Origin of the sequence: Bradyrhizobium sp. TM239 (assembly GCF_036247985.1) — a bacterium.
Classification (GTDB): Bacteria; Pseudomonadota; Alphaproteobacteria; order Rhizobiales; family Xanthobacteraceae; genus Bradyrhizobium; species Bradyrhizobium ottawaense.
Window position 1 is genome coordinate 230,687 of the sequence record NZ_BTIR01000011.1, and the last position, 57,442, is coordinate 288,128.

At 64.5% G+C, this 57,442-nt stretch carries 51 protein-coding genes and 1 tRNA gene (2 of these 52 cut by a window edge); 30 read left to right on the plus strand and 22 right to left on the minus strand.

Annotation, left to right across the window (positions count from 1 at the left end):
• Together AABA84_RS19495 and AABA84_RS19500 are read left to right on the plus strand one after the other, a co-directional pair.
• Positions 1-79: the final stretch of a transglycosylase domain-containing protein gene (locus tag AABA84_RS19495; RefSeq protein WP_212243707.1), read on the plus strand. 2,135 nt of this gene lie to the left of the window's left edge; only the last 79 of its 2,214 coding nucleotides appear in the window; its start codon lies beyond the left edge, outside the window; its stop codon occupies positions 77-79.
• A 278-nt stretch (positions 80-357) separates the two neighbouring features.
• Complete coding sequence (locus AABA84_RS19500; RefSeq protein WP_338312796.1) at positions 358-1,017, plus strand: hypothetical protein; 660 nt, start codon at positions 358-360, stop codon at positions 1,015-1,017.
• Between the two features lie 156 nt (positions 1,018-1,173).
• Here AABA84_RS19500 and AABA84_RS19505 read toward each other — a convergent pair whose 3' ends face one another.
• The 4 genes from AABA84_RS19505 to AABA84_RS19520 form a co-directional block, all read right to left on the minus strand.
• Positions 1,174-2,013, minus strand: a complete 840-nt coding sequence (locus AABA84_RS19505) for a M48 family metallopeptidase (RefSeq protein WP_212243703.1) — start codon at positions 2,011-2,013, stop codon at positions 1,174-1,176.
• Between the two features lie 217 nt (positions 2,014-2,230).
• Entirely contained in the window at positions 2,231-3,559 is a 1,329-nt protein-coding gene (locus AABA84_RS19510) for a polyhydroxyalkanoate depolymerase (RefSeq protein WP_212243699.1), read from the minus strand.
• Between the two features lie 121 nt (positions 3,560-3,680).
• Positions 3,681-4,499, minus strand: coding sequence for an ABC transporter permease (locus AABA84_RS19515; protein ID WP_212243698.1), 819 nt, complete (start codon positions 4,497-4,499; stop codon positions 3,681-3,683).
• Positions 4,496-5,299 carry an ABC transporter ATP-binding protein gene (locus AABA84_RS19520; protein WP_338306104.1) on the minus strand — a complete coding sequence of 268 codons (804 nt, stop codon included), beginning with the start codon at positions 5,297-5,299 and terminating at the stop codon, positions 4,496-4,498. The genes AABA84_RS19515 and AABA84_RS19520 overlap by 4 nt, the downstream gene beginning before the upstream one ends.
• A 106-nt stretch (positions 5,300-5,405) precedes the next feature.
• Between AABA84_RS19520 and AABA84_RS19525 the strand changes: the two genes are divergently transcribed.
• Entirely contained in the window at positions 5,406-6,728 is a 1,323-nt protein-coding gene (locus tag AABA84_RS19525) for an ActS/PrrB/RegB family redox-sensitive histidine kinase (protein WP_212243695.1), read from the plus strand.
• A gap of 103 nt (positions 6,729-6,831) precedes the next feature.
• Complete coding sequence (locus tag AABA84_RS19530; protein ID WP_095424935.1) at positions 6,832-7,386, plus strand: ActR/PrrA/RegA family redox response regulator transcription factor; 555 nt, start codon at positions 6,832-6,834, stop codon at positions 7,384-7,386.
• Between the two features lie 156 nt (positions 7,387-7,542).
• Here AABA84_RS19530 and AABA84_RS19535 read toward each other — a convergent pair whose 3' ends face one another.
• Positions 7,543-8,034, minus strand: coding sequence for an MmcB family DNA repair protein (locus AABA84_RS19535; protein ID WP_338312797.1), 492 nt, complete (start codon positions 8,032-8,034; stop codon positions 7,543-7,545).
• A 165-nt stretch (positions 8,035-8,199) separates the two neighbouring features.
• Between AABA84_RS19535 and AABA84_RS19540 the strand changes: the two genes are divergently transcribed.
• Complete coding sequence (locus AABA84_RS19540) at positions 8,200-9,900, plus strand: alpha-amylase family protein (protein ID WP_338312798.1); 1,701 nt, start codon at positions 8,200-8,202, stop codon at positions 9,898-9,900.
• Positions 9,901-10,071: 171 nt separating this feature from the next.
• Here the strand turns inward: AABA84_RS19540 and AABA84_RS19545 are convergent, their stop codons facing one another.
• Entirely contained in the window at positions 10,072-11,670 is a 1,599-nt protein-coding gene (locus tag AABA84_RS19545; RefSeq protein WP_338312799.1) for an alpha-amylase family glycosyl hydrolase, read from the minus strand.
• A gap of 243 nt (positions 11,671-11,913) precedes the next feature.
• Here AABA84_RS19545 and AABA84_RS19550 point away from each other — a divergent pair, with 243 nt between their 5' ends.
• Both AABA84_RS19550 and AABA84_RS19555 read left to right on the plus strand, forming a co-directional pair.
• Positions 11,914-13,029, plus strand: coding sequence for a vWA domain-containing protein (locus AABA84_RS19550; RefSeq protein ID WP_338306112.1), 1,116 nt, complete (start codon positions 11,914-11,916; stop codon positions 13,027-13,029).
• A gap of 92 nt (positions 13,030-13,121) precedes the next feature.
• Entirely contained in the window at positions 13,122-13,802 is a 681-nt protein-coding gene (locus tag AABA84_RS19555; protein ID WP_338312801.1) for an MBL fold metallo-hydrolase, read from the plus strand.
• Between the two features lie 5 nt (positions 13,803-13,807).
• On the opposite strand, the gene AABA84_RS19560 is transcribed toward AABA84_RS19555, so the two are convergent.
• Positions 13,808-14,173: a winged helix-turn-helix transcriptional regulator gene (locus tag AABA84_RS19560; protein ID WP_212243688.1), complete on the minus strand. Its 366-nt coding sequence runs from the start codon at positions 14,171-14,173 to the stop codon at positions 13,808-13,810.
• A gap of 196 nt (positions 14,174-14,369) precedes the next feature.
• On the opposite strand from AABA84_RS19560, the gene AABA84_RS19565 reads away from it, so the two are divergent.
• Positions 14,370-14,672 (plus strand): hypothetical protein, encoded by a 303-nt coding sequence (locus tag AABA84_RS19565; RefSeq protein ID WP_246549923.1) that lies wholly within the window; start codon positions 14,370-14,372, stop codon positions 14,670-14,672.
• A gap of 86 nt (positions 14,673-14,758) precedes the next feature.
• Here AABA84_RS19565 and AABA84_RS19570 read toward each other — a convergent pair whose 3' ends face one another.
• Together AABA84_RS19570 and AABA84_RS19575 are read right to left on the minus strand one after the other, a co-directional pair.
• On the minus strand, positions 14,759-15,928 hold the full coding sequence (locus tag AABA84_RS19570) for an extracellular catalytic domain type 1 short-chain-length polyhydroxyalkanoate depolymerase (RefSeq protein WP_212243686.1): 1,170 nt from the start codon (positions 15,926-15,928) through the stop codon (positions 14,759-14,761).
• Positions 15,929-16,074: 146 nt separating this feature from the next.
• Positions 16,075-17,481 carry an MFS transporter gene (locus AABA84_RS19575; RefSeq protein ID WP_212243685.1) on the minus strand — a complete coding sequence of 469 codons (1,407 nt, stop codon included), beginning with the start codon at positions 17,479-17,481 and terminating at the stop codon, positions 16,075-16,077.
• Positions 17,482-17,943: 462 nt separating this feature from the next.
• Between AABA84_RS19575 and AABA84_RS19580 the strand changes: the two genes are divergently transcribed.
• Together AABA84_RS19580 and AABA84_RS19585 are read left to right on the plus strand one after the other, a co-directional pair.
• Positions 17,944-19,179 carry an LLM class flavin-dependent oxidoreductase gene (locus AABA84_RS19580; protein WP_212243683.1) on the plus strand — a complete coding sequence of 412 codons (1,236 nt, stop codon included), beginning with the start codon at positions 17,944-17,946 and terminating at the stop codon, positions 19,177-19,179.
• 243 nt (positions 19,180-19,422) lie between these two features.
• Positions 19,423-20,799, plus strand: a complete 1,377-nt coding sequence (locus tag AABA84_RS19585) for a cytochrome P450 (RefSeq protein ID WP_212243680.1) — start codon at positions 19,423-19,425, stop codon at positions 20,797-20,799.
• Between the two features lie 271 nt (positions 20,800-21,070).
• Here the strand turns inward: AABA84_RS19585 and AABA84_RS19590 are convergent, their stop codons facing one another.
• A complete protein-coding gene (locus tag AABA84_RS19590; protein WP_212243678.1) occupies positions 21,071-21,910 on the minus strand; it encodes an SDR family NAD(P)-dependent oxidoreductase in 840 nt (279 codons plus the stop codon).
• Positions 21,911-22,089: 179 nt separating this feature from the next.
• Between AABA84_RS19590 and AABA84_RS19595 the strand changes: the two genes are divergently transcribed.
• The 13 genes from AABA84_RS19595 (at position 22,090) to AABA84_RS19655 (ending at position 39,915) form a co-directional block, all read left to right on the plus strand.
• Positions 22,090-23,055 (plus strand): sensor histidine kinase, encoded by a 966-nt coding sequence (locus AABA84_RS19595; protein WP_212243677.1) that lies wholly within the window; start codon positions 22,090-22,092, stop codon positions 23,053-23,055.
• Positions 23,056-23,276: 221 nt separating this feature from the next.
• Positions 23,277-25,013 carry a putative bifunctional diguanylate cyclase/phosphodiesterase gene (locus tag AABA84_RS19600; protein WP_338312802.1) on the plus strand — a complete coding sequence of 579 codons (1,737 nt, stop codon included), beginning with the start codon at positions 23,277-23,279 and terminating at the stop codon, positions 25,011-25,013.
• A gap of 253 nt (positions 25,014-25,266) precedes the next feature.
• Positions 25,267-26,709, plus strand: coding sequence for a sigma-54 interaction domain-containing protein (locus AABA84_RS19605; RefSeq protein WP_212243675.1), 1,443 nt, complete (start codon positions 25,267-25,269; stop codon positions 26,707-26,709).
• A gap of 196 nt (positions 26,710-26,905) precedes the next feature.
• On the plus strand, positions 26,906-28,216 hold the full coding sequence (locus tag AABA84_RS19610) for an MFS transporter (RefSeq protein ID WP_049806626.1): 1,311 nt from the start codon (positions 26,906-26,908) through the stop codon (positions 28,214-28,216).
• A 108-nt stretch (positions 28,217-28,324) separates the two neighbouring features.
• Positions 28,325-30,352, plus strand: a complete 2,028-nt coding sequence (locus AABA84_RS19615) for an acyl CoA:acetate/3-ketoacid CoA transferase (protein WP_338312804.1) — start codon at positions 28,325-28,327, stop codon at positions 30,350-30,352.
• A 106-nt stretch (positions 30,353-30,458) separates the two neighbouring features.
• Complete coding sequence (locus AABA84_RS19620; protein WP_212243671.1) at positions 30,459-31,643, plus strand: substrate-binding domain-containing protein; 1,185 nt, start codon at positions 30,459-30,461, stop codon at positions 31,641-31,643.
• 197 nt (positions 31,644-31,840) lie between these two features.
• The gene (locus AABA84_RS19625) at positions 31,841-32,614 is read left to right on the plus strand and encodes an ABC transporter ATP-binding protein (RefSeq protein WP_338312806.1); all 774 of its coding nucleotides are present in this window, start codon (positions 31,841-31,843) and stop codon (positions 32,612-32,614) included.
• Positions 32,611-33,333 (plus strand): ABC transporter ATP-binding protein, encoded by a 723-nt coding sequence (locus AABA84_RS19630; RefSeq protein ID WP_338307205.1) that lies wholly within the window; start codon positions 32,611-32,613, stop codon positions 33,331-33,333. Before AABA84_RS19625 ends, AABA84_RS19630 begins: the two co-directional genes overlap by 4 nt.
• Positions 33,330-34,340: a branched-chain amino acid ABC transporter permease gene (locus AABA84_RS19635; protein ID WP_018319497.1), complete on the plus strand. Its 1,011-nt coding sequence runs from the start codon at positions 33,330-33,332 to the stop codon at positions 34,338-34,340. The genes AABA84_RS19630 and AABA84_RS19635 overlap by 4 nt, the downstream gene beginning before the upstream one ends.
• Complete coding sequence (locus AABA84_RS19640) at positions 34,337-35,422, plus strand: branched-chain amino acid ABC transporter permease (protein WP_212243666.1); 1,086 nt, start codon at positions 34,337-34,339, stop codon at positions 35,420-35,422. The genes AABA84_RS19635 and AABA84_RS19640 overlap by 4 nt, the downstream gene beginning before the upstream one ends.
• Before the next feature lie 174 nt (positions 35,423-35,596).
• Positions 35,597-38,719, plus strand: a complete 3,123-nt coding sequence (locus AABA84_RS19645; RefSeq protein ID WP_338307206.1) for a bifunctional diguanylate cyclase/phosphodiesterase — start codon at positions 35,597-35,599, stop codon at positions 38,717-38,719.
• On the plus strand, positions 38,719-39,777 hold the full coding sequence (locus tag AABA84_RS19650; protein ID WP_338307207.1) for a sensor domain-containing diguanylate cyclase: 1,059 nt from the start codon (positions 38,719-38,721) through the stop codon (positions 39,775-39,777). The genes AABA84_RS19645 and AABA84_RS19650 overlap by 1 nt, the downstream gene beginning before the upstream one ends.
• Before the next feature lie 61 nt (positions 39,778-39,838).
• A tRNA-Arg gene (locus AABA84_RS19655) sits at positions 39,839-39,915 on the plus strand.
• Positions 39,916-39,941: 26 nt separating this feature from the next.
• On the opposite strand, the gene AABA84_RS19660 is transcribed toward AABA84_RS19655, so the two are convergent.
• Both AABA84_RS19660 and AABA84_RS19665 read right to left on the minus strand, forming a co-directional pair.
• Positions 39,942-40,151, minus strand: a complete 210-nt coding sequence (locus AABA84_RS19660; RefSeq protein WP_212243659.1) for a hypothetical protein — start codon at positions 40,149-40,151, stop codon at positions 39,942-39,944.
• A gap of 94 nt (positions 40,152-40,245) precedes the next feature.
• On the minus strand, positions 40,246-40,689 hold the full coding sequence (locus AABA84_RS19665) for a TspO/MBR family protein (RefSeq protein ID WP_338312807.1): 444 nt from the start codon (positions 40,687-40,689) through the stop codon (positions 40,246-40,248).
• A gap of 43 nt (positions 40,690-40,732) precedes the next feature.
• Between AABA84_RS19665 and dinB the strand changes: the two genes are divergently transcribed.
• Positions 40,733-41,833, plus strand: coding sequence for a DNA polymerase IV (gene dinB, locus AABA84_RS19670; RefSeq protein WP_212243652.1), 1,101 nt, complete (start codon positions 40,733-40,735; stop codon positions 41,831-41,833).
• Positions 41,834-41,938: 105 nt separating this feature from the next.
• Entirely contained in the window at positions 41,939-43,351 is a 1,413-nt protein-coding gene (locus AABA84_RS19675) for a sensor histidine kinase (RefSeq protein ID WP_338312809.1), read from the plus strand.
• 97 nt (positions 43,352-43,448) lie between these two features.
• Here AABA84_RS19675 and AABA84_RS19680 read toward each other — a convergent pair whose 3' ends face one another.
• Both AABA84_RS19680 and AABA84_RS19685 read right to left on the minus strand, forming a co-directional pair.
• On the minus strand, positions 43,449-43,742 hold the full coding sequence (locus tag AABA84_RS19680) for a hypothetical protein (RefSeq protein WP_018319488.1): 294 nt from the start codon (positions 43,740-43,742) through the stop codon (positions 43,449-43,451).
• Positions 43,743-43,950: 208 nt separating this feature from the next.
• Entirely contained in the window at positions 43,951-44,637 is a 687-nt protein-coding gene (locus tag AABA84_RS19685; RefSeq protein WP_338312811.1) for a DNA-3-methyladenine glycosylase I, read from the minus strand.
• 336 nt (positions 44,638-44,973) lie between these two features.
• Between AABA84_RS19685 and AABA84_RS19690 the strand changes: the two genes are divergently transcribed.
• Both AABA84_RS19690 and AABA84_RS19695 read left to right on the plus strand, forming a co-directional pair.
• Positions 44,974-46,368, plus strand: a complete 1,395-nt coding sequence (locus AABA84_RS19690) for an MBOAT family O-acyltransferase (RefSeq protein WP_338312813.1) — start codon at positions 44,974-44,976, stop codon at positions 46,366-46,368.
• A gap of 3 nt (positions 46,369-46,371) precedes the next feature.
• Positions 46,372-47,451 (plus strand): hypothetical protein, encoded by a 1,080-nt coding sequence (locus AABA84_RS19695; RefSeq protein WP_338312814.1) that lies wholly within the window; start codon positions 46,372-46,374, stop codon positions 47,449-47,451.
• 52 nt (positions 47,452-47,503) lie between these two features.
• On the opposite strand, the gene AABA84_RS19700 is transcribed toward AABA84_RS19695, so the two are convergent.
• The 4 genes from AABA84_RS19700 to AABA84_RS19715 form a co-directional block, all read right to left on the minus strand.
• Positions 47,504-48,040 (minus strand): GNAT family N-acetyltransferase, encoded by a 537-nt coding sequence (locus AABA84_RS19700; RefSeq protein WP_338307232.1) that lies wholly within the window; start codon positions 48,038-48,040, stop codon positions 47,504-47,506.
• 122 nt (positions 48,041-48,162) lie between these two features.
• Positions 48,163-48,903, minus strand: coding sequence for a di-trans,poly-cis-decaprenylcistransferase (locus AABA84_RS19705; protein ID WP_338307233.1), 741 nt, complete (start codon positions 48,901-48,903; stop codon positions 48,163-48,165).
• Between the two features lie 31 nt (positions 48,904-48,934).
• Positions 48,935-49,309 (minus strand): winged helix-turn-helix domain-containing protein, encoded by a 375-nt coding sequence (locus AABA84_RS19710; protein ID WP_338312816.1) that lies wholly within the window; start codon positions 49,307-49,309, stop codon positions 48,935-48,937.
• Positions 49,296-49,913 carry a hypothetical protein gene (locus AABA84_RS19715; RefSeq protein WP_212243626.1) on the minus strand — a complete coding sequence of 206 codons (618 nt, stop codon included), beginning with the start codon at positions 49,911-49,913 and terminating at the stop codon, positions 49,296-49,298. The genes AABA84_RS19710 and AABA84_RS19715 overlap by 14 nt, the downstream gene beginning before the upstream one ends.
• 195 nt (positions 49,914-50,108) lie before the next feature.
• Here AABA84_RS19715 and AABA84_RS19720 point away from each other — a divergent pair, with 195 nt between their 5' ends.
• Positions 50,109-51,356 carry a S1C family serine protease gene (locus AABA84_RS19720; protein WP_338312817.1) on the plus strand — a complete coding sequence of 416 codons (1,248 nt, stop codon included), beginning with the start codon at positions 50,109-50,111 and terminating at the stop codon, positions 51,354-51,356.
• 61 nt (positions 51,357-51,417) lie between these two features.
• Here the strand turns inward: AABA84_RS19720 and AABA84_RS19725 are convergent, their stop codons facing one another.
• Together AABA84_RS19725 and AABA84_RS19730 are read right to left on the minus strand one after the other, a co-directional pair.
• Positions 51,418-51,696, minus strand: coding sequence for a DUF3551 domain-containing protein (locus AABA84_RS19725; protein ID WP_212243621.1), 279 nt, complete (start codon positions 51,694-51,696; stop codon positions 51,418-51,420).
• 149 nt (positions 51,697-51,845) lie between these two features.
• On the minus strand, positions 51,846-52,820 hold the full coding sequence (locus AABA84_RS19730) for a Bug family tripartite tricarboxylate transporter substrate binding protein (RefSeq protein WP_038970653.1): 975 nt from the start codon (positions 52,818-52,820) through the stop codon (positions 51,846-51,848).
• 125 nt (positions 52,821-52,945) lie between these two features.
• Here AABA84_RS19730 and AABA84_RS19735 point away from each other — a divergent pair, with 125 nt between their 5' ends.
• On the plus strand, positions 52,946-53,356 hold the full coding sequence (locus tag AABA84_RS19735) for a VOC family protein (RefSeq protein WP_212243618.1): 411 nt from the start codon (positions 52,946-52,948) through the stop codon (positions 53,354-53,356).
• A gap of 178 nt (positions 53,357-53,534) precedes the next feature.
• Entirely contained in the window at positions 53,535-55,115 is a 1,581-nt protein-coding gene (locus tag AABA84_RS19740; protein WP_338312819.1) for an AMP-binding protein, read from the plus strand.
• Between the two features lie 101 nt (positions 55,116-55,216).
• Here AABA84_RS19740 and AABA84_RS19745 read toward each other — a convergent pair whose 3' ends face one another.
• Together AABA84_RS19745 and AABA84_RS19750 are read right to left on the minus strand one after the other, a co-directional pair.
• Positions 55,217-56,311, minus strand: coding sequence for an HD-GYP domain-containing protein (locus AABA84_RS19745; RefSeq protein WP_212243610.1), 1,095 nt, complete (start codon positions 56,309-56,311; stop codon positions 55,217-55,219).
• 406 nt (positions 56,312-56,717) lie between these two features.
• Positions 56,718-57,442 carry the end of a xanthine dehydrogenase family protein molybdopterin-binding subunit gene (locus AABA84_RS19750; protein WP_338312820.1) on the minus strand. The gene runs 1,570 nt beyond the window's last position, so only the last 725 of its 2,295 coding nucleotides appear in the window; its start codon lies off the right edge, out of view; it ends in the stop codon at positions 56,718-56,720.

A 57,442-nucleotide genomic window follows, 5' to 3' on the forward strand; every position in this document is an offset into this window, starting at 1 on the left:
GCGCGCCAATGCGCGGCCGGAAGCGGCGGCGGGGCTCGACGGCTGGCTGATGGACCGGCTGTTCGGTGGAAACCGATAGGCTCGGGCTGAGGTCTCCATGACCTCAGGACAAAAACTGCGAAAACAACCCCATGCACAGTAGCCGAAGATAACGAAATCAACGGCTTGCGGAGGCAGCCCAGACGCCTGAAGCACGTGCCTGGAAATCAGCGGCATCGCTTCGGCAAGTCCTGCCCAGCGCGGCAAAATTCGCCGCGGACCGCAACTCGCCTAAAGCAAAAACTCCAATCCCTTCAAGCTCCCGTCAGCGGCCCGGGATTTGCTCTCATAAGTTGAGCGAGGGTCTGGGAGCGTTCCATGATTTCAAATCTATCCAGCGCGGCGCTGCCGCATCTGCGGCCCGCTTCAGCATCCACTTCAAATGCGAGGTCTGGTCTTCAGGCGGTGGCACCGGATGCGACCGACGCGGCAACCAGCGGCTTCCGGATCGACCTCTCGCAGGTCAAGCCGCTGTCAGGCGCCAAGGTCATATCGGCCGCGGATGATCCCGTCCTGCATGACCTCATGGCAACGCATTGGCTGATCGCGCACGAGACGAATGCACCTCAGTCGATCGTCGCGGACAATGCGCCGGAGAATACCTACGCGCAGGTGAAAGTGGACGGCAAGGTGGTGGCCACGCTGTACAACGGCGGATCCTCGGCCATGACCAATCAGGCGAGCGCGAAGATCGGCAAGCTGGAGGATCCTCCCGGCCTGAGTGGACCGGATCTGGCGCAGTGGCGGGCCGACAATTACGCGAGGCTGCTCGGCGGCACCGTCGAAAAGGCGCCCACCGCGATCACGCAATCGCAATGGACACCGCGTGAAAGCAGTTCCGCGACCTACAGCCGCGAGCAACTCGACGCAGCGTTCCAGGCGATGCTGGCCGAGGGACAAAGAGTCATGGCGCAGCAGCAAGCACGCTATCCGGCGTCGCACGCGCAGGCGGGGACGAGTGCGGATTTCAGCGCGTGAGCGCAGCCTGAAGCCGCCTCATTCTCAACTGTCATTCCCCGCGAAGGCGGGGAATCCAGTACGCCGCGGCTTCTCGATTCAATCAGAGCCGTCTCGGCGTACTGGGTCGCCCGGTCAAGCCGGGCGACGACAGCGAGTGTTAGGCGAGAGCCCGCCCTAATCCTCGACCCCGTACCGGTGCAGATCATTGCCGTAGGTGTCGAGCCACTTCTTGGCGCGCTCCATCGACGGACAGACTTTTCCGCACACGCGCCAGAACCGCGCCGAGTGGTTCATCTCGACGAGATGGGCGACCTCGTGGGCGGCGAGATAGTCGAGCACGAAGGGCGGCGCGAGGATCAGGCGCCAGGAGAACGACAGCGAGCCGGCCGAGGTGCAGGAGCCCCAGCGGCTGGACTGATCGCGGATCGACAGGCGCTTGACCCTGACGCCGAGCTCGGCGGCGTAAGCCTCCGCCGATCGCTGCAGGTCGCCTCGCGCCTCGCGCTTGAGGAAGTCACTGACGCGGCGATCGACATGGTCGAGCCCACCGGCGACGCAGAGAATGCGTTCCCCGCTGTCGCGCGTCTCGGTCCACACCGTGCCGCGCGTGCCCGCGCGATGAACGATGCGATGCGGCGTGCCGCGGAGCGGTATCACCGTGCCCGGCTGGAACGGCGCGGCCTTCGGCAAGCGACCAAGGCGCGCCGCGATCCACGCACCGTGGCGCTGTGCGAAGTCTTTTGCCTCGGCCAGCGTGCCGCGCGGCGGCATGGTGAGGATGGCTTCGCGATCACTCGGATGAATTCTCAGCGTGTAACGGCGCGCACGGCGGTGCCGGCGCAGTCGGATGGCAAAATATTGCGATCCATGGGTGATCAGGACGGTCTTGGGTTCGTGGGGCCGCCGATAGAGGAGAGCGCGAGTGGCCATGTCTGTCAGTCCGGGGGGCAGGAGGGCGCCCGGATTCTGCCATAACCGCCGCCAGGGAAAGCGCTCGGCGCAAAAACAAATCATTTGCCCAATATACAGCGGTCTAGCGTCCGGGAGACCCTACAGACTGGGGTTGGAACCGGCTTTTTTCGCCCCCGCTGCACGCATGCGGCACCCCCAAGGGCTGAGGGCCGACTCACTCCTATAAGGCTACCTAAATACCGCGAATCTGGAGGGAGCCGGGCCCGGCCGGAACCTCCGGCGGGGCCTGAATTTTCGACGGGAAAGCCGAAAACGAAGGTTATTCGGCCGCGAGAGCCTGCAACGAGCTCGGATTTGCAGCGGAGACCATGAAGTCATGGATTCGCGGCACGATTTCCGACTTGAAACGCGAGCCGTTGAACACACCGTAATGTCCGACGCCCTTCTGGACGTAATGAACGCGGCGATGATCGGGGATCGAGCTGCACAATGTGTGCGTCGCTTCGGTCTGACCGAGACCCGAGATGTCGTCATTCTCGCCTTCGACCGTCATCAACGCCACGCGCGTGACCTTGGAGGGGTCCACGCGTGTTCCGCGATGGGTCATCTCGCCCTTCGGCAGCGAGTGCTTCACGAACACGGTGTCGACTGTCTGCAGGTAATATTCGGCAGAGAGGTCCATCACCGCGAGATATTCGTCATAGAACTCGCGATGCTTGTCGACGAGGTCGCCGTCGCCCTTCACCAGATGGGCGAAGAGCTGCTTGTGGGCGTCCATGTGGCGGTCGAGATTCATGCTGATGAAGCCGTTGAGCTGCAGGAATCCCGGATAGACGTCGCGCATCATGCCCGGATGGGGGAACGGCACCTTGGTGATGACGTGGTTGCGGAACCAGTCGATGCCGCGCTCCTGGGCGAGGTTGTTCACCGCAGTCGGATTGCGACGGGTGTCGATCGGGCCGCCCATCAGCGTCATCGAGGTCGGCACGAACGGATCGCGCCGCGCTTCCATGACCGAGACGGCGGCGACCACCGGCACGGAGGGCTGGCACACCGCCATGACATGGGTGTTGCCGCCGAGCACGTGCAGCATCTCGATGACGTAGTCGATGTAATCGTCGAGATCGAAGCGGCCATCGCTGAGCGGCACCATGCGGGCATCGGCCCAATCGGTGATGTAGACCTCATGCGCCGGCAGGAAAGCCTCGACCGTGCCGCGAAGCAGCGTCGCATAATGGCCGGACATCGGCGCCACGATCAGCACGCGCGGCTGCGGGCTGCGCAGCGGACGAGCGAACTTGCGATCGAAGTAGAGCAGCCGGCAGAACGGCTTTTCCCAGACCGAGCGAACCTCGACGGGGACGCGGATGCCGTTGACCTCGGTGTCGTCGAGGCCCCATTCCGGCTTGCCATAGCGGCGCGTGGTGCGCTCGAACAATTCGCAGGCCGCGGCAACCGACTTGCCGACCTCGGTGCGCGCCCAGGGATTGAGAGGATTCTGAAACAGCAGCTTGGTCGCGTCAGTGACCGCACGTGCCGGATTGAGAGAGGCGTGCGCCATCTCGTACATCCAGTACATCGGCGTCGTCAGGACCGGACTGCCTTCTGCAGCCAGGGGCGGTGCGCCGCCAAACTCACCAATAGGCATCGCTATATCCCTCTTCGCATCGCAGCATATTGCCGAATGCGTAATATTGCGTCAATGCATGGTTCCGTACATCTACGTAGCCGAAGTGACTAAACCAGCCGGAATCCACGGGAAAGTGACGCTATTCGCCGCCTGACAGCAGCGAGCCGTGCCGTTTGGCGCTGCGCAAAAGGGCAAGGAATGCTGCAAAAGATGCAACCAGAAGGACGGCGTTGATGGCCAGCGCCTCCAGCATCAGGTCGGCGCGGAAGGTGTTTTCGATCAGCAGCGCGCGCATCCCCTCGAAGGCATAGGTCGGCGGCAACGCCCAAGCGACGTATTGCAGCCAGGCCGGCAACACGCTGACGGGATAGTAGACGCAGGCGAGCGGCAGGATCGCGAACATCAGGGTCCAGACGATGCTCTCGGCGCCGAGGCCGTTTCGCAGCACGAGACCCGACACGAAGATGCCGACCGACCAGCTCGTGAAGATCAGATTGCAGAAGAACGCGATCAAGGGCAGGCCCAGGGCATAGACATTGAAGTGGAACATGAACAGGGCGAGCAAGGTCATCGGAATGATCCCGATCGCAAGCCGGATCAGGCTCATGACCATCAGCGACAGCAGAAACTCGATCGGCCTCAAGGGGCTCATCATGAGGTTGCCGATGTTGCGCGCCCACATCTCCTCCAGGAACGAGATGGAGAAGCCGAGCTGCCCGCGGAACAGGATGTCCCAGAGGATGACGGCGCCGATCAGGGTGCCGCCGGCGCGCGCGAAGAAATTGGAATTCTCGGCGATGTAATACTGGATGAAGCCCCAGGTGATGACCTGCAGCGCCGGCCAGTACAGCAATTCGAGCAGCCGCGGCCAGGACGACAGCAGGAGGTACCAGTAGCGCAGGATCATCGCACCGATGCGGTGGACGGAGATGCCGCGGTGGAGGGAAACCTCGCTCATCGCACCACCTCCTTGGCACCGTTCACCCGGCCGCGCGCGACGTCCAGAAACACCTCCTCCAGCGTGGTGCGGTTGTAGCGGGCCATGATCGCCTCCGGCGTGTCGTCGTCCTCGATGCGGCCGCGTTTCATGATGATGACGCGGTCGCAGAGCCGCTCGACCTCGAGCATGTTGTGCGAAGCCAGGAGGATGGTGGCGTTGTTGTCCTTGCGATAACGCTCCAGATGCGCCCGCACCCAGTCGGCGGTGTCAGGATCGAGCGAGGCGGTCGGCTCGTCCAGCAGCAGCAGCTCGGGCCGGTTGATCAGCGCTTTGGCGAGCGCCACGCGGGTCTTCTGCCCGGCGGACAGCTTGCCGTTGGCGCGGTCGATGAAATCGGTGAGATCGAGATCGTCCGCAAGCTCGGCGATGCGGCCGGCGAGGTTCTTCACCGCATAGAGCTTGCCGAACACGGTGAGGTTCTGCCGCACCGTGAGCCGCATCGGCATGTCGACATAGGGGCTCTCGAAGTTCATCCGCCCCAGCACGGCAGCGCTCTCCTCGGGCATTCCATGACCGAGCACCTGTACGCGGCCGGAGGTCGGCAGCACCAGGCCCATGATCATCGCGATGGTCGTGGTCTTGCCGGCGCCGTTGCCGCCCAGAAGCCCGGTGATGCTGCCGCGCGGCAGCGAAAAGGAGATGTCGTCGACGGCGCGGATCTGCTTGTAGACCTTGACGAGGTGCTCGACCGCGATCGCCGCGGACGAGCTGCGCTCCGCGACAGTCGGCCGACTTGAAGCCTTGCCATTCTCGGTCATGCTGGTCGTTCTTCTGCTATTGCAGCGGATAGCGCAAGGCTTGTAATCCGGTGGTTCCGCGAGCCCAGCGTTTGTGATCTTGGAAGGCACCGCCACATTGGCCGATATGACTGAAATTGCTGCTTCCGACTTTCGCCACGCGCAGCGGCATATCCGCCTGGACACGATCCTGCGGCTGCGCTGGCTGGCGGTGCTGGGCCAGCTCGCCGCGATCTTCATCGTGGCGCAGGGGTTGGAATTCAACGTCGAGATCGTCCCCTGCGTCAGCATCATCGCCTTGTCGGCCGCGCTCAATCTGGCGCTCCAGACCGTGTCCAATCCGCTGCAGCGGCTGGAGCCGATGCAGGCGGCCGGACTGCTCGCGCTGAACATCGTGGAGCTGGCCGGTCTGCTGTACTTCACCGGCGGACTGCAGAACCCGTTCTCGTTCCTCTTCCTCGCGCCGGTGCTGATCTCGGCCACGGCGCTGCCGGCGCGCTTCACGTTCGGTCTCGGCGTGCTGGCCGTGGCCTGCGCCTCGGTCCTTTTCTTCTTCCACCTGCCGCTGCCCTGGGATTCCGACGATCCCCTGGTGCTGCCGCCGATCTATCTCGTCGGCGTCTGGCTCTCGATCGTGCTCGCGATCGGCGTCACCAGCCTCTACTCGTTCCAGGTGACGGAAGAGGCGCGCAAGCTCGCGGACGCGCTGGCCGCGACCGAGCTGGTGCTGACGCGCGAGCAGCACCTGACCCAGCTCGACGGGCTCGCCGCTGCGGCCGCGCACGAGCTCGGCACGCCGCTCGCGACGATCTTTTTGATCTCGCGCGAGCTGGAAAAGACGGTGAAGGACGCCAGCTTTGCCGCCGACCTGAAGACGCTGCGCGAGCAGACCCAGCGCTGCCGCGACATCTTGAGTAAGATCACCCAGCTCTCCTCCACCGGCGCGCCGTTCGACCGCATGAAGCTGTCGGAGCTGATCGAGGAGGTGGTGGCCCCGCACCGCGATTTCGGTGTCGAGATCAAGGTGCGGATCGCGGTCGCCGCCGTGTCCGAACCTGTCGGCTCGCGCAATCCGGCGATCCTCTACGGCGTCGGCAACATCGTCGAGAACGCGGTCGATTTCGCCCATACCACCGTCGAGGTGAATGCGTGGTGGAACAAGGACACGATCGAGCTTCTGATCTCCGACGATGGCCCCGGCATTCCGCCCGATATCCTGAACCGGATCGGCGAGCCCTATCTGTCGCGGCGGCGAAATACGGATGACGGCGGTGGTGAGCGACGCGGTCTCGGATTGGGCGTGTTCATCGCGCGTACATTGCTGGAACGCACCGGCGCGAAGGTCTCGTTTACCAACCGGATCTTTCCGGAACACGGCGCGGTGGTCCAGATCACATGGCCGCGACAGCGTTTTGAGGCTATCGAGAGCCTCGAAGAAACAATAGGATAGGCCGCGACCTTGCGTCGCACAACAGGGCCGATCGACTATCGGCGGCCTTGGCACCGCCCGATTGCGAGGCCATATGTAGACGCGTTGGAGAGAGGACAAAACCTTGAACGCCATCGCCGAACTGAACGAACAGACCGACCGCTCGCTGCTCATCGTGGAGGACGACAAGCCGTTCCTGGAGCGGTTGTCGCGCGCCATGGAAACGCGCGGCTTCTCGGTGACGTCGTGCGACACCGTCTCGGACGGTCTTGCGCAGATCGGCAAGGCAGCGCCGGCATTCGCCGTAGTGGATTTGCGGCTCGGCGACGGCAACGGCCTCGACGTGGTTTCGGCGCTGAAGAAGAAGCGCCCGGATGCGCGCGCGATCGTGCTGACCGGCTATGGCAACATCGCCACCGCCGTCACCGCGGTGAAGATGGGCGCGATCGATTATCTCTCGAAGCCGGCGGATGCCGACGACGTCGTCGCGGCGCTGCTGTCGACCAGCGCGGAGAAATCCGAGCTGCCGACCAACCCGATGTCGGCCGACCGCGTGCGCTGGGAGCACATCCAGCGCATCTACGAGATGTGCAACCGCAACGTCTCGGAAACGGCACGGCGGCTCAACATGCACCGCAGGACGTTGCAGCGCATTTTGGCCAAGCGCGCGCCGAGGTAAGTTTCCGCCGCACTCGTGCCCCGGACGCAGCGCAGCGCTTCTTCAGCGGTGCGCTGCAGAGCCGGGGCCCATGACTCGGCATACATTGCGGCCTCTGGGTCCCGGCTCTGCGCAGCAGCGTTTCACGCTGCAGCGCGTCCGGGACACGAGACCGTCCTACTCCCAAAAATCGGCGTGCCCTTGCGGATCGACCAGCCGGTTGATCCGAAGCGCCGCCGCCATTCCAAACCGCACCGTCATCTGCTTGCGCGTGGCGGCTGCGAGCTTGTGCTCGGGCGCTTCGCATTGCATGTGCGCGCCATAGGCGTCGGCGATGATCAGGCCGGTGTCATCCGGAAAGATCTCGCACGGCAGGTCCTGCGTGAAGGCGAAGAACAGCCGGTCGCAATGGGCGCGGTATTCGTGCCATTTCTGGTCGGCGCGCAGATCCTCCACCGACGATTTGATCTCGACGATCCAGATCTCGCCGCGCTCGTTCAGCGCCACGAGATCGGCGCGCCGGCCCGAGGGCAGCGGCAATTCGCTGATGCAGGTAAAGCCGAGCGAACGCAGCAGCCGCGCGGTGCCGCGCGCGACCGCGAGCGCCGTCTCCGACTGGCGACGATCAGGGGGCGGCACGAGGGCGATGTTGCGGGCGGAGCTGTCCATGGGGGGAGGATAGCCGATTCCGTTTGGGGCGGACACTCTCTCCATTCGTCATTCCGGGGCGAGCGGAGCGCGAGCCCGGGATGACAGCGAACGAACGGAACCTCCCCTCCCCCACGCACTTATCACGCAGCCGCCGCACCTCGGCGGACCATCGAGGCTGCGCGGATGATCGACGATCTCTGGTACAAGAACGGCGTGATCTATTGCCTTTCCGTCGGCTCCTATATGGACGCCAACGGCGATGGCGTCGGCGACTTCAAGGGCCTGCTCCGCCGGCTCGACTATCTGCACGGCCTCGGCATCACCACGATCTGGCTGATGCCGTTCCAGACCTCGCCCGGCCGCGACGACGGCTACGACATCGCCGACTATTACAGCGTCGATGCCCGCTACGGCACGCTCGGCGATTTCGTCGAGTTCGCCCACGGCTGCAAGCAGCGCGGCATCCGCATCATCATCGATCTCGTCGTCAACCACACCTCCGACCAGCATCACTGGTTCAAGGAGGCGCGGCGCGACAAGACTTCGCCCTATCGCGACTGGTATGTGTGGTCCGACAAGAAGCCCGCCGGTGCCGACAAGGGCATGGTGTTTCCCGGCGTGCAGAAATCGACCTGGACGCGCGACAAGGAAGCGGGCGCGTATTACTTCCACCGCTTCTACGATTTCCAGCCCGACCTCAACACCTCGAACCCGCATGTGCAGGCCGAGATTTTGAAGATCATGGGTTTCTGGATCCAGCTCGGCGTCTCCGGCTTCCGCATGGACGCCGTGCCCTTCGTGATCGCGACCAAGGGCGCGAAGGTGAAGAAGCCGGTCGAGCAGTACGACATGCTGCGCGCGTTCCGCGAATTCCTGCAATGGCGGCAGGGCGACGCCATCATCCTCGCCGAAGCCAACGTGCTGCCGAAGACGGACATGGAATATTTCGGCCGCGATGCCGACCGCATGCACATGATGTTCAACTTCCACGTCAACCAGCATCTGTTCTACGCGCTGGCGTCCGCCGACTCGCGCCCGCTGGCGAAGGCGCTGAAGGCGACCAAGCCGCGGCCGGCTTCGGCGCAATGGGGCCTGTTCCTGCGCAATCACGACGAGCTCGATCTCGGACGGCTGACCAAGGCGCAGCGCGATGCCGTGTTCAAATCGTTCGGCCCCGACAAGGACATGCAGCTCTACGACCGCGGCATCCGCCGCCGCCTCGCGCCGATGCTGGGCGGCGACCGCCGGCGGCTCGAGCTCGCCTACAGCCTGATGTGCACGCTGCCGGGAACGCCCGTGATCCGCTATGGCGACGAGATCGCGATGGGCGACGACCTCTCGCTGCCGGAACGCAATTGCGCGCGCACGCCAATGCAATGGTCGACCGAGCCGCATGGCGGCTTCACCAAGAGCGACAAGCCGGCCTGCCCCGTGATCGACAAGGGGCCTTACGGCTATCCGCACGTCAACGTCGCAAAGCAGCGGCGCGATCCCAACTCGATGCTGAACTGGACCGAGCGCATCGTCCGCATGCGCAAGGAAGTACCTGAAGTTGGCTGGGGCGATTTCGCGATCATTCCGGTGCGCGATCCCGCCGTCTTCATCATGCGCTACGACTGGCGCAACAATTCGGTGCTGTTCGTGCATAACCTCGACGAGAAGCCGCGCGAGATTGCATTCTCCGCGGGGCTGCCGGATGAGGCCGGCGCGCACCTGATCAATCTGCTCGCGGAGGACCATAGCCATGCCGACAAGCGCGGCCAGCACCGAATCGTGCTGGAGCCGTATGGCTATCGCTGGTACCGCGTCGGCGGGCTGGACTATCTGTTGAAGCGGAGCGACATCGACGGGGATACGGTGAGAGGGAAGAAGCATCCGGGGTAGTGCCCAACTGTAACCGCACACCCCACTGTCGTCCCCGCGCACGCGGGGACCCATAACCACAGGAAGAAGTTTGTGGCGAGCGGGCAACTCCGAATCGTCGCCAAACCACTCCCTGTGGTTATGGATCCCGGATCTGCGCTCCGCTTCGCTGCGCTTGTCCGGGACGACATCTCACGGCGGGGCCACCACCACCCCCTCATTGCCGCGCAGATCCAGCACGCCTTCGATCCGCTCGTCCTCGCGATCCAGGAACGTCGACAGCAGTATGCTGCTGCCGAAACGGATCGCGCTGGTGGTGACCGCGACCGGATCGGGACCGAGATTGAGCGCCACGATCACCGCCCGGCCCTCGGCCTCGCGGCGATAGATCAGGAGATCGCCTTGCGCCGCGATCGGATGATAATCGCCCGCGACCAGCGGCCGACTGCTCTTTCGCAGGGTGACCAGGCGTTTGTAGAGGCTGAGGATCGAGCGCGCATCGGCTTCGAGGTTGGCGACATTGTCGCGCGCATAGTGCTCCGGCAGCGGCAGCCACGGCCGCGCCGCGGAGAAGCCTGCGAATTCGGTAGCATCCCACTGCATCGGCGTGCGGCAGCCATCGCGGCCGACACCGATGCCGGGCACGTTCTTCTCGAAGGGGTCGCGGACATCCTCCGGCGCGATGGCCACCTGATGCATGCCGATCTCGTCGCCGTAATAGAGCGTCGGCGTGCCGCGTAGCGTCAGCAGCAGCATGGCGGCGACGCGGGCCTGCTCCGGCCCGACGCGGCTCGCGACCCGCGGGCGGTCGTGATTGCCGAGCACCCAGTTCGGCCAGGCGCCGCGCGGCAGCGCCTTCTCGTAATCCTCGATGATTGTCTCGATCGACCGCGCGCTCCAGAACGTCGAGAGCAGCGCGAAGTTGAACGGCATCTGGGCGCCGGTGAGGTCGTTGCCGTAATAGGCCATGAGACGGTGCAGCGGCAGATAGATCTCGCCGATCAGGACGCGGGCCCCGAATTCGTCGGTGACGCGCCGCATCTCGACGATCACGTCGTGCACCTCGGGCTGGTCGGTGGAGTATTGCGTCATGATCCTTTCGTTGGGCGGCCGGCCCTCGACGTAATGCGGATTGGGGGGGTTGTCGCGGAATTCGGCATCCTTGATCAGGTGCCAGATCACGTCGACGCGAAAGCCGTCGACGCCCTTGTCGAGCCAGAACCGCATCACGTCGTAGATCGCGGCGCGGACGTCCGGATTGCGCCAGTTCAGGTCCGGCTGCTGGGCGAGGAAGGCGTGGTAATAATACTGCCCCGTGGTCTCGTCGAACTGCCACCCGCTGCCGCCGAACTCGGACAGCCAGTTGTTCGGCACCCCGCCGCCGGGTGCCGGATCGCGCCAGATGTACCAGTCTCGCTTGGGATTGTCGCGCGAGGCGCGGCTCTCGACGAACCAGGGATGCTGATCGGAGGTGTGATTCGGCACGAGGTCGAGGATCAGCTTCAGGCCGTTGTCGTGGACGGCGGTGATCAGCGCATCGAAATCGGCCATCGTGCCGAACAGCGGCTCGATGCCGGTATAGTCGGCGATGTCATAGCCGAAATCTTCCATCGGCGAGGGGAAGATCGGCGACAGCCAGATCGCGTCGACGCCGAGCGATTTGACGTAAGGCAGCCGCTGCAAAATGCCGGCGAGATCGCCGACGCCGTCATTGTTCGAATCCTGAAACGAGCGCGGGTAGATCTGATAAAAGATACCGTCGCGCCACCAGTTCTCATCGCCTTGAGCCAAGATCGTCCCCCGAATGCGCTTCGCGCGGAAAGCAACGCGAGATCGCGCCAGGGGTTCAGACCAACAGGGCTTTGGGACGGCTATGTGACGTCGGCGGCAGTGAACGCGCCGCCCGGGTCCACATGGCGTGGTTCCGCCCGGAATCGCCGCAATTCCGCGCCAGTCCGGCCTTTGTTCCGGCTTCAGCCCACCGCGATGCCAGTGGAACTTCGGTTCCGAGGGACGAAACCACTGGAGGGACCCATGAGGTCACGCATCACACTGTGCTCGCTCGCCTTCGCACTCGCCACATTGCCGCTCGCGGCAGGACTATCTCCCGCCTTCGCCAAACCGACCGTCGAGGTGGCCTTCGTGCTCGATACCACCGGCTCGATGGCGCGCCTGATCGAAGGTGCCAAGCGCAAGATTTGGTCGATCGCCACCACGATCGTCGATTCCAATCCGGACGCCGACATCCGCATGGGCCTCGTCGCCTATCGCGACATCGGCGACGACTATGTGACGTCGAAGATCGAGCTGACCCGGGACATCCAGGATCTCTACGCCAATCTACTCGAGCTGAAAGCGCGCGGCGGCGGCGACTGGCCGGAAAGCGTCAACGAGGCGCTCGACGTCGCCGTCAACAAGCTGCAATGGACGCCGGGCAGCGAGGCCAGGCACATCGTATTCCTGGTCGGCGATGCGCCGCCGCACATGGACTACGCCCAGGACACCAAATATCCGACGACGCTCGCGGTCGCCAGGCAAAAGGACATCATCGTCAATGCCGTGCTCGCCGGCGATGCCCGCGATACCGAGCGAGTCTGGCGCGACATCGCACAGATCGGCAGCGGCCGCTTCATCCCGATTCCGCAGGATGGCGGGCAGGTCGTGGTGATCGAGACGCCCTACGACCAGGACATCATCATCCTGCAGCAGCAGCTCAACGGCACGGTGATCCCCTATGGCCCGCGCGAAACGCAGAAGCGGACCGAGATGAAGGTTCAGCAAACGGCCAGCGTTGCGGCGGCCTCGCGGGCAACCGCAACCGACATGGCGAGCTACATCAACAAGAGATCCGCCTCGACCGCGGAAGCCGTCACCGGCGGCGGCGATCTCGTCGCCGATGCCGCCAAAGGCACGACCAACGTCGCCTCCGTCAAGGACGCCGACCTGCCCGAGAACCTGCGGGCCATGAAACCCGAGCAGCGCGAGGCCGAAGTCGCCAAGCAGGTCGAGCAGCGCAAGGCCTTGAACGAGAAACTTACCGCGCTGGTCGGCAAGCGCGACAAGTATATCGCCGAGCAGGCCGCGAAGTCGCCCAAGACGTCGTCCTTCGACGGGGTCGTCCGGGAGGCATTGAAAGCGCAGATCAAATGATTGCCGCGAGGAGGCCGGGGAACGTTCGTCCCCCGGCCTTCTCGCACGAATCTTTTGCTTGGCGGCCTGGCAAAAATCGGCATTGTGGCGCCATGACCGAGCAAAACGACACCCAAGAATCTTCGCAAACCAAGGCCGGCGCGATCATCGTCCCCGTGACGCTGTTCGAGCAGAACTGCACCATCATCTGGGACGAGCCCAGCAAGAAGGCCGTGGTGATCGATCCCGGCGGCGACGTGCCGAAGATCCTGGACGCGATCAAGCAGACCGGCGTCACCGTGGAGAAGATCTGGCTGACCCACGGCCATATCGACCATGTCGGCGGCGCGGCCGATTTGCGCGATGCGCTGAAAGTGCCGATCGAGGGGCCGCATGTCGCCGACAAATTCCTGCTCGACAACGTCGTGGAGAGCGGCGCGCGGTTCGGCATGACCGGGGTGCGCAATTTCGAGCCCGACCGTTGGCTCGACGAGGGCGACAGCGTGTCGATCGGCGGCCTGCGGTTCGACATCTTTCACTGTCCCGGCCACTCGCCCGGCAGCGTGGTGTTCTTCAGCAAGGATCTGCGCTTCGCCCATGTCGGCGATGTCCTGTTTGCAGGCTCGGTTGGCCGCACCGATCTGCCCGGCGGCAGCCATGCGACGCTGATCAACTCGATTCTGACCAAGCTGCTGCCGCTCGGCGACGATGTCGGCTTCATATGCGGCCACGGCGCCGGCTCCAGCATCGGCCAGGAACGGATGACCAATCCGTTCATCACCGGCGAGATGTAGCGGTCTTACTCGGCGGCCTCGGTGAGCACGGGCTCGCCGAGGTGACGATCGCCCCAGTCGCGGATCGCGGCGACGACCGGCACGAAGCTTTTGCCCTTGCGCGTCAGGCGATACTCGACCTTCGGCGGCACTTCGCCAAAATCCTTGCGGTCGATCAGGCCGCTTTCGGTCAGCGCCTTCAATTCACGGCTGAGTACGCGCGGGGTGATCTCGGCGCTGCCTTCCGTGCCGCGCAACAGGCCGCTCCTGATCTCGCCATAGCGGCGCGGGCCATCCTTCAGATCCCAGACGATGCGGAGCTTGTACTTGCCGCTGATCATCTTCTGAAACGCCGCGACCGGACAGGTGCGCGCCGGGTTCGCCTTCGCCATGTCGTCTCCTCCACGCGTCGGATTCTTGTTTTGACGCGTTTTCTTCAAGCCAGCCGGCATCCACTTCGCTCGAAAACGCTATGGCGAAGAGGATAGGAGCGACGTCGAAAAAGTCCATACTATCAATTTTGTCCATACTTGCAGGATCGCTCGCAAGCCGCAGATGATGACGCACACGACGAACAGGGAGCGTCACATGAAGCACTTCATGATCCGATACGAATTCAGGAACGGCACGACGGAGGCCTGGCACCAGGAGATCGGCCGCTTCGTCAAGGCGATCGACGGCGATCCGGAGCTCAAGGGGCGGATCGGCTATCGTGTCCTCAAGAATCGCGACGACGGCAGCTATTTCCATCTCGCCAGCGTCGCCGACGATGCCGCGCAAAAAGCGCTGCAATCGCGCGACTTCTTCCGGGCATATCAGGAGATGACGCGGAAGGTCGCCGGCGGCGAGGTGACGGTGACGCCGATCGAGTGGATCGGTCAGACGGCGTAGCTCAGGCGGGATGAAGCAACGGCATCCCCACAAACTCCGCTGTCGTCCCGGACAAGCGTAAGCGCAGATCCGGGACGACAGCGGGGCTACTTCATCAGCCCCGCGGCGGTCAGTGCGCGCGTGATGATCTGGCCGAGATCGAAGCCGCGAGCCTCCTCGCGTGTCGGCTCGGCCGGCTGCTCGGCGACCGCTGCGCGGATCGAGCGGGCGAGATGCGGCGCGGGCGTCAGTGCCGGCTGCGCTATCGGCTTGGCCTCCGCTTTTGCAGCGTCTGCAATCCAGCCGGTGAGGCCGAAGAATTTTGCGATGTGATAGGACGAGGAAATGCCGGCCTCGATCAGGAATGCGCCTTCCACGCCATAGCGCTGGTCGTTGTCGGCAAGCCCGAGCGGCGTGCCATGCGCCATGTCGGTGATGGCGTAGGACTCGACCAGCGTCTCGCCGTCCTTGCCCCACCAGGCCTGGCGCGGATAGCCGTCGACATTGGTCTCCGCCATCGGCGCTTCCGGCAGATCGTGCAGATCGAGCCACTGCTTGACGATCTCGTTGGCATTGCCGGGATTGACGGTGCGGTCGGCGCTGCCGTGCCACACCGAGACCTTCGGCCAGGGACCGCGATAATCCGAGGCGTTGCGCACGAGATCGCCGAGCTCGCGCGCGGGACGCGTCGGGGAATGAAACATGCCGTCCAGCGCCTCGCGCAAATTCGAGGCGATGCCATAGGGCAGTCCGGCGATGACCGCACCGGCCGCGAAGACTTCCGGATAGGTCGCGAGCACCACCGACGTCATGCCGCCGCCGGCGGATAGGCCGGTGACGAAGACGCGCCTGGGATCGATGCGATGCGCCTCGACCATGTGCGCGATCATCTCGCGGATCGAATGCGCCTCGCCGCTGTCCCGCGCCGTATCTTCCGGATTGAACCAGTTGAAGCAGGTGTTGCCGTTGTTGATGCGCTGCTGCTCGGGCATCAGCAGCGCGAAGCCATAGTGCTTCGCGAGCGTCGACCAGCCCGCGCCGAGATCGTAGCCCGCTGCCGTCTGCCCGCAGCCATGCAGCACGACGACCAGCGCGCGCGGCTTCTGCAACTGCTCCGGCACGAACGCGAACATGCGCAAGGCGCCCGGGTTGTCGCCGAAGCCGGTGACCTCTTGCAATGGACTGGACGCATCCGCGCTTCGGCCGAGCTCGGCAAAGCGCAGACCGTCCAGCCTCGGCAGACGTCTCAACAGATCAACATTTTTGGCTAGCGACACGGCAACTTCCTGGTGGGCGGCTTTCAACGTTCAGCCAAACCAGATAGTTGCTGCATTGCAAAATAAAAAGACCGTGCGCTGTCAATCGACCAAAATCACGGGAAATTCCGCCGAAATCCGCACGAATCAACCGCAATGCCTCGCCTTCACGCCGATGCACGACGCATCCACGACAGAAATGCGGCACAGATCATGATTAATGTCACAAACAGCGCAAGCGAGACCAGAAATCCTGCGCGCGCTGATTGCAGGGCATCGACCGCGAAGAACACCGCGCCGATTGCGGCCACTCCGGCCGCATTTCCGACCTGCGCCGTCGTGCCGTACATGCCGGACGCGGAGCCTGCGGCGACAGGCTTGACGGTCGAGAGTACCGCGCCGGAGAGCGGCGCCATCACCAGTCCCTGACCGTAGCCGAAGATGATCATGATGAACGCGAGCAGGAGCGGCGATGGCGCATCTATATAGGCCGCAACAAGCGCGAGCGCGGCGAGGCCTGCGATCTGCAGCGCACACCCTTCGATCAACACCTTGGTGCCGCGATGACGCGCCCGCGCGCCGCTGTGGCGCGAGGCCACGACGAAGGCAAGCGCAAGCGGGATGAAGGCCAGGCCGGCTGACAGCGGCGGGATTTTCAGGCCGCGCTGCATGAACAGCGTCATGACCAGATAGAAGGAAAGATTGGCCAGGAAGAAAAAGAAGGCGGCGCCAAGTCCGCGCAGGAAAGCGGCATCCGCCAGCAGCGTGAGGTCGATCAACGGCATGCCGCCGGCACCAGCGACTGCGTGCTCGAGCTTCAGGAACGCTACGAGGACGACGCCGCCGACCGCCATCACGGCCCACAGCCAGGGTGCCCAGCCGACATCGTGACCAAAAAGCAGCGGGCCGATCAGGCACAGCAGCCCCGCGAACAGGACCAAGCTGCCCTTGATGTCGAGCCTCGTCCCTGATCGCCGCGGCACCGACGGCATGATGCGCCAGGCGGCACCTGCAATGACGAGGCCGCAGGGCACGTTGACGAAGAACACCGAACGCCAGCCGGTGCCGGCAAGGTCGATCGTGACCAGCAGGCCGCCGAGCAGGAAGCCCGCGGCACCCGCCAGCCCCAGCACGATCCCGTAGATGGCGAATGCGCGGCTGCGTGTCTCGTCGGTGAAGAGGAGATGCAGCGTCGCCAGCACCTGGGGCACCATCAGCGCCGCGGTCGCGCCCTGCGCCAGGCGGGCGATGATCAACTCCACCCCTGAGAGCGCGAGCCCGCACCACAGCGAGGTCGCCGTGAAGCCGAGCACGCCGGCCAGGAAAATAGTCTTGGTGCCATGGATGTCGCCGAGCCGGCCGCCTGTGACGACAAGCGTGGCATAAGCGATCAGGTAGATCGCGATGACCGCTTCGATCTGCGCGGGCGTGGCATTCAGATCGACCGCAATGGTCGGGATGGCGACGTTCACGATGAAGGCATCGACGCCGAACATGAACTGGGCGGCCACGACGATGGCCAGCACCCACCAGCGGCGGGACGAATCGACTTGTTGTGTGACGATCTGATGCATCGGCGCATGACCCGGAACTATCGTTGCCTGATGATTTCAGGTCGTGGGCGGTGGCGCGATTACCTCGCAGGTCAGATTCGTGCGCTCTTCGCCTCTCCCCGCTTGCGCTAGGGCCATCGCACATGCTTCGCGGCGACATCGGAGCAAGCGTCTCGTCCTTCGAGCCGACCGCTTCGCGGCCTCCTCAGGATGAGGCTGAACTACGTCGGTGTGCTTTGAAACTGCACCGGCGTACTCCGCCCTCATCATGAGGGCCCGCCAACGGCGGGCGTCTCGAAGGAGATGCCGCGGCGGAGGTTGCCTCAAATGCGATAGCCCTGCCGCAAGCGGGGAGAGGGAGAAGAGGCAACTTCGCCGCATGCCTGCATTCCGCCGCGCGGGACACCGCGCGATTGCGTTCGCGCCCTCCGACACGTAGCCTCACCGTCTCAACAAACAGAAAATCAAAGCCGGAGAGACGTCATGGCGCGCCTGAAGTTCGGAGCCTTCCTTGCCCCGCATCACCCGATCGGGGAGCATCCGATGCTCCAGTTCCGGCGCGATCTCGACCTGGTCGAGCAGCTGGACGCGCTCGGCTATGACGAGTTCTGGTGCGGCGAGCATCATTCCTCGGGTTGGGAGATGATCGCCTCGCCGGAGATGTTCCTGGCGGCGGCCGGCGAGCGCACCAAGCGGATCAAGCTCGGCACCGGCGTGGTGTCGTTGCCCTATCATCATCCCTATAATGTTGCCCAGCGCATGGTGCAGCTCGACCACATGACCGGCGGCCGCGCCATCTTCGGCTCCGGTCCCGGCGCGCTCGCCTCCGACGCGCACACGCTCGGCATCGATCCGATGACGCAGCGCGACCGCCAGGACGAGGCGATCGGCGTCATCCGCCGCCTCTTCAACGGCGAGCGCGTCACGGCCAAGAGCGACTGGTTCACCATGAACGACGCCGCGCTGCAGATCCTGCCGTTGCAGGAGGAAATGCCGTTCGTCGTGGCCTCGCAGATCTCGCCCTCCGGCATGACGCTCGCCGGCAAATACGGCTGCGGCATCATCTCGCTGGGCTCGATGACGACGCAGGGGCTGATGTCGCTGCAGCAGCAATGGCAGTTCGCCGAGGACGCCGCGAAGAAGCACGGCACGAAGGTCGACCGCGCCGATTGGCGCGTGCTCCTGACCTTCCACATCGCCGAGACCCGCGAGCAGGCGCGCAAGGAAGCAGGCGCCGGGCTGATGCGTTGGCACAATGAGTATAATGTCGGCACGCTGCAGCGGCCGGGCCTGACCGCGTTCTCCTCGCCCGACGAGGCCGTGGACAAGACCGCCTTCGTCGATGGCGCGGCGTCTACCATCGGCACGCCCGACGATCTCGTCAAAACCATCAAGAACGTGATGCAGGTCTCCGGCGGCGTCGGCGCCATCATCGGCTTCGTGCATGACTGGGCCAATCCGGAAGCCACGCGCCGGAGCTGGGACATGGTGGCGCGCTACGTCGTGCCCGAGATCAACGGCTATATCGATGGCCTACGCAGGTCGCAAAAATTCGTAATCGAGAACCGCGCCATCTTCGAGCGCGCAGGCCAGGCGGTGATGGCCAAGATCATGGAGAACGAGAAGGCCGCCGAGGCGCTGAAGGTGACCGGCCCCGGCCGCGTCGCCATTCCCGCCGTCAACGCGCCGGATCTGCAGAAGGAAGCGGCGAAGCGCTAGGGCGCGCTCATCTCGTCGTCCCGGGGCGCGCGTAGCGCGAACCCGGGACCCATAGCCACGGATGCAGCTTTACGAAGACTCGGAGTTACCTGCCTCGCACCACAACTTCTCCCTGGGGTTATGGGTCCCGGCATTCGCCGGGACGACGGCGGTGGGTGTGACGATTTTGTGCGCAAGACGGTCGCAGCTCATCGCGACCGGATCGTGCTATGTTCGCGATGCCTGCCAACCGGAGCAATCGTCATGTCGATGCAGAATGTGGCCGCACCGGCGCCCGACTACACCGCGCCCAAACGCAACGCGCTGACGCACATTCCCGGCGACGAGGGCTGGCCGATCATCGGCAAGACCTTCCAGGTGCTGGCCGATCCCAAGGGCCATATCGAGGCGAACGGCGCCAAATATGGCCCGGTCTACCGCACCCATGTGTTCGGCGAGACCAATGTCGTGTTGCTCGGGCCCGAGGCCAACGAACTCGTGATGTTCGACCAGCAAAAGCTGTTCTCCTCGACCCACGGCTGGAACAAGGTGCTCGGCCTGTTGTTTCCGCGCGGATTGATGCTGCTCGATTTCGACGAGCACCGGCTGCACCGCAAGGCGTTGTCGGTCGCGTTCAAGTCCGGGCCGATGAAGTCCTACCTTGCCGATCTCGACCGCGGCATCTCCGCGCGGGTCGCGCAGTGGAAGGCCAAGCCCGGCGAGATGCAGCTCTACCCCGCGATGAAGCAGCTCACGCTGGATCTCGCTGCGGCGTCGTTCCTCGGCGCCGATATCGGGCCGGAGGTCGACGAGATCAATCGCGCCTTCGTCGACATGGTCGCCGCTGCTGTCGCGCCGATCCGCCGTCCCCTGCCCGGCACCCAGATGGCCGCCGGCGTCAGGGGGCGCAAGCGCATCGTCGCCTATTTCCGCGAGCAGATCCCGCTGCGACGCGGCAATCACGGCGGCGATGATCTGTTCTCCCAGCTCTGCCGTGCCACCCATGAAGACGGCGCGCTGCTGTCCGAGCAGGACATCATCGACCACATGAGCTTCCTGATGATGGCGGCGCACGACACGCTGACCTCGTCGCTGACCTCCTTCATCGGCGAGCTCGCCGCCAATCCGGACTGGCAGGACAGGCTGCGCGCGGAAGTGCTCGCGCTCGGGCTCGCGCCAGGCGCCCCGAGCAGCTTCGACGATCTCGAAAAGATGCCGCTGTCCGAGATGGCGTTCAAGGAAGCGCTGCGGATCAAGCCGCCGGTGCCCTCGATGCCGCGCCGCGCCATGCGCGATTTCACCTTCAAGGGCTTTACGATTCCCGCCGGCACCGCGGTCGGCGTCAATCCGCTCTATACGCATCACATGAAGGACATCTGGCCGGAGCCGGATCGCTTCGATCCCTTGCGCTTCACCGAGGAGGCGCAGCGCAATCGCCACCGCTTCGCCTGGGTCCCGTTCGGCGGCGGCGCGCATATGTGCCTCGGCCTGCACTTCGCCTACATGCAGGCGAAATGCTTCGCGCGGCACTTTTTGCAGAACATCGAGGTGTCGCTGGAGCCGGGCTACAAGCCGGACTGGCAGATGTGGCCGATCCCGAAGCCGCGGGACGGGCTAAGAGTGCGGGTGAAGGCGGTCTGATTTTCTCGTGTCCCGGACGCGCGAAGCGCGAGCCGGGACCCAGAATCTTGAAGCTCGTTCAGTTTGGAGCGATGGGCCCCGGCTCTGCAGCGCACCGCACCGGACGATGCTTCGCATCGCCGGGGCGCTGCGCTGCGTCCGGGGCACGAGATCTCGTAGGTGGGCAAAGGCGCGTAGCGCCGTGCCCACGATTTGCCGTGATGGAAAGAGTTGGTGGGCACGGCGCGCGAAGAGCGCGCCTTTGCCCACCTTACGGCACCGTCTCCGTTGCTTACGCCCCCTGATCGAACGCCTTGCGCAGCGCCACATAGCCCTGCTGCTGCTGGCTCCAGTTGCGGCCGCCGGTCATGGCGCCGTCGACGACGAGGTCGTGGCCGTTGATGAAGCTGGATTCGTCGCTGGCCAGGAACACCGCGGCCTGGGCGATGTCATCGGGAAGGCCCGCGCGCGGGATCGGCTGCGCGGTCTTGTAGACCTCGCGCATCACCGCCGGCGTCTTCTCGGCGGCATCGGTCGACAGCCCGAGCGCCTTGCCGAAGATGCCGGTCGCGATCGCGCCCGGCGAGATCGCGTTGACGCGCACATTGGACTCCCCGAGCTCCATCGCCACGCATTTGGTGAGATGGATCACCGCGGCCTTGGCCGCGCTATAGACCATCGAGGACGAGAAGCCGGCGAGGCGCCCGGCGATGCTGCCGTTGTTGATGATGCTGCCGCTCCCCTGCTTCTTCATGGCGGGCGCGGCGTGCTTCATGCCGAGCATGACGCTGCGCACCAGGGTCGCCATCGCCGCATCGAAGCGCTCGACCTCGAGGCCCTCGATGCCGCCGGTCTGCGCCGGGCCGCCGGCATTGTTGAACAGGCAGTCGATCCGGCCGAACTTGTCCACGGCGAGCGCGATCAGGGCCTGCATCTGCGCTTCGACCGTCACGTCGGTCTGACGGAAGATGCAGTCCGACCCGAGCTGCTTCGCCAGCGCCTCGCCTTCCGGTACACGCCGGCCCGCGATCACAATTTTGGCACCTTCGGCAACGAAGACTTCCGCAGTGCGCAATCCGATCCCGCTCGTCGCTCCCGTGATCACCGCAACCTTGCCGTCCAGCCTGCCCATGGAATGTTCCTGTTTTCGAACGATTTGATGCCAAATGGCGAACATCGACCGCTGCCGTCGCAGCAGCGGCCACTATCCCTGCCTGCCTCCGACAAGGCAAGCTATGCTTGGGTGAACTGGATGCGTAACATCCTCATGGACCGATCGAATTTCGAACGCATATCCCAACTGAGCTGCGCATGGGGAAGCTGATCGACGAATTTCGCAAGGGCTGGCAGGGCGCGGCGCCGCCATCGGTCGGTCTGAGCATTGCGTTTGCGGTGGCCTGCCTGCTGATTGCCACGCTGACGCGCTGGGCCCTCGCCCATGTGCGGCCCGACGTCTACTTCACCCCCTATTTCCCGGCCGTGTTCTTTGCCGCCGCGTTCGGCGGCTTCCGGATCGGGATCGTGACCGCGCTCGTCGGCGGCGTGCTCGGCGTCGTGGTGAATTTCGGCGATGCCTTCGCCGATCGCGCGCGGTTTGCCCTGCTGGCGCTGTATTGGGCGGTCTGCGCGCTCACCATCTGGGGCGTCGAGCACTATCGCACCATGCTGGCGGAGCAGCGCCGGATCTCCAAGCGACTGATCGAGGAAGAAGAGTATCGGAAACTGCTGGTCGACGAGCTCCAGCACCGGCTGAAGAACAAGCTGTCGACGGTGCACGCCGTGCTGCACCAGGTGCTGCATGACCAGCCGCTGGTCTGGGCCCGGATCGATCCGCGGCTACGCTCATTGGCCGCGACCGACGATTTGATCTCGCGGATCGACAAGGCCGGCTGTGATATCCGCGACCTCCTGATCTCGGAGCTCGGCCCCTACGGCCATGTCCGCTTCACCCTCAATGGCGATCGACTGTTCCTGCCGCCGAAGCTCGCGGTCACGCTGTCATTGATGTTTCACGAACTGGCCACCAATGCGGGCAAGTACGGCGCATTCTCCGCGCCGCGCGGTCTGCTGCAGGTGTCATGGACCGCCAGCGACGACCGCCTGATCATCACCTGGGACGAGACCGAGGGTCCGAGCGTGGACGAGGTGTCCGAGCCCGGCTTCGGCACCAAGCTGCTGAAATCGGCACTGTCGGCGTTCGATGGCAGGACCGAGCTCTCTTACTTGAAGACCGGGCTGCATTGCATCATGCAGTGCCGCATTCCCCGAAGCGAATAGCATCGCGCGTCAAGCGAACGCCGGCCCGCGCACCCGCCCGCAGTTTCACATGGGCTGTTGACGCTCTGTTAATGACGATCGTCGCCGCGCGTCGCAACGTCGCAAGTTTCCTCCAAAACACCCCCGTATTTCTCCGTACCCCTTAACCAAACTTAAGAGGGAACCGCGCAAGATCGCGCCCATTGCAAAAGCGCGCTGAAACAACAAGATTCATGACTTCTATGAACGACAACCAATATTCCGGCGCGAGTGAAGCCGAGCTCGGCTTTCTCAAGGAAATCGTTAGAATGCTGCCGGCCGGCCTGACCGTGCAGGATGCGCATGGCGAGCTTCTGCTGGTTAACGATGCCGCGGCCGCGCAGCTCGGCATGGACGGCAGCCGTCCCTCACCCGATCTCGCGCCGCGCCGCGAAGCCTGCCGCCAGGCGCTGAGCGCCGGCCAGGCTGTCGTCACCGAGGAGGCGCTTCACGGCGGCGCCGCGCGCCAGGTGCTGCTCACGACCCATCGTCCCGTCCGCCTTGCCGGACGCGAACTGCTGATCTCGGCGTCCTCCGACATCACCGAGCAGAAGAATTTCGAGGACCAGCTGTTCCGCTCGGCCTATTTCGACGAGCTGACCGGATTGCCCTCGCGGCGCGTGATCGAACATCACGCCAACAATCTGCTGGCGGAGAACCGCGGCGGCGAGCGCTTCGCGCTGGCCTTCCTCGACGTCGACAATTTCAAGCACATCAACGACTATTACGGCCACGCCGTCGGCGATGCGCTGCTGGTTGAGCTGTCGAAGCGGCTCGGACGCGACTTGCGCGATTCCGACATGCTGTCGCGCATCTCCGGCGACGAATTCCTGTTGCTGCTGTCGCCGATCCAGAGCCAGGAGGAGGTCGCCGAATTCATGCAGTCGACCCTGGAACGGCTGACGGCACCGTTCTTCATCGACAATTCGGAAGTCTTCGCCTCCACCTCCGTCGGCATCAGCCTCTATCCCGATCACGGCCGCAGCTTCGAAACGCTGCGCCAGAACGCCGACATCGCGATGTACCGCATCAAGAACGACGGCAAGGGATTGGCGGCGTTCTTCGACTCCAGCATGGAGCGCGAGGCGCTGGCGCGGATGAAGATCGAGCAGTCGCTGCGACTTGCAATCCTGGAGAAGCGCTTCTGCTGCGCCTTCCAGTCCAAGGTCGACATCCGGACCCAGGCCGTGAAGGGCATCGAGGCCCTGGTGCGCCTGCGCGACGACGAAGGCGTGATCCAGGCGCCCGGCTCGTTCATCAACCTGGCCAGCGAGCTCGGGCTGATCGACGAATTGACCCACCTCGTGCTCGCCGAGATCGTCAAATCGATCGACCTGATCAACGAGGCCTTCGGCGCGGAAGCGACCATCAGCATCAACGTCGCGGCCAAGCAGGCCGGCAATCCGGAGTTCATGCGCAGCTTCGCGCGGGCGCTGGACGAGACCGGCTTTCCGCAGCGCTTCATGATCGAGGTGACGGAAGACGCCTTCGTCGCCAAGAATCACTTCCAGGCCGAGATCCTGCCGATGTTCCGCAAGCTCGGCGTCGGCATCTCGATCGACGATTTCGGCACCGGCTATTCCTCGCTCTCGGCGCTGGCCGACATCACCGCCGACGAGATCAAGATCGACCGCTCCTTCATCACCGACATCCATAAGCGCCCGCGCAGCCAGGGCATCTTGCGCGCGATCGAATCCCTGAGCGAAGCGCTCGGCATGACCGTAATCGCCGAAGGCCTCGAAACCTACGAGGAGCTCGCCTATCTGCAGGCCGCCACCAAGATCCGCTACGCGCAGGGCTATTACTTCTCCCGTCCCATCTTTTTGGAGGAGCTGAAGCTCGCAACCCCGGCCGCGAGCGAGTCGCGCGCCAGCGTGGCGAGCCGGCCGGCGCAGCAGAACCGCCAGGGCTATTCGCGCGCGAGCGGGTATCGAAGGTAGGGGCGCGAGCGCTGCAACACATACCGCTGTCGTCCCGGGGCGCGAAGCGAACCCGGGACCCATAACCACAGGGCGTGGTTATGGACTGAGCTGCCAACTCCGCGTCTTCGCCAAACTACGCCCTGTGGGTATGGGTCCCGGATCTGCGCTTCGCTTGTCCGGGACGACGGCTGAGTGGGGGCGCGGTCATTTCTCCCCTTTGAAATTGCTGCCCTTTTGCTAATACACGGGCAGACTTCCCCCGGGATATGTCATGTCCGCCTCTTCCGCCTCGATCAGCGATCCCGCCTATCTCCGTGCGCGCGCGATGGAGACGCTGTTCGAGCGGCTGGAAAAGCTCTGCGAAGGCGCGATCGCGATCGATCGCGGCGGGCGCGTCGTCTACGTCAATGAAAAATATCTCGCGGCGCTCGGCCTCAAACGGACCAGTGAGGCGATCGGCCGGCCGATCGAGGAAGTCATCCCCAACAGCCTGATGCGCAAGGTGGCCGAGACCGGCGAGCCGATCCTGCTCGACATCATGGAGCTCGGCGGCGAGCACCTCGTCGTCACGCGCATGCCGATCGAGGACGAGAACGGCACGGTGATCGGCGCGATCGGCTTCGTGCTCTATGACCATCTCGAAAGCCTGAAGCCTCTGCTCGCCCGCGTCGCCCAGCTCGAGAGCGATCTGCGGCTGGCGCGGCGGCAATTGTCCAACGCCCGCGCGGCACGCTTCACCTTCGCCGACTTCGTCGGCACCACGCCTGGTATCGCGCAGGCCAAGGCGCTCGCAAGCCGCGCCGCCCGGCAGAGCGTCACGGTGCTGCTCACCGGCGAGACCGGAACGGGTAAGGAGATGCTGGCGCAGGCGATCCACAATGCCTCCTCGCGCGCAGAGAAGCCGTTCGTCAGCGTCAATGTCGCGGCGATCCCCGATACGCTGATCGAGTCGGAATTCTTCGGCACCGCGCCGGGCGCCTATACCGGCGCCGATCGCAGGGGACGCGAGGGCAAGTTCCGCATCGCCGACGGCGGCACGCTGTTCCTCGACGAGATCGGCGAGATGCCGCTGCAATTGCAGGCCAAGCTGCTGCGCGTGCTGCAGGAGCGCGAGATCGAGCCGCTCGGCTCGGACAAGATATCGAAGGTCGACGTGCGCGTGGTCGCGGCGACCAATGTGGATTTGCGCAAGCGCGTCAGCGACGGCGCGTTCCGGCCCGATCTCTATTACCGGCTGAACGTGCTCTCGATCGACCTGCCGCCGCTGCGGCAGTGCCTGGATGATCTCCCGGACATCTGCGCCCGGCTGCTCGAGGACATCAGCGCCTCCGGCGATTACGTCAAGGCGAAGATCACGCCGAGCGCGCTTTCCGCGCTGGCGCGCTATGACTGGCCGGGCAACGTCCGAGAGCTCCGCAATATCCTGGAGCGGGCGCTGATCCTGAGCGATTCCGGCCGGCTGACCGGCGAGGATGTCGCCCGCATTCTGCCCGTCGGCTCCGACGTCAGGCCCGCAGCATCCGAGCGCCCGGCCGGAACCGTGGTGCCCTACGCCGAAGCCGAGGCCGAGTTCGAGAAGCACACGCTCGAACAGGCGCTCGCCGCCAGCAACGGCCAGATCTCCGAGGCCGCCAAAATGCTGCGGATCTCGCGCGCAACCTTCTACAAGAAGCTCGCCAAGTTCGGCCTCGCCGCAGGGTCGGCCTCCGTCTGAGATTCGAGACACGAACGTGTCCGGAGTCTCGGATTCCGGACACGCCGCTGCGCCGCTGGTCCCACCAGCAACGGCGAGATTTGCCGTGATTTCAGCCAATTTGCGCAAACCTTCCGCATCTGGCGCGGACCTTGCTCTTCGCTCTGCACAATGACGCATGCTGCACATGCGCATTTGCAACCAGGGAGGACGCAAGATGAGTGAAGCGATCTCGGTCCATCAGCTTCAGGCGAGACAGCCCTCGCACGTCACGGTCGCCACCGCGAGCCTGATCGGCACGGCTATCGAGTGGTACGACTTCTTCCTCTACGGCACCGCCGCGGCGCTGATCTTCAACAAGCTGTTCTTTCCGACCTTCGATCCCATGATGGGGACGCTGCTGGCGTTCGCGACCTATGCGCTCGGCTTCATCGCGCGCCCGCTCGGCGGCGTCGTGTTCGGGCACTACGGCGACAAGATCGGCCGCAAGACCATGCTCTATCTCACGCTGCTGATCATGGGCGTGGCGACCGCGGCGATCGGATTCCTGCCGACCTATGAGACCGCCGGCATCTGGGCCGCGGTCCTGCTCGTCACCTGCCGCCTGATCCAGGGCTTTGGCCTCGGCGGCGAATGGGGCGGCGCGGTGCTGATGGCGGTCGAGCACGCGCCCGCGGACAAGAAGGGCTTTTACGGCAGCTGGCCGCAGTTAGGGGCGCCGCTCGGCCTCGTTCTCGGCACGCTGGTGTTCTCGGTGGTATCGGCGATGCTGACCGACGCGCAGCTGCTTGCCTGGGGCTGGCGCATCCCGTTCCTGTTCTCGATCGCGCTGGTGCTGGTCGGCCTGTGGATCCGCTTCACCATCGCCGAATCCCCGGAGTTCCAGAAGGTCAAGGATACCAAGCAGGAAGTGAAGATGCCGATCCTCGAGGCGATCAGGATGTATCCCAAGAACATCCTGCTCGCGATGGGCGCGCGCTTCGCCGAAAACGGCTTCTTCTACATCTACGCGACCTTCGTGCTCGCCTATGCCACGCAATCGCTCGGCATGAACAAGCAGGACATGCTCAACGGCGTGCTGATCGGCGCGGCGATCGAGACCTTCACCATCCCGGCCTTCGGTGCGCTCTCCGACCGGCTCGGGCGGCGGCCGATCTACATCTTCGGCGCGGTGTTCTCGGCGCTGATGTCGTTCCCGCTGTTCACGCTGCTGGCGACCAGGAACCCGCAATATGCCTGGATCGCGATCGTGCTCGGCCTCGCCATCGGGCATGCCGCGATGTACGGCCCGCAGGCGAGCTTCCTGTCGGAGCTGTTCGGCACCAAGGTGCGCTATAGCGGCGTCTCGCTCGGCTACAACCTGGCCTCGATCTTCGCCGGCGCACTGTCGCCGCTGATCGCGACGGGATTGATGACGGCCTATGCGCCGGCAACCTGGCCGATCTCGCTCTACATGATCGCGCTGGCACTCATCACCATCGTGTCGGTCTATTTCGCCACCGAAACACGCAAGATAGTTCAGGGCTGAACGTCCGGATCACCTCGTCCATCGCGAGGAGCAGCCTATTCCAGGGTCGCTCCTCGCGATAGGATCAAGCAACAACGGCATACGGTCGAAGGGATCGGGAGGAACGCCGTGAGCCATCACCCAGCTCTGCCTTACTTACGCAATTCCGAGAAAGGCAAGGTCGTCACCGCGGCCGAAGCGGTCATGCTGATCCGTGACGGCGACACGGTGGCGACCGGCGGCTTCGTCGGCATCGGCTTTGCCGAGGAGATCGCGATCGCGCTGGAGGAGCTTTATCTCTCACACGAGGGCGATGCGCCCTATACGCAGGGCAAGCCGCGCAATCTGACGCTGGTCTATGCGGCGGGTCAGGGCGACGGCAAGAATCGCGGCCTCAACCATTTCGCGCATGAAGGCCTGGTCCGCCGCGTGATCGGGGGACATTGGGGCCTTGCGCCGAAATTGCAGCAGCTCGCGATCGCGGGTCAGATCGAGGCCTATAATTTGCCGCAGGGCGTCATCACGCATCTGTTCCGCGACATCGCCGCGCACCGGCCCGGCCACGTCACCCGCGTCGGCATGGGCACCTTCGTCGACCCCCGGCAGGGCGGCGGCAAGCTGAACGCGCGTACCACCGAGGACATGGTGGAGCTGATCACGATCAGCGGCGAAGAGTGCCTGCTCTACAAGACCTTCCCGATCAATGTCGGCATCATCCGCGCCACCACAGGCGATCCCGACGGCAACCTCACCATGGAGAAGGAGGCGCTGACGCTGGAAGCGCTCGCCATCGCCATGGCAGCGCATAATTCCGGCGGCATCGTCATCGCCCAGGTCGAACGCGTGGCCGAGGCCGGCAGCCTCAATCCGCGCCAGGTCAAGATTCCCGGCATCCTCGTCGACTGCGTCGTCGTGGCAAGGCCCGAGAACCACTGGCAGACGTTTGGCACGCAATACAATCCGGCCTTTTCGAGCGAGATCCGCGTCCGTGCCGCCTCGCTCCCGGTGATGCCGGTCAATGAGCGCAAGATCATCGCCCGGCGCGCCGCCCTCGAGCTCAAGGCCAACAGCGTCGTCAATCTCGGCATCGGCATGCCCGAGGGAATTGCTTCCGTCGCCAACGAGGAACGGATCATCGATCTCATCACGCTGACGGCGGAGCCGGGCGTGATCGGCGGCATCCCCGCGAGCGGCATCGATTTCGGCGCGGCGATCAACACGCAGGCGGTGATCGACCAGCCCTATCAGTTCGACTTCTACGACGGCGGCGGCTTGGACGCCGCCTTTCTCGGGCTCGCCCAGGTCGATCGCGCCGGCAACCTCAATGTCAGCAAGTTCGGGCCGAAGCTTGCGGGCGCCGGCGGCTTCATCAACATCAGCCAGAATGCCAAAGAGGTCATCTTCGTCGGCACCTTCGGCGCGGGCAAGCAGCGCATCGCGGTGAACGACGGCAAGCTCGTCGTTCTCGACGAGGCGAAATCACGCAAATTCGTCGACCGCGTCGAGCACGTCACCTTCAGCGGCCCGTTCGCGGCCGCGCGCAAGCAGCGCACGCTGTACGTCACCGAGCGTTGCGTGTTCGAGCTCAGGCCGGACGGGCTCGAGCTCACCGAAGTCGCACCCGGCATCGACATCGAGCGCGACATTCTGCGGCTGATGGATTTCAAGCCGCTGATCCCGCGCGACCCCGCGCTGATGGACGACCGCATCTTCCGCGAGGGTCTCATGGATTTGCGCGAGCGCCTGCTCACGATCCCGCTCGACCAGCGCTTCACGCTGGACGAGCAGCAGAACCTGTTCTTCGTCAATCTGGAGCGCTATCCGCTGCGCAGCAAGACCGAGATCGACACCATCGCCGAGATCGTCGAGAGCCGTTTGGCGCCGCTCGGCCGCCGGGTCTACGCCATCGTCAATTATGACAATTTTTCCATCCTGCCGGAGCTGATGGACGAATATTCCGCGATGGTGCGCAGCCTCGTCGATCGCTTCTATTCCGGCGTGTCGCGCTACACCACGTCGGGCTTCCTGCGCATCAAGCTCGGCGAAGCCCTGGAGAGGCGCGGCGTCGCGCCGCACATTTTCGAAAGCGCTGACGAGGCGCAGTCGGATCGGCGTCAGGCCGAGGGAGCCGGCGATGCGCGTCGAGCCCAAAAATGATGCATGCTCGCAAGGCCGATGCGCTCGGCCGGAAGGTTCAATTGCAATGTTCGTAGCGTTGTGCAAATCGCTGTTACCGAGAAACTTTAAATCAGGAGGGACCATCGTGCGTCGATCACTCATCATAACAACAACCATTCTCGCACTCGCTGCGGGCACCTCCGCACAGGCCGACGATCTCAAGGTCGCGCTGATCTACGGCAAGACCGGTCCGCTCGAGGCCTACGCCAAGCAGACCGAGACCGGCCTGAAAATGGGCTTTGAATATGCCACCAAGGGCACGATGACGCTCGATGGCCGCAAGATCGTCATCATCACCAAGGATGACCAGGGCAAGCCGGACCTCGCCAAGGCCGCGCTCGCCGAAGCCTATCAGGACGACAAGGCCGATATCGCGATCGGCACGACCTCGTCGGCTGCCGCGCTCGCCATTCTCCCGGTCGCCGAGGAGAACAAGAAGATCCTGATCGTCGAGCCCGCCGTCGCGGACCAGATTACCGGCGAGAAGTGGAATCGCTACATCTTCCGCACCGCGCGCAACTCCTCGCAGGACGCGATCTCAAATGCGGTCGCGATCGGCAAGCAGGGCGTCACCGTCGCGACGCTGGCGCAGGACTATGCGTTCGGCCGCGATGGCGTCGCCGCCTTCAAGGAGGCACTCGCCAAGACCGGCGCGACGCTCGCTGCCGAAGAATATGCCCCGACCTCGACCACCGACTTCACCGCGGTCGGCCAGCGCCTGTTCGACGCGCTGAAAGACAAGCCGGGCCGCAAGGTCATCTGGGTGATCTGGGCCGGCGCCGGCAATCCGCTGGCCAAGCTCCAGGACATGGACCCGAAGCGCTACGGCATCGAGCTGTCCACCGGCGGCAACATCCTGCCGGCGCTCGCCGCCTATAAGGGCCTGCCCGGCATGGAAGGCGCGACCTATTATTTCTACGAGATCCCGAAGAACCCCGTGAACGACTGGCTGGTCGCCGAGCACCAGAAGCGCTTCAACGCACCGCCGGACTTCTTCACCGCGGGCGGCTTTGCCGCCGCGATGTCCGTCGTCGCCGCCGTCACCAAGGCGAAGTCGACCGACAGCGAGAAGCTGATCACGGCGATGGAAGGCCTGGAGTTCGACACGCCGAAGGGCAAGATGGTGTTCCGGAAAGAAGACCATCAGGCGCTGCAGAGCATGTACGCCTTCAAGGTCAAGGTCGATCCGAACGTCGCATGGGCCGTGCTCGAGCCGGTGCGCGAGCTGAAGATCGAGGACATGGACGTTCCCGTTAAGAACAAGCGGTAGGTGTCTTACTGCACCTCTCCCGCTCTTGTCCGCCGAAGCCTTGGCGAAGGCTGATGCGGGAGAGGCCGGGAGAGGGCTTTCTCCTCTTGGGGGTTCTCGCCTGCGGAAACACCCCTCTCCCCAACCCTCCCCCGCAAGCGGGGGAGGGAGCGCAGCGTAATCGCGGAAGCATCCTCCTCTCATCATTTGCCAAACCAATGACGCTTACCCTCGAAACACGCGACCTCACCATCCGCTTTGGCGGCCATGTTGCGGTCAACAGCGTGACCTGCACGTTCCGTCCGGGCGAGCTCACCGCGATCGTCGGGCCGAACGGCGCCGGCAAGACCACCTATTTCAACCTGATCTCGGGTCAGCTGCGCGCCTCGAACGGCAGCATCCTGTTCGACGGCACCGACATCACCCAGCACTCCGCGCCGCTGCGTACCCGCGCGGGTCTCGGACGCGCCTTCCAGCTCACCAACCTCTTTCCGAACCTCACCGTGGAAGAGAACGTGCGCCTCGCGGTGCAGGCGGCGGGCGGCACCCATTACGACATGCTGCGGCCCTGGATGGTGCGCCGCGACCTGATCGCCCGCGCCGACGCCATCCTCGACCAGGTTGCGCTCGGCAGCCGCCGCGGCGTCGCCGCGACTGCGCTCTCGCATGGCGACCAGCGCAAGCTCGAGGTCGCCCTGATGATCGCGCTGGAGCCGAAGGTCTTCATGTTCGACGAGCCGACCGCCGGCATGAGCATCGACGAGGTGCCTGTGGTGCTCAACCTGATCGCACAGCTCAAGCAGGACAGGAGCAAGATCATCCTGCTGGTCGAGCACAAGATGGACGTGGTGCGCTCGCTCGCCGACCGCATCATCGTGCTGCATAACGGGCAACTTGTTGCGGATGGTCCGCCGGCCGAGGTGATCGCCTCGCCGATCGTGCAGGAAGCCTATCTCGGCGTCGCGCCCAAGACTGCAGCGAGTACCGCATGACCGACCTGCTCAAACTCTCCGGCGTCCACACCCATATCGGCCGCTACCACATCCTCCAGGGCATCGACCTCGCGGTCCCGCAGGGGCAGACCACGATGCTGCTCGGTCGCAACGGCGCCGGCAAGACCACGACGCTGCGCACCATCATGGGGCTGTGGCAGGCGTCCAGCGGCGAGATCAGCCTCTCCGGCGATCGCATCGAGAGCCGCGCCACGCCGGACATCGCAAGGCTCGGTGTCGGCTACGTGCCGGAGAGCATGGCGGTATTCTCCGATCTCACCGTGAAGGAAAATCTCGTGCTGGCGGCGCGCGACGCGCCGATGGACGACAAGCAGCTGGAATGGATCTTCGGCTTCTTTCCGGCGCTACGCCGGTTCTGGCTGTCACGCGCGGGAAGCCTCTCCGGCGGGCAGAAGCAGATGCTGTCCATCGCCCGCGCCATCATCGAGCCGCGCAAGCTCTTGCTGATCGACGAGCCGACCAAGGGCCTGGCGCCGGCGATCGTGATGGCGCTGATCGAGTGCCTGAAGGAGATCAAGCGCAAGGGCGCGACGATCCTCATGGTCGAGCAGAATTTCTTTGCCGCCCGCGAGCTCGGCGACAACGTGCTCGTGATGGACAACGGCACCATCGTCCATCGCGGCGAGATGGCGGCGCTCGCCGCCGACGTGCCGCTGCAGGAGCGGCTGCTCGGCTTGAGCCTGGAGGCGCATCAGTGACTGACCTTGCCGCAACCGATCCGCTGCCGAAGCCGAAGCGCGATATCGCGCCGATCCTGCTGCCGGTCGCGCTCGCCCTCGTGACCATCCCGCTGATCGGCTCGCCGAGCACCTGGCTGACGTTGACCGCGGCGAGCCTTGCCATGGGCATGATGATCTTCATCATGGCCTCGGGCCTGACCCTGGTGTTCGGCCTGATGGACGTGCTCAATTTCGGCCACGGCGCGTTCATCGCCGTCGGCGCCTATGTCGCGACCCTGGTGCTGGCGCCGTTCGCAGCCTCCATTCAGGCGGATTCGCTCTGGATGAACCTCGCGGTGCTGGCGCCGGCCGCGCTGCTCTCGATGGCCGTGTCGGGCGCCCTTGGCCTCGTCGTCGAGCGCGTGCTGATCCTGCCGGTCTACGGCCAGCACCTGAAGCAGATCCTGATGACGACCGGCGGCCTGATCGTCGCCGAGCAGACGCTCTATGCGCTGTGGGGACCGCAGATCATCCCGATGCCGCTGCCGGCCTCGCTGCGCGGCTCCTTCATCCTCGGCGACGTCGCGATCGCCAAATACCGCGTGCTGGCGATGCTGATCGGGCTTGCCGTCTTCATCGCGATCCAGCTCGTTCTCAACCGCACCAAGCTCGGGCTCCTGATCCGCGCCGGCGTCGAGAACCGCGAGATGGTCGAGGCGCTCGGCTATCGCATCCGCCGGCTATTCCTCGGCGTGTTCATGACGGGATCGGCGCTGGCCGGCCTCGGCGGCGTGATGTGGGCGCTCTATCGCGAGCAGGTCCATGCCTCCATGAGCGACGACCTCACCGTGCTGATCTTCATCGTGGTCATCATCGGCGGCCTCGGCTCGATCGGCGGCTGCTTCATCGGGGCGATCCTCGTGGCCATGGTTGCCAATTACGGCGGCTTCCTGGTGCCGAAGCTCGCCCTCGTCTCCAACATCCTGCTGATGGTCGCCATTCTGATGTGGCGGCCGCGCGGCCTCTATGCGGTGACCAGCCGATGATGATCCTGTCAGGCGATCCGCCGCGTAGCCGGATCCTCACGCTCGTTCTCGTCGTCATCATCCTGGCGCTGGCGGCGACGCCGTTCCTGTTTCCGGGCGCCAAGGCGCTGAACGTCGCAGCCAAGATCTGCGTCTTCGCCGCGCTGGTCGCCTCCTACGACCTCCTGCTCGGCTATACCGGCTCGGTGTCGTTCGCCCACACCATGTTCTATGGCATCGGCAGCTACGCCATCGCGATCGCGCTGTACGGGATGGGCCCGAACTGGGCTGCGGTCGCGACCGGCATCGTGGTCGGCCTGCCGCTCGCAGCCCTGCTGGCGCTCGCGATCGGGCTGTTTTCGCTGCGCGTCGCCGCGATCTTCTTCGCCATGATCACACTAGCGGTCGCCTCCGCCTTCCAGGTGCTGGCTTCGCAGCTGTCCTGGCTGACCGGCGGCGAGGACGGGCGCAGCTTTCAGCTGCCGGAGCTGCTGCGGCCCGGCACGGTGCTGATCCCCAAAAGCCTGTTCGGCTTCGAGGTCAACGGCCGCATCCTGACCTTCTACCTGGTGTTCGCCGTCTCGGCCCTGATGATCCTCGCTTTGCTGCGGGTGGTGAACTCGCCGTTCGGGCGCGTGCTGCAGGCGATCCGCGAGAACCGTTTTCGCGCCGAAGCGCTCGGCTTCCGCACGGTGTTCCACCTGACTTATGCCAACTGCATCGCCGCGCTGGTCGCTGCCAGTGCCGGCATCCTGAACGCGCTATGGCTGCGCTATGCCGGCCCCGATACCTCGCTCAGCTTCTCGATCATGCTCGACATCCTGCTGATGGTCGTGATCGGCGGCATGGGCACGATCTACGGCGCGATTATCGGCGCCACCATCTTCATCCTCGCCCAGAACTATTTGCAGTCGCTGATGGGCGTCGCCTCCACGGCGGCGTCGGAGGCCGGCCTGCCGCTGCTGCCGGGGCTGCTGCATCCCGACCGGTGGCTGCTGTGGCTCGGCCTGCTGTTCATCGCCAGCGTCTATTTCTTCCCGACCGGCGTGGTCGGACGGCTGCGCAATCCCGCCGGCGGCAAGAGCGCAGGCAACTCGCATTAAGCCGCGATTAACGATGCAGTGCGGCGATTGCTGTGCCGGCCGCACAACCGTGACGCGTTTCGCGCTCCGCTGCATACGGACGCGATTGTGCAACTGGATTAATGCTTAGGTAACTGGCTTTCCTAAGGTTTAGGCCATTTGTGCGGTGTATTCGTGTTCCTCCAGGGAGGGGGAATGCGCCAGGTCTTTTCCACGGTGGCAGCCGGAATGTCTCGAGCCGCAAGGAACGGCTGGGAGGCCTTGCCGCGACGTGGTCCTGTCCTGTGGCTGACCCTGTGCGGTGTGTTGCTGGTCGCGGGCATCTTCGGTGTGACGGCCATGGCCGTCGGCGAATTTCGCGAGCGCACCCTGGCCAACCGCGAACGCGAGCTGGAAAACACGGTCCAGCTGATCGCGCGGCATTTTGATCAGCAATTCGAGGATTCCGACGTCGTCGCCGCCGACCTGATCGGGCAGATGAACCTGGTGGAGGTCACCTCGCCGGCGATGTTCCGCGAGCGCATGTCCGGCCCCGCGGCGAACCAGATGCTGCGCAGCAAGATCAGTTCGGTGTCCTATCTCGGCGATATCGCCATCTACGATGCCGACGGCGACCTCATCAGCTGGTCGCGGCCCCACCCGCTGCCCAAGATCAACGTTTCGTCACGGGCCTACTTTCAATCCTTCAAGACGAATCCGCAGTCCGAACCGGTGCTGCTGGAATCCGTCCGCAGCTTCATCATCAACAAATGGACCACGATCGTCGCCCGCCGGTTGATCGGTGCGGACGGCACCTTCCTCGGCGCGATGGTCCGCCGGATCGATCCGGACAGCTACCAGCACTATTTCGCGTCTGTCGCGCTGGCCGAGGGGACGGCCATCTCGCTGTTCGATCGCGAAGGCAAGATGCTGGCGCGCTATCCGCATCTCGAAGAGCTGATCGGCAGGAACTTCAAGGACGCGCCGCTGATGCAGAAGGTGCTGGCCAATGGCGGCCAGCAGACGCTCCGCGGCAGGAGCCCGGTCGACGGCGAGGAGCGGCTCGGATCGGCGGCGTCGCTGACGCACTTCCCGCTGGTCATCATCGCCACCAACACCACGGCCGCGGCGCTGGCCGACTGGCGGCAGCAGACCGGCTTCATGGTGACGACCGCCGCGCTTTCGGCTGCCGTGATCGCGCTGATCCTCTATCTGATCATCCGCCTGATCAACCGGCAGAACCGCGAAGCGCAGGAACGGCTGGAGGCGGAGCGGCTGCGGCTCGACACCGCCTTGAACAACATGACGCAGGGGCTGATCCTCTACGACGCCAGCGGCTACATCGTCACCTGCAACCGACGCTACGCCGACATGTTCGGCCTCTCCCACGACGTCATCAAGCCCGGCTGCCACATCCGCGAGGCGATGTATCATCGCAAGGAGCGCGGCGCGTTCGACGGCGACGTCGAGGAATTCTGTGCTGACGTCATGAGGGTCGTCGCCGAAGGCACGGTCTCCGCGCGAACTCATCAACTGGCCAATGGCCGCGCCTTCCAGGTCATCAACACCCCGCTCGCCCAGGGCGGCTGGGTCGCCACGATCGAAGACATCACCGATCGCCGCCACCTGGAACAGGAGCGCGATCGCAACCACACCTTCCTGCGCGAGATCATCGACCATATCCCCTCGCGGATCACCGTGAAGGACGCCCGGACACGGCGCTACCTCCTGGCCAACCAGGTGGCCGAGGAACAGCTCGGCGAAACCCCGGAGACGATCGTCGGCAAGAGCGCGTTCGACCTTTACCCGACGGAAGACGCCGAGATCATCACCCGGGACGACGACAAGCTGCTGCAATCGCCGAACGGCCTGTTCCTGGATGAGCACATCTGGAATACCCCGGCCACCGGACGGCGCTATATCACTTCGACCCGGATCGGTATCCGCGACAAGTCCGGCGAGCCGCGTTACATCATCAATGTCGTCGAGGACGTCACCGAGCGACGGCGCGCCCACGAGAAGATCGCGCATATGGCGCATTACGATGCGCTGACCGATCTGCCGAACCGCACGCTGTTCCGCGAGCAGATCGAACGCGAGCTGGCGAAGGTCGCCGACGGGGACCAGTTCGCGCTGCTCTACATCGACGTCGACGAGTTCAAGGGCATCAACGATTCGCTCGGTCATCATGTCGGCGACGAGCTGTTGAAGGCGATCGCAAGCCGTCTCCGCGGCTGCCTCAAGGAGGGCGACCTGATCGCGCGCCTGGGCGGTGACGAATTCGCGGTGATCCAGACCGGGATCCAATCCTCTGCCGAGGTGCTGGCCTTCGTGACCCGGATCTACCAGGCGATCCGTCAGCCCTATCATTGTCTCGGTCATCAGCTCTCCACCGACGCGAGCATCGGCATCGCGCTTGCGCCGCAGGACGGCACCGATCTCGACCAGCTCATCAAGAACGCCGATCTCGCGATGTACGGCGCCAAGGCCGAGGGACGCCGCACCCACCGCTTCTTCGAGCCGGAGATGGATGCGAGCGCCAGGGCGCGCTTGAGCATGGAGCAGGATCTGCGCCAGGCCCTGGTGAACGGCGGTTTCGAGATTCACTATCAGCCGCTGGTCGACCTGCGCACCAACGAGGTGTCGGGCTGCGAGGCGCTGCTGCGTTGGCGCCATCCCGAACGCGGCATGGTATCGCCGGCCGAGTTCATTCCCGTCGCCGAGGACACCGGCTTGATCAACGAGCTCGGCGACTGGGTGCTGCGCATGGCCTGCAACGAGGCTGCAACCTGGCCGTCGCATGTGCGCGTTGCGGTCAACGTGTCGCCGGTGCAGCTCAAATGCGACACGCTGGCGCTGCGGATCGCGGGCGCGCTCGCCGCCTCCGGGCTGGACCCGCGCCGGCTCGAGCTCGAGATCACCGAGGCCGTGCTGATCCGCGACGACGAAGCTGCGCTCTCGATCCTGCACCAGCTCCGTTCGATCGGCGTGCGCATCGCGCTCGACGATTTCGGCACCGGCTACTCCTCGCTCAGCTATCTCAAGCGCTTCCCGTTCGACAAGATCAAGATCGACCGCTGCTTCGTCGCCGACATCGCGGAGACGAGCGGTGCACCCGTGATCGTGCAAGCCGTGGTGAACATCGCGGCCGCCAGCAGCATGACCACGGTCGCCGAAGGGGTCGAGACCGAGGCGCAGCGCGAGCTGCTGCGCGCGCTCGGCTGCACGCAGATGCAGGGCTACCTGTTCAGCCCGCCGAAGCCGGCCAGCGAGGTGCGGAAACTGTTCGGCCCGGGCGATGGTTTGCCCGGAGCCTTGCCAGTGGCGGCGGTGGCCTGATGGCGAAGCCAGCGAAGTCGTCGGCCAAGACTGTCGATGTCGCGGATTCCTATGCCGTGCGGCTGATGCAGCATCTGGTGGTGCCGACCTTCGTGATCGACCCCAAGCGCCGCGTCGTGATCTGGAACAGGGCCTGCGAGCGGCTGACCGGCCTCGCCGCATCCGAGGTGATCGGCACCAACAAGCACTGGCAGGCCTTCTACGAGACGAGGCGACCCTGCCTTGCCGACCTCGTCGCGCTCGACCGCCCCGAGCGGCTGCCGGAGTTCTATTCCGAATATGCCGCGCGCGGCCATAACGGGCTCGGCTTTTCCGCGGAAAACTGGTGCACGATGCCGAAGCTCGGCAGCCAGCTCTATCTCGCCATCGACGCCGGTCCGATCCACGACGAAGCCGGCCATCTGATCGCGGTGGTGGAGACGCTGCGCGATCTCACCGACCAGAAGCGCGCCGAGATGGCGCTGAAGGAGCTCGCCACCAAGGACGGCCTGACCGGCCTGTCGAACCGGCGCTCGTTCGACCAGATGCTGATGAGCGAATGGGCCCGCGCCCACCGCACGCAGAAGCCGCTGGCGCTGCTGTTCGTCGACGTCGATCATTTCAAGTTGTTCAACGACCACCACGGCCACCAGACCGGCGACGAATGCCTGCGCGCGGTCGCCTCCGTCGTCAGCCGGCATGCCCTGCGCCCGCTCGATCTCGCCAGCCGCTACGGCGGCGAGGAGTTCGCGCTGATCCTGCCGGACCTGGATTGCGACAGCGCCTGCGTCATCGCCGATGAAATCCGCTGCGCCGTCATGGCCTTGCAGATCGCCCACGGCGCCGTGGGCGCCGGCGATCACGTCACCCTCAGCGTCGGCGTCGCCAGCCATATTCCGGGTGCGGCCGACGGCGGCGGGCCCGACCGGCTGCTGGGCGCGGCCGACGAGGCGCTCTATGTGGCCAAACGCCTCGGCCGCAACCGCGTCATCTGCGCCGAAAGGGTGCTCGCCGAATTCGCAAGCCTCGGCAGGGAGGCCGCAGCGGTTCCGGGCCCTTTCCGGCGCAAAACTGCTTAAAGCGCAATGTGGCGAGAACCGGTTGCCCGCCCCGCGCCAATCGGCTAAATGAGCGATCACTGCACCCGTAGCTCAGCTGGATAGAGCGTTGCCCTCCGAAGGCAAAGGTCACACGTTCGAATCGTGTCGGGTGCGCCAGTCTTGCGGCCGGTTCAGGCCGGCGCTCACGTCAGCATCGCGACAATCGCCTGGACCTGGTCTGAAGCCGACGAAACCAATCCGTCATATGACGTCTGGCCGTGCGCAGCGGCGTTCAGGATGCATTCGGCCACGGCAGCCTTCAGGCCGAACACCGATTGATGGGCCGGCACGCTCGCCATCACCGTCTCCAGCGCTTGACGCATCGTCTGAATGAGCTCGGAGCTGTATTGCATTGGCTGTCCTCCGCGCGCTCATATTAGGTCGCGCGAACATGCTTGCCACTCACAAGCCTGAGATTGCTCTTTGAACTGGTTGAGACCGAATGTCTCAATTCAAACGCCAGATCGCCGCATTGAGCACGCCGGCAAACGCGACCCAGGCTGCGTAAGGCACGAACAATGCGGCGGCCAGCCTGTCGCGTGATGCCTCGAGACCGATATAGGTCACGATCGCGACGAACAGGCCGATGAGGATGACGAGCGCGGCGCCGATCTGGTGCATCGTGAACATGACCGGAGACCAGATGAAATTGAGCGCCAGTTGCGCAGCCCAGGCCAGCATCGCTTTGCCCCCGGGTTCACGGCGAAAGGTCCGCCAGCCCGCGAGGGCGATCATGATGTAGAGCAGGGTCCAGGCCACCGGGAACGCCCAGTTCGGCGGCACGAAAGCCGGCTTGGCGAGGCCCGCATACCAGTCTCCGGGGAGATTAGTCGCGCCGATCAGCCAGCCGATGCCGACCACGCCCACCACGAACAACAACAGCTGCAGCATCCATCACCTCGCGCATCGCATCGCGCAATTGTATCATCTTTCCATGAGCGAATCCGACACGGTGACCGGCGAAGCCTCGCCCGTCCGCAAGATCATCCATATCGACATGGATGCGTTCTATGCGTCGGTGGAGCAGCGCGATAATCCGGACCTTCGCGGCAAGCCGGTCGCGGTCGGAGGCTCGGCGGAACGCGGCGTCGTCGCGGCCGCCAGCTACGAGGCGCGCCAGTTCGGCGTTCGCTCCGCGATGCCCTCCGTCACTGCGAAACGGCAGTGTCCCGATCTGATCTTCGTCAGGCCGCGCTTCGAGGTCTACAAGGCGATCTCCAGGCAGATCCGCGACATCTTTGCCGAGCACACACCCATCATCGAACCCTTGTCACTCGACGAGGCCTATCTCGACGTGACGGAAAACCTGCAAGGCATCCCGCTGGCGCGCGACATCGCGCTGAAGATCCGCGGGAAGATCAAGGCCGAGACCGATCTCAACGCGTCGGCGGGCATCTCTTACAACAAGTTTCTGGCCAAGCTCGCCTCCGATCATCGCAAGCCCAACGGTCAGTTCGTGATCTCGCCGGAGATGGGCCCGGCCTTCGTCGCAACGCTGCCGGTCGGCAGGTTCCACGGCATAGGCCCGGCGACGGCTGCGAAGATGAACGCGCTCGGCCTGTTCACCGGCCTCGACATCCGCAATCAGACGCTGGAGTTCATGAATGCGAATTTTGGCAAGTCAGGTGCGTACTATTACTGGATCTCACGCGGCGTCGACGAGCGGCCGGTCCGGGCCAACCGGATTCGGAAGTCCATCGGCGCAGAGACCACGTTCTCGGTCGACCTTGCCGAATATGGCGCGCTGGCGGCCGAGCTCAAGCCTCTGGTCGACAAGGTCTGGCGGCATTGCGAGTCGACCGGCAATCGCGGCCGCACCGTCACGCTGAAGATCAAGTTTGCCGACTTCGAGATCATCACGCGCAGCAGGTCCGTCGCGGCGGCCGTTGCGGGGCGGGACGATCTGGAACGGCTGGCGTGCGGCCTGCTCGAAGTCGAGATGCCGCTACCCAAGCGCGTCAGGCTGCTGGGTGTCTCGCTGTCCGCGCTCCAGACCGGGGACGATGCGGAGCCGCAGCTGACCTTGGGCATTTGAACGAGGCCGGCAGGCCCCTCGCCGAACGCGACATCTTTATCCGCGACGCGGCGCAAAACCTGTCGTAGAGACACCAAAACACGATTTTTCGCGATTGATGCTGGAATGCTTGCCTTATTGATACGCCTCGGATTGCGCTTCGAAGACCGCATCGAGGAGCGCCGGTTTGTCGACCAATACGTCCGAGGCAGTCTCGGGTGGACGCAGATCGCGATGCTGCTCGGCGCCGCCACCTATGCCGGCTACACCCTCTGGGATTGGGTGCTCTACCCCGAAGTCGTTCCAACCACGCTTGCCATCCGTGGCGGCACCGCCCTGTTCGTGCTGCTCCCGCTGACCGCGTTGCTCTCTCGGCGATTGATGAAGCCATGGGCAGAGACGATTTTCCTCGTCTATTGCGTCATTCCCGGCTGCATCCTGCCCAGCATCTATCTCGTCCTGCCGTCGGGCTTCACCTTTGCCGCGCCCGGCATGATGATGATCATCCTGTTCGTCTCGACCATGCTGCCCTTGCGGATCGGCTCGCTCGCGATTTTCTGCCTGCTGTCGTGGCTGGCGCTGCTGGTCGCCGAGACGTTCGCACCGGCGATGCCGGTGGGCCTGAGATTCATCAATCATTCTCTCGTCGGCAACGCCTACGCATTATCGCTCTACGCCGTAGCTGCGCGCGAATACCGGGCGCGAAAGCAATTCCGAACGTCGGAGGCGCTGCAGCGGGAAAAGGAACGCTCGGAGAAGTCGCTGCGCGATCTGCGCGCGACCCAGGAACATCTGGTGCAGGCAGAAAAGCTCGCCTCGCTCGGTCGATTGGTGGCCGGTGTCGCTCACGAGGTCAGCACTCCGCTTGGCCTCGCCCTGACGACCTCTACGGCCATGCAGACGGATCTACAGACAATGGCCGATGCCTTGGGCGGAGCGTCGGTCCGGCGATCCGATCTGACCAAGGGAATTGACAGGCTCAAGCAGGGGCTCGACCTGACCTTCGATAACCTGCACCGCGCATCCGAGATGGTGCACAGCTTCAGGCAGGTCGCAGTCCACCAGGCCGATGAGGACCGGCGCACGTTCGAGCTTAAGGATTGGCTGTCCGAGCTGATGTCGAAGCTTGGGCCGCTGCTATCGCACCATGCTCTGACGGTTGACGTCGAATGCCCGGCAGGCATCACGCTCAACAGTTACCCCGGAGCGCTCGCCCAGGTGATCAGCAATCTCGCCCTCAATACCGCAGGGCATGCATACCCGGACAAGAGAGGCGGCAGATTCGCAATCACGGTCAGCCAGCCCGACGCGAAACGGGTCCGCCTGGTCTGCGCCGACGACGGCGTTGGGATACCCGGGGAATTACAGGCGCAGATCTTCGATCCGTTCGTCACGACCGGCCGCGAGAGCGGACATGCCGGCCTCGGGCTTCACATCGCGTTCAATTTGGTGGCCTCGTCGCTGAACGGGCGCCTGCGCCTCGAGAGCAGGACGGGTCCAGGGACTCAGATCGCGATCGAGATCCCGATCGAAGCATGAAACTGCGGCCGCTGGAGCCGCCTCGCAAAGCGGCGCGCGGCCGACGGTGACGGGATTTTGAGTCCCGCCACCGATGAAACTCGACCCGCTCGGGCAATCAATGCCTCACGTGCTCGAACACCACGATCACGCCGGTCGGCTCGGGCTCGTGCGCCATCAGGCGCGTCAGGTCGGAATCGCCCCAATCGGCGAGGCTGACGACTTCGCCGCTCTGGCGATCGGCACCGAGCGATGGTGTGGGCTCGAGGACTTTGAGGCCCATCTCGTCGACGAAGAAGGTATGCTCGCCGAACATGCTGTTCAGCTGCGGCATGGCCGGATGTTCGTCGGGCAGCACCTGAGCGCCGAGTTGGTTGACGGTCTGCTTCACCTGTTCGGATGTGAGCTTCATGAGCTGCTCCGTTTCTGTGTCCGGTTTCGTTGGCCGGGCGGGAGCACGCGTTCCCTGCGCCTTAGTCCGCCTGGCTCGACTCCGAACCGGTGCTGCGCACAAATGTTCCCAAAAAATGTATTTCGTGATCGCGCGTTGCATCTGCCGCGCTCGCGGCACGAGATCGCCACAGGATGCACACGATCCCGCCGCTGACAGCGCTCAAGCGCTACGCGCCGCGGCTCTCACCGACCGAGAGCGCGCAGATGCGTGACAGATATGTGTAGGGCAGACCGGTCTCCTCGGCCCAGGCATTGAACTGCGCCTGCACCTTGGCGAGATCGCCCTTCGACTTGACCTCTTCGGCAATGTCGAGACCGGCATCGCGCAGGCAAGCCACCACGTCGCCGGACGTCACAAAGCCATCCCACCCGACGAAGCGCAGCAGCATCTGCCCGGTATTGCCGCCGAGCCGGCTGCCGCGCTTGGTCATGAGACCGAGCAGGCCGATCTCGTCGGACGAGGGCCACTTCGCCAGAAACTTGCCGAAGCTACCATGCTCCTTCGCGATCTCCTGCACGAAGGCGGCGTTGTCGCGCACCGACATGATCTTGGCACCGTTGCGCACGATACGCGCATCGCGCAGCAGGCCTTCCCAATAATCCTCGGGCTGGAAGGTGAGCTTGGCCGGCTTGAAATGCAGGAAGGCGTCTTCAAAGCCGTCCCATTTCGTCTCGATCACGCTCCAGGCAAAGCCGGCGCAAAACACCCGCTTGGTCATTTCGGCGAGGACACGGTCGTCGCCGAGCTTGGCCAGCCGCTTGAGGTCCGGCTTTGCCGGCATCAATGTCTCCAGCGCCTTGGGCCCGCCCTTGCGCTTCTCAGCGCGGGCACGAATGGTCTTGAAGGAGGTCATGCGGACATCCGCGTTGATGGATCGTCAAGACACCAGAATTCGCTCAAGAGGTCCAGCACCGCGGAGGTGAAGTCCGCGATGCCGGCGCGCCAAGTGCATGTGGTCGGGTCCTCGGACAAGGACGTCGCCACCGAGACCGGGCGCGCCGATGGATAGCGGTTGATTTCATCTCCAAGTTGTTATTGGATGCCGCCGCCAGTGAAGCGGCCTCCGTCACCGCCTCGCTGGACTGTGGTTTGTCTGCGCAATCCCGGTTGCAACCCCGCTCGCATCGTTATCCAGACTGAGCAGAACGATGAGCGGCGTGGCGACCCAATAATGTGACCTATTCTTGCAATGTCCTTTGTCTCCGTGGCGTTCCTCGGTCTGGTGCCCGCGACCTTTCTGCTCTACCACGCCACCTCCAGGCTCGCGGTCCAGAACGTCATCATCCTGGCGGCAAGCTACTTGTTTTACGGCTGGTGGGACTGGCGCTTTCTGCCTCTGCTGGTCGGAATTTCCCTCGTCAACTATGCCGCGGCGATTCTGATCGCCGCGACCCCTCACGAGCACACGCGAAAGCTTCTGCTCTCTCTCACCATCGCGACGGCGATCCTCGTTCTCGCGATCTTCAAATACTTCAGCTTCTTCGTCGATTCGTTCGTGACGATTGCCCAACGCGCGGGTCTCAATCCGAACCTGCCGACGTTGCGCATCATCCTGCCGCTGGGCATTTCCTTCATCACCTTCCAGGGCATCGCCTATGTGGTGGACGTTTATCGCGGCAAGCATGTCGCAGAGAGCAACCTCGTCAAGTTTCTCGCCTTCAAGGCGTTCTTCCCGCAACTCGTGGCGGGACCGATCGAAAGAGCCAGCAATCTCCTGGATCAATTTTCGAAGCCGCGAATATTCACGACCGATCATGCCGACCGCGCACTCTGGCTTCTGATCTACGGCTACGCCATGAAGGTCGTGGTGGCCGACAGCCTGGCGATGATCGTCGACACGCTCTTCATTCCGGATCAGCCCTTCGGCTGGTCGGTCGTGCTCGCCACGATCGCCTTCGGCGTCCAGATCTACGCCGATTTCAACGGATACAGCCTGATCGCAAAAGGCGTCGCGCTGCTGTTCGGCTTCGAGCTGACGTGGAATTTCCGCTACCCTTATTGGTCGGTATCGATCAGCGAATTCTGGCGGCGCTGGCACATCAGCCTCAGCACATGGCTCCGCGACTATCTGTACATTCCGCTCGGCGGGAACCGTCACGGCGAGTTCATGACGAACCGGAACTTGATGCTGACCATGGCTTTGGGAGGCCTCTGGCACGGCGCGTCGTGGACATTCGTTCTTTGGGGACTGCTTCACGGCACCGTGCTTGCGATGTGGCGCAAATTGCCCGGCGGAGACGAGCCCCCTTCGAAGGTCGCTCGCGGCGCCGGCTGGGCCGTCACCATGCTGGTCGTATTCGTCGGCTGGTTCCTCTTTCGCGCGGCAAATTGGAATTTGCTGGTGGGCATGCTCAGTGCGCTGAAGAACTGGGAATGGGCCCCGGTGCACAGTGCCGTCGCACTCGCGATTCTATCGCTGTCGGCCCCGCTGATGCTGCTGGAATGGCAACTGCAGTCGCACGGGGACTATTTCCTGATTCGCCGACCTGCGTGGATGAGGTATCCGCTGTTTGCAGCCCTGGCGGCTGTGACGATCGCGGCGTCCGGGCACGTCAACGCAACCTTCATCTATTTTCAGTTCTAGGCCATGCTGAAACGCACGATCCAGGCGATCATGAAGTCGCCGCTGACCCATGCGCTTCAGCTTGTCGCGCAAAAGTTCGTTCCGGTCGCCGTCTTGACGGCTCTCATCCTCGGGATCGCGAATTTCATCCATCGGCAGAGCAACCACCAATGGTCTCGCGGAATCGAGACCTACATCGTCATCGAGCAGATCAGGCGTTCGGAGCGGCTGCCTGCACCCGATCTCGCCTTTCTCGGCGACAGCTCTTGCCTGTTCGGGATTCACGTCCCGACCTTGTTGCGCGCGTTTCCAGGATCCGACGTCGAGGCGTTCTGCACCATCGGCTTTGTCGGCCCGGATGGCTACGCCGCCATGCTCGATAAGATGATCGCCCGCGGACGCCAGCCGAAGAAGCTCATTCTGGTGTTCAATCCGATCCAGTTCGAGCGCGATCCAAGATGGAATGAGTGGCCGACCTTCATCAGGACCGACCGTTTCGAACTTCCTTCCACCCTGACGTTTCCGGCCGGCGGTCTCGAATACATCCGACTACTGATGGAGCGAGCCGTGTACACGCCGCTTCCGGGCGCCTATGCGACCTACTACGGCGGCAAGGACCAGTTCATTTCGACCATATGGAGCGAGCACGGTAGCGCCATCGACCCCAACCGGATGCTTGATATTCCTTCGCTGGAGGCCTTCCGGGCCACGCTGCCCGGTCACGTTCTTCTCAAGCCGCTCCCCGGCTCGAAACCGTTCGTGATGAACGCGGAATTCGAGAAGGCGCTGGACTCCCTGTCCATAACGCTTTCGAAGCTCGACCGGTCGAAGGTCTATCTGGTGATCTCGCCGGTCAATTCCGTCAACGCTCAGGGCGGCCCGCAGAGCTTCCACGCCGAGGCAGGTCAAAAGATTGCGGCTCGACTCGGCCTCGATCAATCGCAATTCCTGGACACCCCGGACGTCATGCTGGACATCCTGTATGCGCATTATCCCTCGCATCTGCATCGATGGGCGCGAATGATCTACACCGAGCAGCTTGCGACGACGCTGGCTGACCGGAGGATCCTGGAGAAATCCACCGGCGACCGATCCGTCCGCTGATTCGCGCCGGCGGCCTTGGGTCCTCACGAGGTGATGGATTCTTCGCGGCTCGCTAACGCGACAAGTGCTTCGCGAGGTGGACCGACTGCCAATCTCCCAGTCCGGTATCCCTGAAACCTGCTTTCTTCGCCAGGCCGCGCATCTCGGCGTTCGTGCGCGCCGTCTCGGCGGCGATCATCTCGTGGCCGAGATCGATCGCGCGCGTTTCCATCGCCGTCATCATCTGAAGGCCAAGACCCATGCGCTGGAAGGCATCGGCGACCGAGATGGCAAATTCGCCGTGCCGGACTGCCGCATCATAAGCGTATCGTGCTTCGCCGATGATCCGGCCCCGGCCCTCCTGCCTGAGCTCGGCGAGCAAGGTGAAGTGGTCGAGCCGGTCGGACTTGGCGACGCACTCGGCCGCGACCACGGAGAAATCGGTTCGCGCGCCCATGAAGCGCTTGTTGCGCGATGTCGTGGAAAGGCCGGTGAAATAGACCGAGAGGCTCTCGACATCGGATTCGCCGGCGGTCCTGATGCAGACCATGCCCTTCGTTTCGGCCAGTTCGACCGGCTCGACGACGGCTCCCGGAAACAGCTGTGACATGCGTGATGCTTTCGGCAGGTTGCTGGGACTTGCAGACCTAGCCGAGGCCGCGCACCGTCCGCTTGGACGGAGCTGCCAATCATGCGGCTGAAAACGAACAGCTCGTTTTCATGTGCCGCGCGTCACACACGGGAGAGCGAAGGCACCTCCTCGGGCACGATCGCCTGAAGCCCGCCGAAGCGGCGCTCGCGGCCGTGGAAGGAGGCCAAGGCAGCGGCGAGATCGCTCGCGTCGAATTCGGGCCACATCCGCTCGGTGAAGTGCAGCTCGGCATAGGCGCCTTCCCAGAGCAGGAAGTCCGACAGCCGCTTCTCGCCCGATGTGCGGATGATGAGATCGACATCGCGCAGGCCGGCTTCGCCGGTGACGAGCTGTGAGAAGGCTTCGCGGGTGAGGCTGGTCAGTGCGGCCGCCTTCGCCGCGGCATGGAGGATGGCGTCGCGCGCGGAATAGTCGACGGCGATACGCAGGTGGAGCGTCGTGCCTTCAGCGGTAGCCTCTTCAGCGCGCGTGATCGCATTGGCGATGCCGTCAGGCAATCGGTCGCGGCGGCCGATCACGGTAAGGCGCACGCCGTTCTTGACCAGGCTCTGCACCTCGTTGGCGAGATAGAAGCGCAGCAAGGTCATCAGCGCCCCGACCTCGGCCTTCGGCCTCCGCCAATTGTCGGTGGAGAAGGCGTAGAGCGTCAGCGTGCCGATGCCCTGTTTTGGCGCGGCCTCGACAATGCGGCGGATGGTTTCGACGCCGGCCTCGTGGCCGCGCACGCGCGACAGGCCGCGCCGCGTCGCCCATCGTCCGTTGCCGTCCATGATGATGCCGACATGAAGCTTCTCGTTGCGGGACGCAAGGTCACTTTGCATTGCAAAGTCTCCGGTAAAAAAAGGGGGAGGATCAGGTCGGGACGATACCGAGGCGGCCGAGCGGCGGCGCCTCGCGGCCGGCGGCTTTCGCAGCGTCGCGCACCAGGCGCTCGAGCACGGCGAGATAATCGAGGAAACGGCGGCGCCCGATCTTGGTGAGGCGGCAGGTGGTGTGCGGGCGGTTGCCCTCGTAGCCCTTGGTCACCTCGACGAGGCCGGCCTCCTGCAGCACGCCGAGGTGCCGGCTGAGATTGCCGTCGGTGAGGCCGCAGAGCTGCTTGAGGTCGGCGAATGCCAGCCCCTTGGGATGCGCCATCAACGAGCTCAGAAGCCCGAGCCTCGCCTTCTCGTGGATCACGCGGTCGAGCCCTTCATAGGAGAAGGGCGCGCTGTCAGTCTTCGACATCATGGTCTCCGGATGCGACATAGAGAATGCCCGCCATCACCGACTGCCCGATCACGAAGGGCAGGCCCATGGTCCATGGCGACAGGGTGTGGGTCTGGCTCGCGAGCACCACCACCGCGAAGCCGGACACGAAATACCAGGCACCGGCGAGCGCGACGGTGCGCGGCAGCGAGCGGACGGAAGCGAAGATGCCGAGCGACACCAGGATCTGCCACAGGCCCGGGAGCAGCCACAGCGTCTCGGCCGCGAACTTCCACATCACCACCGCGAGCAGCACGCCGGCGACGCCTGCCGGCAGGAACTGCTCGACCGCCTGGTGGATCATGGCGTCGGCCAGCCCCGAATGATGACGGCGCGAACGCGCGCGCATCTCGATCCCGATGATCAGGCCGGACAGCGCGGCGGCAACGAACCAGCCGAAGAAGAAGCCGAGCGGCTCGCCGGTGGGATCGCCCAGCAGCCAGAATTGCAGGATCGCGGTGAGCAGCGCGACCGCGCCGGTCGCGGCCATCGTCGCGGGGCCGTAACCGCGGAACGCCGTACCGGCCGCAATCTGGCTGCGAATCGCCACGATGTCGGCCAGTGCCTTGTCGAGATCGCGCAACGCCAGAACCTCGCTCCGCCCGTGTCTCCGGGATTGCTCGTCCCGTTACTTTGTGATGCAAAGTATATGGCATCGCAAAGCAAACGCAAGCCTGAAAGTCGCCGCGAGAGGATTCCGCCGGCCCGGACAACTGCCGGTTGCGCACCCCCTGCTCCCGTAGATAAGATGCGGTCCAAAAGCGTTCCGGGGGCTGGTATGTGGCTTAAGTCGTTAATCGTCGCATCTCTGTTGCAGATGGGTATCGCCGGCACCGCGCATGCGAAAGGACCGTTCGGCAGCGTCAATGTCGGCAACTGGATCGGCGGCGCGTTCAGCAATGACGAGACGGGCGCCTTCTCCCATTGCGCCGCGACGACGCCCTATGCGAACGGCGTCATCCTCGTCGTAAGCCAAAATGCCGCCGGCACATGGTCGCTCGCGTTTGCGAGTCCCAGCTACCGCTTCAACAAGGGCGAGAACGCCGCAATCGACGTGACCTTTGACGGGCAGGAGCAGGCCAGGCTGTACGCCACGGCGTATCAGTCCAACATGCTCACGGCCATCATGCCACTCAATGTCGTGCGCACGTTCCAGAAGGCGAGCCTGATGGTCGCAACGGCCGGCCGCGCCGTCCTGAATTTCGACCTGACCTCGACCGGGCCGGTCATCGCGGCGTTGGCCAATTGCGTGACGAAGGTGAAAGCCGACGGGCTCGACAAGGCCGGCGACTTCACCAAGGGTGCGGCCAGGCCGGCCGCCACGGCGGAGAAGCAGCCATCGCCGCCGGCGGGCAGCAAAGTCGCCCGGGCCAAGACCGGTACCGGCTTCGTGGTGAGCGCGAACGGTCACATCGTCACCAACCATCATGTGATCGACGGCTGCGTCGGCGACATCAAGGGCAATCTCACCGGCGAGGCCGCGATGGTGCTGCGCGTCGTCTCGAGCGACGCAAGCAACGACCTCGCTCTCCTGCAGGCACCGTCGACGACGACGTTCAAGGACTTTGCCCGGATTCGCGACCGCTCGATCCGCTCCGGCGATTCCGTCATCGTCATCGGCTTTCCGTTCCATGGCTTGCTCTCGTCGGACTTCACCGTGACGACCGGCATCGCGAGCTCGCTCAGCGGTATGCGCAACGATACGCGCTTCCTGCAGATCAGCGCGCCGGTGCAGCCCGGCAATAGCGGCGGCCCGCTGTTCGACACCACCGGTCAGATCGTGGGCGTGGTCACCGCAAAGATCCCGGCATTGCGCATCGCCGCCGCGACCGGCAACATTCCGGAAAATATCAACTTCGCCATCAAGACCGGCGCGCTGCGAGACTTTCTCGACAATTCCGTGGTGCCTTACCAGACTGCCGAGCCGAAGGGTGAACTCAAGACCACCGACATCGCCGGAAACGCCCGGCCGTACACGATGCTGATCTCGTGCAACGCGACGGAGCAGGCGGAAGCGAAGCGATAGCGGCGCGAGCCGTCGCCCGGATGGAGCGCAACGAAATCCGGGCTACGAAGTCAGTCGATCCTCAATACGGCGCGACGGGCCGCACGCGCCGTTGCGGACGCGGTTGCGGCGGCTGCCCTTGGCCGTAGGCGAAGCGCGGATTGCGATCGCAGTACAAGAGCCGGCCGGACACGCTGGCCTGGCATTGTTCATAGGTGCTGTAGGTGCATTCGCCGGGATAGTCATACTCGCCGCCCTGGGCGCACCATGGATAGTCCCGCGCCGCTGCGGGCGTGACGGTGGCGAAGCCGGCCAGGACCGCCGCACTGAACGACAGCAGCACCAATTGCGTCTTGCGCATGATCCAACTCCTCTCTAGCTGGCCCGAGATACGGCGCCATCCATTATCAGGTTTCGCAGCGCCGTTTTATTCCAGATCAACGAAACAAAGCACGCAAGAAAAAAGCCCTGCCGGACGGCAGGGCTCCTATCCTCACGATCACAAGACCGCTACTCGACCTTCAGGCCGGCGAACTCGACGACCTTCTTCCACTTCTCGGTCTCGGCCTTGATCTCCTCGCCGAACGCCTCGGGCGTCTGCGCCCGCGGCTCGCCGCCGAGCTCGACCAGACGCTTGGCCATGTCGGGCTCCTTAATCACCGCGTTGACCTCGGCGTTGAGCTTGGCGATGATTTCCTTCGGCGTGTTCTTCGGCGCACCCATGCCGAACAGCGCGCTGGCCTCATAGCCCTTGACGGTGTCTGCGATCGGCTGCACGTCAGGCAGCTGCGGCGAGCGTTCCGTGGTGGTGACGCCGATGGCGCGAAGCGAGCCGGAGCGGATGTGCTGGATGATCGAGGGCATGTTGTCGAAGATCACCTGCACCTGGCCGGCGAGCATGTCGGTGATCGCGGGCGCCGCGCCGCGATAGGGCACGTGCTGCATCTTGCAGCCGGTCATGGCCATGAACATCTCGCCGGACAGATGCACCGAGGTGCCGTTGCCGGACGAGGCCATGTTGACCTTGCCGGGATTGGCCTTCACGTATTCGATGAACTCGGCGACGTTCTTGGCCGGCACGTCCTTATTGACGGTCATCACGTTCGGCACGCGCTGGAACGAGGCGACCGGCGCGATGTCGCGCACGAAGTTGAACTTCAGATTGGTGTAGAGCGAGGCGTTGATGTAGTTGGCCGGATTGACCAGCTGCAGCGTGTAGCCGTCGGCCTCGGCATTGACGACCGATTCGGTGGCGATATTGTTGCCGGCACCCGGCTTGTTCTCGATCACGAATTGCTGGCCGAGCTTTTCCGACAGGCGCTGGCCGATCAGCCGCGCCAGGATGTCGGTGGCCCCGCCCGGCGGATAGCCGACCACCCATTTCACCGGGCGGGCCGGATAATCGGCGGCAAGGGCCTTCGACAGCGGGGTGGCTGCAAGCGGACTGGCGGCGAGCAGGCCCAGCGCGGTACGGCGAGTGATCATCTCAAGGGTTCTCCCAACGTGTTGTTCTTGAAGCCAGATAGCTTGAAGCCGGCGTCCGCGAGGTTGTAACAAAGCTTGCCGCAGGCGCAAAGTGCGCGGGGCGCATCGCGACGAAAGGATAAGGCATGGTCGTCAAGGTCGAAGCCCTCGATCATCTCGTGATCAACGTCGCCGACGTCGCGGCCACCGCGGAGTGGTACGGCAGGATTCTCGGCATGGAAGTCAAGGTGTTCGACCCCGGCGGCGGCAAAGCGCCGCGGACTTCGCTGGTCTTTGGTAACCAGAAGATCAACGTCCGGCCGCGCGATGCCGACAAGGTGGAGTGGTTCACCGCGGACCACCAGACCGCCGGCAGCGAGGACCTCTGCTTCCTCACCTCTGCTTCGCCCAATGAGGTGGTGGCGCATTTGCAGGCACACGGCGTCGCGATCGAGGAAGGTCCGGTTCCCAAGCAGGGCGCGCGCGGCACGCTGCGCTCGGTCTATTGCCGGGATCCGGACGGCAGCCTGATCGAGATTTCGTCGTACGAAAACTAGACTCGTCATTCCGGGGCGATGCGAAGCATCGAACCCGGAATGACGAATGAGAGAACGAGCACGCGGCCACTGCACAGCGCACACCGCCCCCGATTTGCTCGCCGCGCCGTCCGGTGGCAGGAAGACACAATCATCAAAAGGCAGCCGCCATCAAGATGCAGGCTGCACGGGAGGAATCATGTCGCTTCAACAGACCCCAGCCGGGATCGTCGGCCCATTCGACGGGCTCGACGTGCCCTGGCTCTTGAGGATGCGTGCCGAGGTCCGGCGTGATCATCCGTTCCTGATCTGGGCGCCGTTCGATGCGCCGGCGCGGCACTGGCACTATGGCGAATTTCACGAGCGGGTCGGCACGCTCGCGGCGGGGCTGGCAAGGCGCGGCGTCAAGCCCGGCCAATATGTGCTCATTCATCTCGACAATTGCATCGAGGCGTTGCTGGCCTGGTTTGCCTGCGTCGAGCTCGGGGCCATCGCGGTCACCACCAACACGCGCTCGGCGCCGGCCGAGATCGCGTATTTCGCCGATCATTGCGGCGCGGTCGCCGCGATCACGCAGCCGGCCTATGCGGAGATCGTCGCGCAGAATTGCCGGAACATCAGCTGGATGGCGGTGACCTCGCACGATGCAGGGGCGGCGCCGGCGCTAGGCGTCTCGCGGGGCGACAGTTTTGAATCCCTGTTCGCCGACAGCGCCGACCGCCCCAGGCGCGCGGCCGATCCGCTGGCGCCGTGCAGCGTGCAGTACACCTCGGGCACGACCTCGCGGCCGAAGGCGGTGCTGTGGACCCACGCCAACGCACTGTGGGGCGCGAAGATCAACGCCGCGCACGAGGACCTGCACGCAAGCGACGTGCACCAGACCTATCTGCCGCTGTTCCACACCAATGCCCTCGCCTACTCCATGCTGGCGACGCTGTGGGTCGGCGCCACCTGCGTAATCCAGCCGCGCTTCTCCGCGAGCCGGTTCTGGGGCGTCGCGCGCGAGCATGGCGCGACCTGGACCTCGACGATTCCGTTCTGCATGAAGGCGCTGCTCGAGCAGGAGACCCCGAAGGATCACAAATTCCGCCTGTGGGGCACTGCGATCAACGAGCCGCCGGCCTTCGCGGCGTTCGGCGTCAAGGTCATCGGCTGGTGGGGCATGACCGAGACCATCACCCACGGCATCGTCGGCGAGGTCGACCAGCCCAACTTCCCGATGTCGATCGGCCGCGCCGCACCGGAATATGAAATCCGCATCACCGCCGACGACGGCCGGCCGACCGAGATCGGCGGCACCGGCAATCTCGCGATCAAGGGCATCCCCGGCCTGTCGCTGTTCGCCGAATATCTGCACAACGAGAAAGCGACGCGCGAGAGTTTTGACGCGCACGGCTTCTTCCTCACCGGCGACCGCGTCGAGCGGCTTGCGAACGGCTACATCAAGTTCGGCGACCGCGCCAAGGACATGCTGAAGGTTGGCGGCGAGAACGTCGCGGCCTCCGAGATCGAGCAGGTGATCGCGCTGGTGCCGGGCGTGCGCGAGGCCGCCGTGGTGGCCAAATCGCATCCGATGCTGGACGAGGTGCCGGTGGTCTTCATCATCCCGCAAGGCGGCGTCGCCGGTGCTGCGCCAGATCTGCACGAACGCGTCATGACCGCCTGCCGCAACGGCCTCGCCGACTTCAAGCTGCCGCGCGAGATCAGGTTCGTCGACGACATGCCGCGCTCGACGCTGGAGAAGGTGGCGAAGGCGGAGCTGCGGAAGATGGTGGGGTAATTTGTAGGGTGGGTTAGCCGAAGGCGTAACCCACCTCCTTGGTATCCGCGGAGATAGAAGTGGTGGGTTACGCTGCGCTAACCCACCCTACGGCACCGTCGTCAGAACGACCCCAGCGCCACCGGGCGGAACGCCTGCAGCAGCTGCTGATCGAGCTTGCCGCCCATGCCTTCCATCATCCCGAACGCACGGGAATGCGTGAAGGGCATGCGGTAGGCGCGTTTCTCGACCAGCGCGGCGTAGATGTCGACGATCGTCGTCAGACGCACGATGTCGCTGATCTGGTTCGACGACAGGCCGTTCGGATAGCCTGAGCCGTCGAGGAATTCGTGGTGATGCAGCACGACGTCGAGCATCTCCGGCGGGAAGCCGCCTTGGGCGGCGAGCGCGTCATAGCCGCGGCGCGGATGCTGGCGGACCTCGGCCATCTCCTCGTCGGTGAGCTTGCCGGGCTTGTCGAGCAGCGTGGAGGGAACGAAGGCCTTGCCGACATCGTGCAGCAGCGCGGCGCGGGTCAGGCGGCGCTGGTCGTCCTCGCGCATGCCGAGATGCTGCGCGAAGGAGACGGCGAAGCCGGTGACGAACAGGCAGTGCCGGTAGCTGCCGACATGGTGGCAGCCCACCGTGGTGAGCCATTCGCGCAGCGAGGAATGCTTGATCGCTTTCAGGATCTTGCTCTCGGCGGCGATCACGTCGTCGAAGGTCAGGGGCACGCCGAGCGGCAGCTTCTCGAACATCTTCGCCAGCACCGCGTGCGCCGCCTCGACGCCGCGGTTGAGCGTCTTGCCGCGGTCGGTCGCGTCATAGGCGGCGGTGTCCGGGAAGGCCGCGCGGATGCGCTGAAGGATGGCGTCCGCCTGGAGCGGCCGCGAGATCGTGTCGGTGGCGCCCAACGCCCAGGCCTGCATGGTGCCGTGATGCAGGGCATCGGCGAGCACGAACAGCCGCGGCATCGAACGATAGGCATCGCCGCGCAGCTTGTTGCGCACCCGCTGCACGCTCTCGGGCGAGCGCAGGTTGATGTCGACCACGAGGCCGGAGAGATCGCGCGAGGGCTGCTCGGGAATCCCCTGCGTCGTCACCGTCGAGACGTCGCCGACCGCCTTCAGGATGCTGGCGAGCTCGGTGCTCTCGTCGCTCCGGTCGGAGGCGAGCAGAAGCCGGCGTTTGGCGGCGGTTTTGGCTGAGGCGTTCATGACTTCCCCAAAGCACGGGACTGGATTTGGCGACAGCCTAAGCCGGATCAGGTTCTCCGGCCCTTAAGAGGCGTGCTCAATGGAACTTTGCGGAATTGGGTTCAATTTTACGGATGTGGGTTCCAGGAGGGGGAACTCTAAAATCGCGAAAACAACCCCATGCACAGTAGAGGGGCATTGATGGATAAGGGGAATTTCAGCCGCTCTCGCCCGCCCTCCGCTGTCGTCGCCCGGCTTGACCGGGCGACCCAGTACGCCGAGACGGCGCGGGCGGAACCGAGAGGCCGCGGCGTACTGGAGGCCCGCTTTCGCGGGCATGACACGGAGATTGGGAGACAGCCATCAAACAAATCCGCCGGAGGTTGCCCCCCCGGCGGATCGTCTCATTCAGCAATCACGCCCGGCCCTACGCCTTCATGCTCGCCTTCACGGCCTCCGCCGTGATCGGCAGTGCCCGCACGCGGGCGCCGCTGGCGTTGAAGATGGCGTTGCCGATGGCAGGGGCGACCACCGTCACCGCGGGCTCGCCGACGCCGGTGGCCTTCTCGCCATTGGCGATCACGGCGATCGCGACCTCGGGCATCTGGCTCATGCGCAAGGGCCGGTAGCTGTCGAAATTGGTCTGCTCGATGCCACCGTCCTTCAGCGTCGCCTTCTCGTACATCGCCAGCGACAGGCCCCACAGCGCCGCGCCCTCGACCTGGGCACGGATGTTGTCGGGATGCACCTGCGTGCCGACGTCGGTTGCGACCGTGAGCTTCTTCACGGTGACCGCGCCCGACGGCGCCACCGCGACATGGGCGACGCACGCCGTCCAGCTCGCAGTCGCGCGCTCCTGCGACGAGACGCAGGCGACCCCCATGCCCTCACCTTTCGGCAAAGGCCTGGTGCCGTAACCCGACAATCCCATCGCGGCGAGCAGCGTGTTGCGCAGCCGCTGCGCGCCGCCATCGTTCTTGCCGGCACCATCGAGCAGCGAGATGCGGAACTGGGCGGGATCCTTGCCCGTGGCGGCCGCGATCTCGTCGATCATGCTTTCGACCGCCCAGAAGGTCCAGCCTGGCGCCACCGAGCGGAGCTGGCCGGACGGCGTGGCGTTGTGCGCGAGCTCGTTCTTGATCGCGCGCACGT

Bases quoted from the DNA above. Each gene is read 5' to 3' on its own strand.
- AABA84_RS19730 (WP_038970653.1), bottom strand. From the start codon at position 52,820: ATGATCACTCGCCGTACCGCGCTGGGCCTGCTCGCCGCCAGTCCGCTT.
- AABA84_RS19505 (WP_212243703.1), bottom strand. From the start codon at position 2,013: ATGATTTGTTTTTGCGCCGAGCGCTTTCCCTGGCGGCGGTTATGGCAG.
- AABA84_RS19565 (WP_246549923.1), top strand. From the start codon at position 14,370: ATGAAGCACTTCATGATCCGATACGAATTCAGGAACGGCACGACGGAG.
- AABA84_RS19540 (WP_338312798.1), top strand. From the start codon at position 8,200: ATGATCGACGATCTCTGGTACAAGAACGGCGTGATCTATTGCCTTTCC.
- AABA84_RS19585 (WP_212243680.1), top strand. From the start codon at position 19,423: ATGTCGATGCAGAATGTGGCCGCACCGGCGCCCGACTACACCGCGCCC.
- AABA84_RS19525 (WP_212243695.1), top strand. From the start codon at position 5,406: ATGACTGAAATTGCTGCTTCCGACTTTCGCCACGCGCAGCGGCATATC.
- AABA84_RS19610 (WP_049806626.1), top strand. From the start codon at position 26,906: ATGAGTGAAGCGATCTCGGTCCATCAGCTTCAGGCGAGACAGCCCTCG.
- AABA84_RS19725 (WP_212243621.1), bottom strand. From the start codon at position 51,696: ATGCGCAAGACGCAATTGGTGCTGCTGTCGTTCAGTGCGGCGGTCCTG.
- AABA84_RS19520 (WP_338306104.1), bottom strand. From the start codon at position 5,299: ATGACCGAGAATGGCAAGGCTTCAAGTCGGCCGACTGTCGCGGAGCGC.
- AABA84_RS19640 (WP_212243666.1), top strand. From the start codon at position 34,337: ATGATGATCCTGTCAGGCGATCCGCCGCGTAGCCGGATCCTCACGCTC.
- AABA84_RS19500 (WP_338312796.1), top strand. From the start codon at position 358: ATGATTTCAAATCTATCCAGCGCGGCGCTGCCGCATCTGCGGCCCGCT.
- AABA84_RS19590 (WP_212243678.1), bottom strand. From the start codon at position 21,910: ATGGGCAGGCTGGACGGCAAGGTTGCGGTGATCACGGGAGCGACGAGC.
- AABA84_RS19740 (WP_338312819.1), top strand. From the start codon at position 53,535: ATGTCGCTTCAACAGACCCCAGCCGGGATCGTCGGCCCATTCGACGGG.
- AABA84_RS19625 (WP_338312806.1), top strand. From the start codon at position 31,841: ATGACGCTTACCCTCGAAACACGCGACCTCACCATCCGCTTTGGCGGC.
- AABA84_RS19710 (WP_338312816.1), bottom strand. From the start codon at position 49,309: ATGTCGAAGACTGACAGCGCGCCCTTCTCCTATGAAGGGCTCGACCGC.
- AABA84_RS19555 (WP_338312801.1), top strand. From the start codon at position 13,122: ATGACCGAGCAAAACGACACCCAAGAATCTTCGCAAACCAAGGCCGGC.
- AABA84_RS19595 (WP_212243677.1), top strand. From the start codon at position 22,090: ATGGGGAAGCTGATCGACGAATTTCGCAAGGGCTGGCAGGGCGCGGCG.
- AABA84_RS19700 (WP_338307232.1), bottom strand. From the start codon at position 48,040: ATGTCACAGCTGTTTCCGGGAGCCGTCGTCGAGCCGGTCGAACTGGCC.
- AABA84_RS19600 (WP_338312802.1), top strand. From the start codon at position 23,277: ATGAACGACAACCAATATTCCGGCGCGAGTGAAGCCGAGCTCGGCTTT.
- AABA84_RS19535 (WP_338312797.1), bottom strand. From the start codon at position 8,034: ATGGACAGCTCCGCCCGCAACATCGCCCTCGTGCCGCCCCCTGATCGT.
- AABA84_RS19605 (WP_212243675.1), top strand. From the start codon at position 25,267: ATGTCCGCCTCTTCCGCCTCGATCAGCGATCCCGCCTATCTCCGTGCG.
- AABA84_RS19515 (WP_212243698.1), bottom strand. From the start codon at position 4,499: ATGAGCGAGGTTTCCCTCCACCGCGGCATCTCCGTCCACCGCATCGGT.
- AABA84_RS19665 (WP_338312807.1), bottom strand. From the start codon at position 40,689: ATGCTGCAGCTGTTGTTGTTCGTGGTGGGCGTGGTCGGCATCGGCTGG.
- AABA84_RS19510 (WP_212243699.1), bottom strand. From the start codon at position 3,559: ATGCCTATTGGTGAGTTTGGCGGCGCACCGCCCCTGGCTGCAGAAGGC.
- AABA84_RS19685 (WP_338312811.1), bottom strand. From the start codon at position 44,637: ATGACCTCCTTCAAGACCATTCGTGCCCGCGCTGAGAAGCGCAAGGGC.
- AABA84_RS19630 (WP_338307205.1), top strand. From the start codon at position 32,611: ATGACCGACCTGCTCAAACTCTCCGGCGTCCACACCCATATCGGCCGC.
- AABA84_RS19695 (WP_338312814.1), top strand. From the start codon at position 46,372: ATGCTGAAACGCACGATCCAGGCGATCATGAAGTCGCCGCTGACCCAT.
- AABA84_RS19580 (WP_212243683.1), top strand. From the start codon at position 17,944: ATGGCGCGCCTGAAGTTCGGAGCCTTCCTTGCCCCGCATCACCCGATC.
- AABA84_RS19550 (WP_338306112.1), top strand. From the start codon at position 11,914: ATGAGGTCACGCATCACACTGTGCTCGCTCGCCTTCGCACTCGCCACA.
- AABA84_RS19680 (WP_018319488.1), bottom strand. From the start codon at position 43,742: ATGAAGCTCACATCCGAACAGGTGAAGCAGACCGTCAACCAACTCGGC.
- AABA84_RS19735 (WP_212243618.1), top strand. From the start codon at position 52,946: ATGGTCGTCAAGGTCGAAGCCCTCGATCATCTCGTGATCAACGTCGCC.
- AABA84_RS19705 (WP_338307233.1), bottom strand. From the start codon at position 48,903: ATGCAAAGTGACCTTGCGTCCCGCAACGAGAAGCTTCATGTCGGCATC.
- AABA84_RS19745 (WP_212243610.1), bottom strand. From the start codon at position 56,311: ATGAACGCCTCAGCCAAAACCGCCGCCAAACGCCGGCTTCTGCTCGCC.
- AABA84_RS19660 (WP_212243659.1), bottom strand. From the start codon at position 40,151: ATGCAATACAGCTCCGAGCTCATTCAGACGATGCGTCAAGCGCTGGAG.
- AABA84_RS19560 (WP_212243688.1), bottom strand. From the start codon at position 14,173: ATGGCGAAGGCGAACCCGGCGCGCACCTGTCCGGTCGCGGCGTTTCAG.
- AABA84_RS19675 (WP_338312809.1), top strand. From the start codon at position 41,939: ATGCTTGCCTTATTGATACGCCTCGGATTGCGCTTCGAAGACCGCATC.
- AABA84_RS19690 (WP_338312813.1), top strand. From the start codon at position 44,974: ATGTCCTTTGTCTCCGTGGCGTTCCTCGGTCTGGTGCCCGCGACCTTT.
- AABA84_RS19575 (WP_212243685.1), bottom strand. From the start codon at position 17,481: ATGCATCAGATCGTCACACAACAAGTCGATTCGTCCCGCCGCTGGTGG.
- dinB (WP_212243652.1), top strand. From the start codon at position 40,733: ATGAGCGAATCCGACACGGTGACCGGCGAAGCCTCGCCCGTCCGCAAG.
- AABA84_RS19720 (WP_338312817.1), top strand. From the start codon at position 50,109: ATGTGGCTTAAGTCGTTAATCGTCGCATCTCTGTTGCAGATGGGTATC.
- AABA84_RS19650 (WP_338307207.1), top strand. From the start codon at position 38,719: ATGGCGAAGCCAGCGAAGTCGTCGGCCAAGACTGTCGATGTCGCGGAT.
- AABA84_RS19645 (WP_338307206.1), top strand. From the start codon at position 35,597: ATGCGCCAGGTCTTTTCCACGGTGGCAGCCGGAATGTCTCGAGCCGCA.